Consider the following 50,270-nt stretch of genomic DNA (forward strand, 5'->3'; position numbering starts at 1 on the left):
AGAGGATGTTTGAAAAGTCTTTTCATTAGTAGCAACAGATTCAAGATCCCCCTAAATCCCCCTTAAAAAGGGGGACTTTAAGAGTACTTTCCCCCCTTTTTAAGGGGAGCCAGCGCTGCAGGAGGGTCTCCCGAACTCACAGCAACTGGCGTGGGCTAGGGGGGATCGATAAGTGCCTAAAATCACAACCAACTACTTTTCAAACAACCTCTAAGACTAAGGTTCTCTGAATTTCATGTTTCTTGTCGTTTCCAAACTATGATTTTCTCCCTGAAACAATGTGTTCTCTGAAACGGCTTTCCTGCTTATTTTATGTTTTATCAACCAGAGTTCCTAAATGAGTTCTATAAGAGATTTAGGTTAGAACAATGAATCTTTTTAACAGCAAGTTAATCAGCCGATTAACGCTCACATTGTCATGCGTCCTGCCTGTTTTCGCTGTCCTGCATCCTGCGCGAAGTGCAGAGCGGATTGGAATGTCCTATAGTTTTTTATCCGGCTCAATTCCGATCTCATCTTTGGAAACTTATGCTCGCACAGGTCGAATCGACAGTAAATGGGCTGACTATACTTCCAGAATCAATTCAAAGCAACTCGCTCAATTGCAACAATTGTTGTCCACTAAAATTCCACTCAATTCTGTTGCCGTTTCTCAGTTTCTACACACCCCGATCGGAAAGAAACTACTGGAGCGTTTAGGGCAAGTGATTAAAACTGATGGACACGTATCTGAGTTTCATGCCCTACGAGAAGCGATGATTCTAGCTGCAAGAAATCCACAGGGCTTCATGCCTTTAGAGGTTCTACGACAGTTTCCTTCTAAAACCGTTTACATCAAGCTTGAAGAAGCGCTTGCTTTGGTTGGAGACGTGAATCAGTTTGTGAATCAGACCCATGATGCAAGTATGATTGTCAATCAAAAAGCGATGCTAGAGGCACAAGAGACACAGTTTCCCTTTGACCTCTCAAGATCTGAAAACTTGCGGCAACCTGGAAGGCTGGCTTGGCAGAAGCAAACCTTGACCTTGAGCGATCCAGAGCGCGATCGACAAATTCCAACCGATCTCTATCTTCCGCGTTCAAGAACACGGCATCCAATTGTAATCATTTCTCACGGACTGGGTTCCGATCGCTTCAGTTTTGCCTATCTAGCCGAACATCTCGCCTCTCATGGATTTGCTGTTGTCGTTCCACAACATTCTGGGAGTGATTCAAATCAGTTAGCAGCATTGCTAGCAGGAAGAGTGAGAGATATCACCTCGCCACAAGAATTTGTCAATCGTCCAATAGATGTGAGTAAGTTGTTGGACAAGTTGGAGCAGTTATCTCGCTTCAATTCCGATCTTCAAGAGCGATTAGACTTGCAAAACGTAGGGATTGTTGGGCAGTCATTTGGAGGATACACAGCTCTAGCTGTTGCGGGGGCGACGCTTCAAGCGCAACATCTCAAAACCGTGTGTCAAGCGTCTCAAAATTCGCTGAATCTGTCACTGTTGCTACAATGCGGAGCAACACAACTCCCTCAACTGCCCTCCCATTTGTCCGATCCTCGAATTAAAGCCGCGATCGCAATCAACCCTTTTAGCAGTGCAATCTTTGGGCAAGCTGGGCTAAGTCAAATTAGAGTACCAACGATGATTGTTGCGAGCAGTGCAGATGCGATCGCGCCCGCTCTACCCGAACAAATCCAACCCTTCACTTGGCTAACAACACCTAATAAATATCTAGCCCTCATGACGGGTGCAACTCATTTTTCTGCACTCGCTTCCTCTCCAAATGAGGCGGTTCCGGTTCCTCCATTCGTTGTTGGGACTAATCATGCATTTGTGTCACAGTATATTAATGCACTCAATATCATTTTTTTTAAGACGTATCTGATGAATCAACAACAGTATCGCTCTTATCTCAATGCGGACTATGTAAGTCAATTCCCTATGCAGCTTGCACTAGTGAAAACACTTAGTACAAGCGACTTATCCAAAAATTTAGAAGACAAGCTAAGCTTAACTTTAAGAGCATTTTGCTTTTACCTGTTTGTACTTTTAAATCATCATAAAATCAATATGTCACACAAGTACTATGATTTTAAATCATCAGGAAACAAGGTTTGTTGTTAAAGAAGGCAGAAGTACGAAGGTAGACAAGCAAGATAAATTCATCTTTCTCTCTTAAGATACTGAGAGTGTTTAAATTCCCGTTCATTCTCATTTATTAAATATTATTGACATGAATTCATCTCATCCTGTACTGCTACAATGTTTGTTTTGTCTAGTTTTTAGACTTTTTCTCCTAAGAAACACACTCAGTCACAGAAAATGTGGTTGAATCAAAAAAGAGTGCAACTGCAAAGCAGTGCTAGGAGGTGTCGCTTGTCAAGGATAAACGCTCTTGTGTATGGGTTCTTCTTGAGGTTAAAGATGGCTCCGGTGCGTGCGCTGAGTGCAGCCGTGTTGCTCCCACTCGCATTCTCTGTAGATGCCACTGTTGCTCAAGAACTCAAACCCGTAGTTGATAATACACTGGGAGCAGAAAGTTCTGTAGTCACACCAACAAGCCCACAAGCTGACAGAATCGATGGCGGAGCGATTCGTGGCGCTAACCTGTTTCACTGTTTTTCACAATTTCATGTCGGTGAAGGACGAGAGGTGTATTTTGCCAATCCATCTGGAATTGAGAATATTCTAAGTCGGGTGACGGGGAGTGACGCAACCAGGATTTTTGGGAAACTTGGTGTTTTGGGTAATGCTAACTTGTTTTTGATAAATCCCAATGGAATTATATTTGGAAAAAATGCCAGTTTGGATGTGAGGGGTTCGATTGTGGGGACGACTGCTAATGCAATACAGTTTGGCGAGCAAGGTTTTTTCAGTGCAACGAATCCAAATACTCCTGAACTGCTAACAGTAAATCCTTCAGCTTTTTTCTTTACTGATATTAGCTGGAGGTCTTCCTAGAGGTGGTCCACTCATGATAATACCTCTTTCTTTACACCAAGCTCGGTTCTAAGAAGGTGCGATAAATTTTATCAACATGGACAGATTCACCGATAATAACCCGTATAATCTTTAAAGGCTTCTATTTGGTCTTTTAAGTCTCCCGATTCATTAAAATTATCCCAACTGATATGGTCTAAAAATACATAGCCATCAAAGTAACTGGCAGACAATTTTGCCCCAAATTCTACGGATTTACCAGCTTTCCCTCGAATAATTGGACGGATATGTGGTTGGGTTAAACTCACAATGCGATCGTCAATACTCTGATGAATGATTTTCATACAACCAGAGTTGTTGACGATAGACTTCTCTCACGACTAGCAACATTTTATATTGCCTGTTACTTAAATTTGAAAGAGTGGCTTCTAACTCTATTAGCTTATCAATATGAGAGAAGTTTCTTTTGATATATTGAAGTTGTTTCTTTATCGCTTTTCTCCTCTCTTTTTGAGAAACGCGACGTTTTTTTGCCACATTCAGATAATCCTTTCTTGCTACCTCTCTATATGTTCTTGGTTTTTTCTCTAGTTGACCCAAATCGGTTCATAAAGAGAATCTATAATTTTTTCTGTCTGCTTTCTGGCTTGATTGAGTAGCTCTAAATCTGTCGGATAGCTGATATCACCCGGAGCACAAGTTGCATCTATTATTAATTTTCCCCAATTTTCCGGTGTATTCTCTTCTTTTTCTGGTAATTCTGTTTTTTTTTCAGTCGTTGAGAAGATGTTGCTTCTAGCATCTTCTTTACCATTTGTTGATTTACTTTGTTAACAAGTTCATCCCTAATTCTTTCCCGAAAATGTACTAACATTGATGCGTCAAACGGAGCTTCGTTACTATAAGACGACATCCCTATAAAGTACTGTAAATAAGGATTTTCTTTAAACTGTTCTACTGTTTCTCTGTCGCTTATTCCCAGTTTTTCTTTAATTATTAATGCCCCTAATGCCATCCGAAATGATTTGGCTGGTGCTCCCATCTGAACAGAGGCTTCGCGACGAATAGGTAACGTTGCATAATAATCCAAAGTTCCAGCAAATCTCATGTAGCTAAATCGAGACGACACATTGCCCAAATTACCAAACATGAGGGACATAACAAGATTACCTGTCAAAATATACACTTGTGCTTCCTGTCCCGTACCTCGGGCAAAGCTACCAAGAGCAATAATTCCGAGTATGGGGGTAACTGTACTAGTGAGGATTATTGTCTGCCAAGACCAGCGCCAGTTGGTCAGTTCCATCAGAAATAAGTCCACAATTTGTACAAATACAGAGTGATTACGCTTTGGTGGCATAGTGCAGATATAAATCTTCTAGAGTTGCTGAATAAAGCCGAAAGTCGTCTATCTTATCTAAATTAAGGCTATTAAGAGTTGAAGTGACTTGGTTCCATTCCAATAACACCTGCCAATGACCGGGTTCTAGTGGAATGTACGTTAAACTAGCTGGTATATCTGGTGGAGAATCTGGTGAAAAAAATAATTCCAAACGTAACATCCGATCCACTTGTTGCTTGAGTTCGCTAGGGCGTCCTACTGCTACCAATTCTCCCGCACGCATAATTCCAACTCTTTGAATTGCTTTTTCTGCTTCGATCGCATCATGAGTAATCAAAATAATCGTCGTACCTTGTTCCTGATTAATTTGACGTAGATTATCCCAAACAAGTTTGCGACGTTGGGGATCGAGATCGTTCGTTGGTTCATCTAAAATAAGTACGGGTGGCAAACCTGCCATTGCCACTGCTAAACGTAACAGTCGCCTTTGTCCGCCTGATAGACGCGAACTCGGTTTGTGGCGAAGTTCTCGAATTTGCCACAAATCCAGTAAATAATTACATTCTTTTTGTGCATCAGCTCGACTTAATCCCCGAAGATGAGAGGTAAAGTATAAAGCTTCCCCTACAGTTAAATTATTGAGTGCGCCGCTTTCTTGAGGCATATAACCTACATTCATTTGAACTAAATAGGGAGCCTCAACGATATTTTTTCCTAGTAGAGAAATCGAGCCAGAATCGCTTGCCAGTAAATTAACCATTTGGCGAACCAAAGTACTTTTACCAGCGCCATTATCACCTAAAATTCCAAAAATTTCAGCCTCAAAAATTTGAAGAGAGATGTTCTTATTAGCAGGGAGGGTTTGACCGGAATAAGTTTTAACTACATTTTGAATGTCGTAGATAATCAAGTTGACTCCATGACTTTTTTGTCTGAAGAGTAACCCTATTCTACTACTTTTTGATTATCTCCGGGAACTGTCATAGCTTTTTACATCAGTTGGAAGGCATATGCCAACTGAAGAAACGGGCTGAGAAGAGATGGTCTTTAGCTGAGGGTTACCCCATAGGACAGTGGTAGCCAGAGCAATAAGTGCTCCTAATGATATACCAGCGAGATATCTCACCTCAGAACGGAGACGCTTAATCTCGTCTTGACTGGTATTGTCTATTCTTGATAAAGAGTCTAATTGGGTTTCTGGAACTATAGCTGTAGGAACAACTTCTGGTTGTACAACTGTGAAAGTCACTTGTGAGTACAGCCAGTTTGTAATTAATTGGGGACAATTCTTTTGAAACCAACGCAGTGCAAAGATTTTGAAGACTGGTTTGGACATTCTCGCAATTGATTTTGCTACAACGTTGAGAGAGCGATTCTGAAGCTTTTTGTTAATTAGGTTCACTGAAGCGACATCGTACAGAGCATCTAAAATCAGCTTGACGGTGGCTTCCTCATTTTGAGTTAAATGATTTAGCAGCAGAAGAACATCATGCATTCGCTCTTGTTGCATTTGTTCCTCTACCAATTGTTGTGGAATCTTGACTAACTTGGAGCTTAACACTGGATTAAACCAATTATTGAGTAAGGTTTACGTATAGATAGCCCAAAGCATAACACTGGGTTTTAAAAGTTGTCTTCCATCCGAAGTAAGTACATCAATATTAACTATTTCTAACCGTAGATTTACGGTGAAGCAAATTACAGCGTAACTTTTACAAACAGATTAAGATTGTATGGGCACGTCAGAATCTGCGATCGCACTTTGATACAGTACTTAACCATATTGATTTGGGGGGCTGCCAGATCCCTGACTTCTTGAAGAAGTCGGGGATCTAAACCAACTGATTTAATAAACGTAAATCCCGCCTGTTTGCTGCAAATTAATTGTTGTATCTCCCGCTCCCGATCCTGCTTGTCGAATTGCCACAGTCACAATATTACCATTAACTGTAACGTCATAGTTTAATCTCACTAATGGTTCCATAGCATTAATTAACAGGAAATCAGGAAGAATCACACCTTTACGTACAGTGCTACTTCCTGGAGGTAATTTCCCAGTAAAACCTAAGTCTGTTAAACCATATTCTAAGGTTAATCCTGTTTTATTGACCAATTGAAGTTCGATAGGGGCTTTGGGGCTAGCAACCCGCGCCACAGGTTGCCAGTTACCAGGGTTGTAGGTACTGGCTGGGGGTGTTTGTGCTTTAAGAGTAGAAGTTGTGACTAAACCTACTATGAAAAAGCATACAGCAGTTGAAAGCATTCTTAGTTTCATTGGTATCACCTAATAAGTAACGAATAGAGAAAAATGAGAAGCTGACTTGAAAATAGGGGTTAGGGGTTACGGCGTGTTTTCAAACTACTCGTTTAGCCTCCTAATTTTTTAGATCCCCCTAAATCACCCTTAAAAAGGGGGACTTTTGAGTATCTTAGCCCCCGTTAAAAAGGGGGGTTGGGGGGAGCTATAAGAGTTTGAAAACACGCCCTAGGGTAGGGAAAAACTCTCTGACTCAATTGTTAACGGGTAAGGTGAAAATAAATTCAGTACCTTTACCTGTTACAGATTCATAATAAATTTTACCAGCGTGTTTTTCTTCAATAATCTGTCGCGAAATTGATAGTCCCAATCCAGTTCCTTTACCCATAGGTTTAGTTGTAAACAAGGGCTGAAACAAATTTTGTTTAACAGATTCGCTTATCCCTATTCCATTATCAGCAATGCGAACTTCCACAAATTGTGAATCGAACATAGAAGTTGAAATACGAATGTTAGGATTCACAATGTCTTCCAAAGCATCGATAGCATTTGCTATTAAATTCATAAATACTTGATTCAATAATCCTGGAAAACACTTTATTTCTTGAAGATTTCCATATTGTTTAATAATATTAATTGCTGAACGACTACCAACTGCTTTTAAGCGATGTTGTAAAATTAACAATGTGCTATCTAGGCACTCATGAATATTAGCGTAGATTTTTTCATTTGATTCACTTCTAGAGAAATTTCTTAATGAAATAGAAACATCTTTAATTCTTTGAGCACTTAATTTAATCGAGTCGAGTATTTTAGGTAAATCTTCGATAGCAAAATCAATATTGCGGTCTTCTAAAGCTTGTTGAATATCGGAAACAGGAGTGGGATAATTTTTTTGATAAAGTCGAATGACTTCTATTATATCTTTAAAATAATCAAAGGCTGGGTCGATATTACCAACGATACAACCAACTGGATTATTAATTTCATGAGCAACCCCTGCAACTAGTTGACCCATGCTTGCGAATTTTTCTTGCTGAACTAATTGTACTTGCGCTTGTTGTAATGCAGTTGTTCGTTTCGTGACTCTCTGTTCGAGTTCTTCATTCCAATGAAGCAGTTTTTTTGTTAAATACCGTAGTTGTAAATGAACTCGGACTCTTGCTAATACTTCCTCCCCTTCAAAAGGCTTGGTAATATAATCAACAGCACCCATTGATAACCCTTTAACTTTACTTTCTGTATCGGAAAGAGCAGTCATAAAAATGACTGGTATATCTTGCGATCGCGGATTCTCCTTTAGCAAGCGACATGTTTCAAACCCATCAATACCAGGCATTTGTATGTCTAGTAAAATTAATTCTGGAAGTTCGTTATCTTCTTCAAGTTGTTCTAAAACGCTTTCACCGTCTGTTTCTATACGAATAGAATACCCTGCTCCTCTCAGGGTTTGCGCTAGTACGGAGAGGTTTGTAGGGTTGTCATCAACAATCAAAATAAAACTGGATTCAGTCATAGAGAATAGGGAGTAGGGAGTGGGGAGTAGGGAGTGGGGTGTTATGTATTAATCAACTCTTTGAGTAATTCTCGAATTGCTTTAATTTGGAAGTTTTCCGCTAACTTGGTCAATTTTTGAGCAAATGGCGTGAAATTAATATCTTTTTCGCTCAGCTTATTTGCTTCGTCAATAATTGCGTATACATCACCTTTTTTGGCTATTTGATATAGATGTCGCAAAACTTCAGGTGATGGTAGAATAATTTCTGTTTGTGGGCTAGGATTTTGTTGTAGTGAGCTATCTTGATAAATCCAGTCAACTTGAATATTCTTGGTTATCAATTCCAAAAGGCTTTCTACTTGTACTGGTTTGGGTAGAAAAGCGTTTGCACCAGCATCTAAACTTTGATATTGGTCGGTTTCATATACGCTTGCAGAACTTACAATAATCGGTATATCTTGAAAATCATCCAATTCTCGTAAATACTTAATTAAATCAAAACCATGCATGATAGGCATCACTAAATCAGTGATAATTAAACTGGGTCGCTCTTCTATTGCTTTTTCTAACCCTTCTTTACCATTAGTAGCTTCTATTAATTCAAAACCAATCGGTTGAAGCAAATTTACAATTACCGAACGATTTTCCCATCTATCATCGACTACAAGTAGTTTCTGTTTTTCTCCTTTATATCCCGTAATAGTACCTATCTTATCAACTCTAGAAGATTCAGCCCAATTTTCTGCTTCTTTTAACTCAACATCAAACCAAAAGCGACTACCTTTACCCTGCTCGCTTTCAACTTCTATTTTACTATTCATCAGCGAGACTATTTTTAAACTTATAGCCAATCCTAACCCCGTACCTTCAGCTTGTTTTTGCATATCCCCCACTTGCTCAAAAGGTAAGAATATTTTCTCTATTTGTTCCGGAGTCATTCCTACACCTGTATCTTCTATCTCAAAACGAATTTTGGTCATTTGTTCAGTGTCATTTGTCAAAAGTCCAGTGTCATTGCTCTTTGAGCCTGGACTCTGGACTTTTGACTCTTGACTAATAACATTTATCTTAAAAGTCACGCTTCCTTTCTCGGTAAATTTAATTGCGTTACCCAATAAATTAATTAACACTTGACGCAGGCGTTTTTCATCTGCTTGGATACCTGTAGGTAATCGAGCGTCTGCTTCATAGAGAAAATCAATTCCTTTTTGCTCTGCACGAACGCGACAGATTTCTGCTACTGCTTGGAGAAAAGATGGAAAATGAAAGTTTATCATGTATAGTTCCATTTTCCTAGCTTCAATTTTTGATAAATCAAGAATATCGTTAATTAAAGTTAATAAGTGAGAAGCACATTGCTGAATAATATCTATTCCCTTACGTCCATTATCTGTTAAAGGTTCACCCCGTCGGAGAATTTGCGCGTAGCCAAGAATTCCATTTAGCGGTGTTCGCAGTTCGTGACTCATATTTGCTAAAAATTCACTCTTGGCTTTATTAGCGTTGTCTGCAATTTCTTTAGCTATTTGTAACTGTTCTGTGCGCTCTTCTACTCGGATTTCTAATTCTTTATTAGTCGTTTCTAAGGCAGTAAAATAATCTTGCAATTGCTGTGCCATGCGGTTAAACGAATCTCCTAAAATTCCTACCTCCTTAACTGTTGATGATTCTACTTTTTGGTCTAATTTTCCGTCTGCGATCGCTGATGATGCTTGAGCTAATTTTAAAATTGGTTGAGTAATCCATTTGGATGTATATAAACCCAATATGACTGCTAATACCAAAGCACACAGGCATAATAAAATGGTAGTACGTGTATTGGCGTTAATTTGTTCCATAAAATCAGATTCTGGAACAGCAATAACTACCAGCCAGTCTAAACCCCATTCATCGCGCCAAGGAGTCACTTGTACAAATTTTCTTTCACCGTTAATTCTAAAATTTAATTGTTGTGCTTGCTGAATTTTACTAACATCGCCAAAACTTTCTTGTAAAAATTTACCAGTTGATTTAATTAATTCATCGCTACTATCTACAGCTAAAAGCCTTTTGGGTTTTTCGTTGACGACTTTAAACGGTTTTTCCTCAGTGGAAGTTGCAACAAGTAGTCCGTTACGCTCTAAAATAAAAGTCCTACCCTGCGGACTCACTTTTAGCTTACGTAAAAAATCGCTAATTTGCGTTAAACGCTGGTCAATACTAATTACACCTATTAATTTTTTATTGCTATCGTAAACTGGGCGATTAGCTGCAATTGCTAATGGAAACGGTTTAATCTCCCATTGATAAACCTCGCTCCACATAGATTTACCAGCTTTGACTGTTTGTGTATACCAAGCTTCTTTATCAAACTCATAATTTTTAAAGATATCACCTATCTTTAGACGATTTCCCTTATCGTCTGTTTCATAAATATAATTATCTCTATTACCGTGCTTTTTAGGAGAACTAACGTTTACAACTATCTTTTGAGGATCTGTATAAAATCCAGCACCAGTGAATTCTCCTGTTGGCGTACCAAAACTTATGTAACCTACTTGATATAAGCGTATTTGCTTCCAAAAATACTGACCCATTTGCTCTTGATTTTCCGAGTCGAGTAACCTCAAATCAATGCTATCTCCATTAATTTGAGCAAGATGGCGAGCTGTGTTTAAATAGCTATTAAGATGCTGGTCTATTCGCAAACTAACTTCATTCCGCAATCTAGACGCTAAATCATTAACTGCTCTTTGTCCGTTTCGTAAGGACAGATATCCAGTCAAACCGACCACAGCACAAATTTGCAGCACAAAGGGAAGCACTAGCAACAGACGTAGTGGAAGTTTTTTTGATTTATCCCAAATTATGGGTTGTGCTGGTCGCGGTAACATCGTTTATACCAAAAGCTCTGGAGAATCTCTCTTATTTATCATTCCCAGACTTTGGTAAAGAATCGACATTTTTGAGAAAGTGGACACTCAGTGCATCGGGGATTTTTTGCTGTACAGACTAATGCTCCAAAGTCTAACAGCGTTAGATTCCAATTTCCTACCTCTATACCAGGAGCAACTTTTTCTGCTGCTTGCCAAAGTATCTTACATCTCGATTTGACCCTTTCTCCTTGCAAGCCAAAAAAGCGTTCGAGAATGCGAGCAACATTGGTATCGAGTACGGCTAGAGGTTGACTGAAGGCTTGAGAGCAGATAGCACGAGCTGTATACTTGCCAATTCCAGGTAATTCGAGTAACTGCTTTTCTGTATTGGGGATTTTTCCTCGATCGCGATCGCAAATGATACAAGCTGATTGATGCAGTCGTTCGGCTCGGAAAAAAAGACCCAGAGGATTTAAAAGAATTCCTATATCTTCGATCTTAGCTGTTGTCAAACTCTTTAGAGTAGGATAGCGAGAGAGAAAAGTTTCGTATATAGGAACTACTGTTTCTGCATCGGTTTTTTGTAATAAAAATTCCGCAACGAGAATAGCATAGGGATCTGATGTTTTTCGCCAGGGAAAATCTCTTCTGTTTTGGTTTCCCCAACTAACCATTTGTTGGCGAAACCAATTCATTTTTTCTGGAGCAAGGCTTGCTGCAATTTTCTCTTCGGTCTGGATAATTGTACTTTTCATGTTGGGAACTTCCAAATAAAAAAATATCCCAAAATTTTTTGTGGTGCGGGCAGGGACGCCCGCCACTTAGAGGATGTTTGAAAAGTCACGCTCAATGTATCAAATATTTTTTACCCCACCCTAACCCTCCCCGATGTATTGGGGAGGGAACCAGATTGCTCTTGTTTCCCCCCTTTATAAGGGGGGATTAAGGGGGGTAATAATGTGATTAAAATCATAGCTAACCACTTTTAAAACATCCTCTTACATAAGACGGGCGAGGACGCCCGTGCCACAATATGGGATAATTAAAATAATCGCTAATTTTCAACATAATATTTCAGACTTTGATAGGCAATTTAATCTTTTGTGCAGCTAACCACTACGATCGCCCATTGGGGAAACCCTTTTCGATTTACTGAATGCTGTGACTCATTGATTCTTTGTTCGCTAAACGACCATCTTCCATGTAGACAATGCGATCGGCTATATCAAGAATACGATTATCGTGGGTGACTAACAAAATGGTGCAATGTTTTTCTTTAGCCAGATGTTGCATGAGTTCCACAACGTCTCGACCGGATTTTTTATCCAGTGCTGCTGTTGGTTCGTCAGCTAGCACGATTTTTGGTTCTGCAACTAGGGCGCGTGCAATGGCGACTCTTTGTTTTTGCCCTCCTGAAAGGTGAAAGGTCATCGGGATAGTAATTAATTCGCTGACCCAATCCTACTTGTTCTAGCATTGCGATCGCACGGCTGGTCATTTGTTCGGAAGTTATATTTTCATGTAATTCCAGACCCATTTTAACATTTTGTAGTGCTGTGAGGCTGCCGTGGAGATTGTGAGCTTGAAAAATCTAACCGTTGTTGCGTCTTGCGAATGTCAGTTCTCTTGCGGTTGCACCGCATAATTCTCGTTCTAAAACACGCATACTACCCTCTTGAGGGGAACGCAATCCTCCTACAAGTGTGAGAAGTGTGGTTTTTCCAGATCCAGAGAGTCCAGTCATAATGACAATTTCGCCTGGATTTATTTCTAGGTTAATGTCGAATAAGACTTGTTTGCGGAGTTGACCGCGACCAAAGTAATGGTTGAGGTTTTTTATGGAGATGACGGGTTTCATAATAATTTTTAACCGCAGCCTGTAGCAGATGGACGCGGATAATTGTTCGATCTAACTTCTGTACGGGCGTAAGGCATTACGCCCCTACTAACCCATTTAAAACATATCTGCTGGATCGGCTGATTGTAGTTTTCGAGTGGCGATCGCACCTGATATCAGACACATAATGATGGTGAGGACGAGGACTGTTATTGCTCGTGCTAGGGTCATGTAAATGGGTAAGTTGGTGACGTTTCTCGTTAAAAGGAGGTAAATTTAAACGCTTTCGCCATAGATTGAAAGGAGCAATGGAACGAGTTAGGACTCATCTTAAAAATTTACGTTCTGAAGCTCATAAACAAGTTGCTTCTCACTTGGCTCGTAATTACGATGTCATTTACTTGCCAACATTTGAGACATCACAAATGGTGAGCCAGCGCGTTGGCGGGGTCCCCCCGCTTGAAGCGACTGGCGAACCCGTAAGGGTTGTCAAGAAAAAGCGGAAACTAAAAAGTAAGTCAGCACGAGCGATGATGACTTGGGCTTTTTATGACTTTAGTCAAACCCTACAACATCTCTGTAATCGTTACGGTTCGAGATTAGTACGTGTGACTGAAGAATACACGTCAAAGACCTGTACTAAATGCGGTCATGTTCACCACAAGTTAGGCGGAAACAAAAAGTTTAAATGTCCCAATTGCGGATATGAAATCAAGCGTGATTTTCAAGGAGCCTTGGGGATTTTTCTCAAGGCGTTATGGGATACCACCTTCATTCAAGGCGTGTCTGAGAATGATGTTGTATTCAGTCTGTCCGAAGATATCCTAGATGTCTAAGGTTGTCTGGATTAAAAGTATCAGTATGTAACTTTGTCATATCTTTTTTTAACAGATTGCACGCTAGAGCTAGAATATAGCATGACCTTTGTGCCTTTATTAACTAAATCAGTAAATAATTTGACAAAAATGTAGCAAATTCTACAGAAGAAAGCTCAAAAACATCTGTATTGAAAAAGGCAAAAAAGGTTTAGCATCTAACCCCAACTTTAAATTGTTATGGATTCCCGGATTCGCTTTTTGATGTGCTCCCCCGACCACTACGATGTGGACTATGTTATTAACCCTTGGATGGAAGGGAACATCCACAAATCTTCTCAAGAACGTGCTGTAGAACAGTGGGAAAAACTGTATCATGTCCTTAAAGAATACGCAATTGTAGACTTGGTGCCACCTCAGAAAGGTTGGCCTGATATGGTGTTTACAGCTAATGCTGGCTTGTTGCTGGGGAAGAACGTTGTTCTGAGTCGTTTTTTACACAAAGAGCGTCAGGGGGAGGAACCTTACTTCAAGCAGTGGTTTGAAGATAATGGGTATACTGTTTACGAACTACCTAAAGATTTACCTTTTGAGGGTGCGGGAGACGCACTTCTGGATCGGGAAGGACGCTGGCTGTGGGCTGGATATGGTTTCCGCACCGAGTTAGATTCTCACCCCTACCTGGCAAAATGGTTGGATATCGAAGTGCTGTCTTTGCGCCTGACTGATGAGCGCTTTTACCATCTCGATACTTGCTTCTGTCCTCTCAGTAATGGCTATTTGCTGTATTATCCTCCTGCTTTTGATTCCTATTCTAATCGCTTGATAGAAATGCGGGTTCACAAGGATAAGCGCATAGCTATTTCAGAAGCTGATGCGGTCAATTTCTCTTGCAATTCAGTGAATGTTGACCACATCGTCGTTATGAATAAAGCTTCTGATGCTTTAAAAGAACGTCTCGCACAAGTTGGATTTCAAGTCATTGAAACTCCACTGACTGAGTTCTTAAAAGCAGGTGGTGCAGCTAAGTGCTTGACACTACGAGTCACAGAACCCGTGCGGGATGAAGTTCATGCCAACGTATTGGTAGAAAGTCGCATTTTCCGCATTGAAGGACACTTGTTGGATTCTGGTTTAATTAACCGTGCTTTGGATTTAATTGTAGATAATGGTGGCAGTTTCCAAGTTCTAAATTTCTCGTTGGGAGAACAACGGCAAAGTACTTCTGCAGCAGAGGTAAGAGTTTCAGCACCTTCTCATGAGGTCATGGAAACTATTCTATCTCTTCTGATTGATTTGGGCGCGGTGGATTTACCCCAAGATGAGCGAGATGCTAAGCTCGAACCTGTTGAGTTACCGGGAGTTGCACCTGATGATTTCTATGTCACCACAATTTATCCAACTGAGGTGCGGATTGATGGTGAGTGGGTGAAGGTACACAATCAGCGCATGGATGGCGCGATCGCAATTTCTCAAACTCCTAATGGCTTGTTTGCACAGTGTAAAATTTTACGCGATTTAGAAATAGGAGAACGGGTTGTTGTTGACGTGCAAGGTATCCGTACCATCCGTAAAACAGAATCGCGGGAACAACGGAATACTCAAGAATTTAGCTTTATGTCAGCAGGAGTTTCTAGCGAACGGCGCGTGGAACTGGTTGTCGAGCAAGTGGCTTGGGAATTACGTAAAATCCGAGATGCTGGTGGTAAAGTTGCTGTTACGGCTGGTCCTGTAGTGATTCATACAGGAGGTGGAGAACACCTGTCGCAACTGATTCGGGAAGGTTACGTTCAGGCATTGCTTGGTGGAAATGCGATCGCAGTTCATGACATCGAGCAATCCATGATGGGGACTTCCCTAGGTGTGGATATGAAGCGGGGTGTTGCTGTACGTGGAGGACACCGCCATCATTTGAAAGTGATTAACACGATCCGTCGCTATGGTAGTATTCCTAAAGCGGTTGAGGCTGGGGTAATTCACAGTGGCGTGATGTATGAGTGCGTCCGTAATGGTGTACCCTTCTGTCTTGCTGGCTCGATTCGAGATGATGGTCCTCTGCCAGATACAGAAATGAATTTAATTAAAGCGCAAACTGAGTACGCTAGGTTGCTCAAAGGTGTGGATATGATTTTGATGCTGTCATCAATGCTGCACTCAATCGGCGTGGGAAATATGACTCCTTCTGGAGTAAAAATGGTTTGTGTGGATATTAATCCGGCAGTGGTGACAAAGTTAAGCGATCGCGGTTCGATAGAATCAGTTGGTGTGGTGACGGATGTGGGATTATTCCTGAGTCTGTTAGTACAGCAATTGGATAAGTTGACGAGTCCTTATACTGTTAAGGTGGGTTAAGTAAGTAGGGTGGGCAATGCCCACCACTTAACTTTTTATGAATGAACCGCAGAGTGCGCGGAGGAAAGAGGAAGAGAGATGGAAGGAGTTCTTGTTAAAAAGAAGTTGCAAATTCGTTGGGTTAGTTTTATTGCTGATTTCTTATTATCAGGAATGGTAGTTGGACCACTGGTTGCTCCTTTTCTGGCAGCGTCTGGGTTACCATTGTTACCTGTTATTGGGGATATTATTTATTTTATGGGTCGCCATGTATGCCCGCAACCCGATATGGGGGTGGCTTTGGCTCCTCCACATATCATGGCTGTATGTATGCGTTGTTACGGAACTGTGACAGGTTTGTTGGTAACTCGTTTGTTATATGGGGTAAGAGGTGGTAAAGGTTTTTACTGGTTGAGTCAGTATGGTTGGAGTGGTGTTGCGGTTGCTAGTGTTTTGATGATGGCTTATCCGTTGGAATTAGCAGCCCAAGTTTTGGGTTGGTGGGGTTTTCACAATTACGTTGTGACTCCTTTTGGGTTGATAACGGGTTTGGCGTGGGGTTTATTTACTATGCCGATTTTACATGGAGGGATTTCTCGAAATTGTAACTAAATTTAATTATCTGCTTAGATTGCTATGTCATGTCTAGAAGTCAACTGTGCGAACAAAGATTGAACATATTTTTCCTGATTGTACTGCTTCTGTACTAGTTCATAACCCCTCTGTGCATAAATTTCGGCTTTGTGAGGGTCATTTAAAAGGCTTTGTATTGCCTGCTTCATCCCGGTGGCATCATAGGGATTAACACCCATAACTATACCCGCATCAATTAAGTTGTCGATCAGACCGGGCGCACGGGTTATCACAACAGGTCGCCGACAAGCCATTGCTTCAAACAAAGTGGTAAGACCCGCTTCTTGGGTATTTTTAAGAAGAGAGATGACCACTATATCGGAATCACGATATAACTGCAATAATTCATTCCACTCGTAAAAACGAAATGACATATTGCTCGGTATGACTTTTGGGAAAGAACGCTTTAATGTTTTGGCATTATGTGAGAAAGCACAAATTTTTATATCAACATCTAAATCTTTGCTGGCATTAGCAAGAGTTCGATAGTCGCGTTTTTCTAAACCTCCACTTCCTATAATCGGACGTTCCTTGCTGTTTGAGGGAAGCCCTGGAGTAAAGAAGGATAAGTCTACTGGTTGCGAACACAATTGATAAACTTGATGCTTGGGTAACCCTAAGTAATGATGGAGAAAGTTAATTTGTGAAGGCGCAGTAGACACAAATAAGTCAATTTTGTCTGCTATCTTAAACAACTTTAATGCTAAATGACCTCGTGGTCTATTTATATTATGGAAATAGACAACAAATTTGAGCCGCCTCCCTTCATGATTGCAAACTGTAGCTAGCGGAATACCTATATGTTCGCCATTACAATAAATAACATCACCCTCTTGTAACTCTAGAGACAACTTCCGTGCTAAAGCCCAGTGTTCGGGACGTCCTATAATCTTTGCGTACATTCGGTCTATAGGTAGAACCTTTTCTTCTCCTGCTTGATAAACCTTTGCTCCTAAAAGCTGACTTAGTTCCCAAATGGAATGTGAAGGGCAAATTTTGGCTTGAGCGTTATGTGCTATACCTTGCAAGTCACATGAAGGGCTTAGAGCTATGTGATACTTCAAGTTATTCTCCTTAATTGATTATATTGTAGTAACTTATCAAAAAGCGTTTGTATTTACACCGCTAGGGATTTGCGATCGCGATAAGCCGGGTACGGCTTGCGCGTTCGAGCGATAAGCCGGGTACGGCTTGCGCTTCGCGATAAGCCGGGTACGGCTTGCGCGTTCGAGCGATCGCAAATCCCGACACAAAATAAATTCTTGCATTATTTATACGACATTAGCAAAATAATATGTATTAAATATTGCAATCATTTGTCAAACATTTGTAATTTGGCTTAAGTAGGTAGGTGGGAAAAAACCGAACTATGTAAAGGTATGTAAACTCTAAATTGCCTACAGGGCTTAAAGCTATGCGATATTTCAAAATTTTCTCCTTGGTCTGTTGACACTAACTTTTAAAAAAACGTTTTTATGCACAATCCGAGCTAGAAAACATTATGAATGAGCATAATTTTTTTTTATCAAAGATAAACTTTATTATTAATAATTTACAATTTATCTAGTACGAGCAAGATAATATGTAGAGAATATTAGACTTATTATAAAAATCCAAAATTCGCGACCAATAACCTTACGCTAAGTCGCGAATACGTTAAGAAAGCTTTACATTTTTGATTTCTTTAAAAAGGGAAAGCAAAGGAAATATAACATAGACTCAATCATAGTAATGCCTGTGCCGAAATAAATCAAACTAGAACTATTACTAATGAACGAGTACATCATTATCTATATAGGAATTCAGTTTGATTCTTCAAAAAATCTAAGTATCTGTAGGTAGGGCTAAAGCCCACCACAGCCTGAATATGGTGGGCTTTAGCCCTACCTACGTGTATTTCAAAAATCAAATAGCAATTCTATAGTATGATAAAAATAACTATGTACCAAAATCTTAAAAAAGAATCGAATAATATAAAATTATCTCATAAAAGTAAGAGCGAGATTTATATCAGAAGCATTTTCTACTGGCTTCGCTCAACCCACATAAAATGTAGATATTTTTCAAGTATTTTTAGGTGGGGACAGCGCGAACCCAAATTTGTTCAATTATGATTAGATGAACGCTTCATAGACTCTCTGGCGTGCTAATTTTGGTTGCATATTGTCATCGTAAAGCAGCGGTCTGACTTGATTTACTGTTCTAAAACCATTGTCAGTAATATATGAGAGGAATGGATATTGCCTCCACCATGTATATCGATCGCTAAGACCCCATGTAAAAATATGATTAATACCGCCAGCTAAGCTAACATCCAGAAGACGTTTATACAAATCAGCAGTACGCCAATCTATCTGCTCTATCGTTTCTTGGTTACTGTATTTTGGTACTACAACATCCATTTCAGTAATATATGGTCGAATTCCCAGATTCCGAACATTGTTTAGGAAGTTAGAGAAAGGGGCAAAATTATGACTGTCATCTACCAGAAACAGATGCCCTTGAATGCCAACACCATCGACTTTTACATTCTGACCCTTAAGATATTCCAGAAGCTTGAGCATCTCCCATTGCTTGCCCTCATTTCTCTCCAGAACATCGTCATTAATCACCAATTGTGTTTGAGGAGAGGCTATTGAAGCAGCAATATAAAAAGCATCTCGAATATATTCTCGGGGTACGCGTAATTGATACCGATCGTAGTGATTGATAACCTCATTAACTACATTCCAAGCATAGGTAATGTCTTGATATCGAGGAATAAGCGCTAGCATGTGTCTTTCAAGGACATCCAAGGGAGGAGGATAATTGCCTTGAAGCCAATATGGTAATGCTTCATGCCAGACGAATGTATGACCGTGCAATCTAATACCATGACTGCGACAAAAATTGGCTATTATATCAGCTTGCTCGAAAGTAAACCGACCGGGATCGGGTTCTGTAGCATCCCACTTTAAAGCATTTTCAGCAATTACGATCGAACACTCCTGGGCAGTGATGTTTGCATATACAGCGTCTTGTTGCAATGTCCAGGAATTCAGTGCTACTCCATAGTAACGCCCGTGCCTTGATGCAGCGGATTTCAATGACGCTCCCGAAAGAGAAACAGTTTGGGCTTGGCTCCTTTCAGGAGAAAGTAACTTACCAGCTACTGCTGAACCCAGACAAGCTGCACTAGCTGTTTTTAAAAAAGTTCTACGAGAAGGACGATAAAGCATGGTAATACCCCTTGATTATGACTGAGTGTAATTAAGAAACGAGTGTTTTAATTCAGTTACGTCAACCGAGAAATCGCCAATTTTTACATTGGCTTGTTAAAAGAGAGCTTGAATCGGCAGTCCAAAACCCAAAGAATGCCGAATTGTAAGAAATAGAACCAGCACTCCGATAAATAAGGCAGTGCAATCGTTTCACTTCATAATTAATGTTGAAGTCTTTCTCCACTTTGGCTCGACCTGCTGTGCCAAATGCTTGTCGAAGTTGACGATCGCTGAGTATTGTTTCTATGCGTTTTGCGTCAAAACTTGCAACGAGGGTGTGGAAGAAGGAACCTCTAGCAACTCAATATCGCTACAACTGCGCTCAAGTGCAGTATCAAGGGAATAGCGGGGAGTCCAGTTCAAAACTTTTTTTGCACGGGCATTACTATAGCGAAATGGCTTGAACCTCGCATCAAGAATTCTTGGGACAACTATGCCAGGTAGCCTTGCTTGTCCCTTAAGAACTCGCTTGTTATAAGTCCAAAATATCCAGGCGAACAAGTACAAAAGCCACAAACCAATGGGAATTGTGCGGGGTAGATTATCTAGGTATTTAGCTAGTTTCCCAGCATAGACATTCTGAGTAGGCAAGTTGTCGTCCACTATATTTATGGTTTGACCAATTGCCTCATCACGTTCGGCGGCACTAACAATTGCGTTCGCACATTTTTCAACATATGTCAAGGGCATTTGTGCGTGACCGCCGACTTTCAACCAGAGGTTGTCGGTCAATTTTGCCCCAAGAATAGTGTTCCAGAGGTTATCTCGTCCATAGATCGTTCCAGGACGAATATACGTCACCTCTGCCCCAAGGGATTTGTAATTTTGCTCAAACTCGCGGACGAGTTCTTCTTGAACAAGTTTGACTTGAGCGTATTCATCCCGTTCGAGGGGATGACTTTCAAGGGGTGTGTCTTCAGTAATTGCTTTTCCAGAAGAATAGTTGTAAACTGAGAAGGTGCTGATATCAATGAGCCGCAACACTTGAGCCTCAATCATGGCATCAAGCAATTTTTCGCTGGCAATAACTGTACCAGCAAATCGCGAGTAAAATTTACCATCTTTAACGGCTGCCAAATGGATAACCGCATCTACACCTCGCACAGCATCAATAATACCATCCTTTCGCCGCAAATCGATACGAACCAGTTTTACCTCTGGGTGATTGCGCCAAGCTAAACGCTTTTCATGACTCGAAGGTCGCACCACTGCACGCACTTGGTGTCCCCGTCGTAGGGCTTCAGCAACAACATATTGAGATGCTCTTTGGAGATTGCCTCCGTACCAATAACTGCTGATTTTAATTTTGTTGTCATTTGTCATTTGTCCTTTGTCATTTGTTGTTTGTCATTTGGGTTCTTGCGTACAAAGCGCGTGCTAAATTCGTCAATAAATAAGCTTGAAACCCTTGCTGGACAATCGTAACAGCCATTATTACCTGTCTTTTAGGCAAGATTGATAAAATTTAGACTAGAAGCGCCTGTAAGCCTTGATTTTAAAGCACATTTATCGACTGTAATTAAACATTTAGCACGACACCTACGAAAGAACCGGTTTTTGCCAGAATACAGCACTCCCTGACAATCCTAGTAATACGAGCATAACTCCTGCTATGATATGCCAGCGACGCTTCAAAACTAGCAAATATTTTTGAATATCTATTTCTTGTGGAGAGCCTTTTGTTTCCATACAAATTCCCTATCTACAAATTCAATGCGAAATGAAAGCCGACATTGAAATAGTTCTGTGAATACTTTGGTCTCATAGCATAGGCTATCTTTTAATGACTCAAATATCATCGTTTAATCAGATCTTCCTAAAAAAATAGGATTCTAACTTCATTATGTATATTTGCTGCTCGATATTCATTCTCAAACTGAAGGAGAACCTTTTTGCTATGAAAATGTCAATATTTGTACTCAGTCATGACACCTCTAAAGGTATTACCTCTTTTCTAATAACTGCTGTAGGGTAGCTGTATTCTTTTGCTTCACTTTACGGTGTGAGAACTTTGTTTAGTTGTGTCACTCGCACTTCCACACTATTACACTGGAACAACCCTGCTCGACCTCCCTTGAAGCGTCAAAGTATAGTAAACTGCGATCGCAAAAGCAGTGAATCCAGTTTTGCTGTTCATAAAATCTCATCTCCTCACAATGTTGGTAAATGCACAGAGAGGTTGCATAGCTTTTTTAACCTTTCTATACGGCAATGACTACTGAATTAAGTAGTACACTTCAAACCACAACTACAGTCACTAACCACTGTACATCAATCTGTAACTTCAAACACATTTCTATTCTAAAGTGTTCTAGTTAGTTGTTGCTTTGGTTTTCAGAGTACTTATTTGTTTTTACTAAGTATTGTCGAAAACAAATATAGCTTTTATCTTCTGCAATTTCAAGTATAAATCAAGAATCTTTTTAAAGAAACTGTGAACTTTATTGCTTTACTTATTAATTGGACTTTGGACAAAATAGTACGGTCGCAAATAAAAAAAGACGCAGTTTTCTTATCCCAATTATGAGACTAACTAAGTAAAATAAGTATATTTGCAGAAAATCTACGCAGATGGCGACTGTGGAATGTTTGATTTTTGCATTTTTTTGATAACAGGATACTTAGATCTTTTCGTCTGGGTCTGACCCCTCACCCGACCAGTGGCATTTCCTCTGGGTTTTGGCGAATTTCCTGGTTTTCCGATCTGGGAAATAATTCTTTGGAAGTCACGCTGTACAGTACTGGGAGAAACAATTTTATCATTGTTTTGCTGTGAATAACGTTCCCACGGTCTTGGTAAATGATTAGATAATTGCTTCGCAGCCCATAATTGTACGTAGGCAAGCATGACTAAACGTATCCAATTTTCCTCATGCTCCACTTCGGGAGTTTGGAAATTAGTCTTGAATGAAATACAGATTTATCTGCGTTGAGGGTGCGTTCATCTGCGGTTCCATAACTTTTTTATGTACTGCACCCAACTGAAACCCGCTGTATTGTTTCAAAAAATAGAGAGTGGCTAACGTGTAATAAAAGTAAGAAAAGTGTGTAAAGTTCTTGATTTTTTAGAAGAAACAAGAGAGTTTTCTAGTTGAATAGGTAACTTATTTCGGATTCAAAAAGCTTTACTTAAAGAAAGTATACTTATTGTAGGATGCAACACTCAACTCATTTTTCAGCCTCGTTTACAAACCACTCAACAATTCCATCGGCGACAGTGTTTGCTAACTTCTTTTGCGATTGAGAGTCAGTTACCCACTCAAACTCATTAGGGTTACTCATAAAACCTAACTCTAACAAGATAGAAGGCGCACTTGCCGGACGTGTCAGTGCTAAGTTATCCCAGAACACGCCATAAGAGGGTCTTCCTAACTTATTGACTATATAGTTATGCATGAAAATAGCTAAGTTGTGAGCTTGGGGATGATACCAAAAAGCTCCAACGCCTTTTCCACTGTCATTACACGGTCAAGATCGGCAACAAGATTAAGTTCAGAAACTCCTGAGATCTAGGCATAACGTGGTAATCTACTTCGTTGTATCTCATGCATCCGTTGTTTTTCAACCTCTACAAGAGGAACAATTTCTATGAATGGTCGCTCCACACAAGAACGCACGATATCACAGGTTTGTGTAACCACTGCAAATCCTCTGACTTCAGACTCTGCAAGATCGGTTTCTTCTTGTGCAAGATTAACAGAGTCAGATGTCAAAGGACGTTGAGGATTAAAGCGGTATAAGAACCAGTGCTCTCCAAGCACACAATCACCCTGACACCACTCTCTCAGAGCGGTGTCGATTGTTAGAATCTAAACATCCCTTTCATTGCCCACTATTATTTCTACGACTCCTTGTCGTTCTAGCTAGTTTGGATCGCCCAACTTCACGATGGATAGTATCTTGGAGAGCATCAACCAGATCTGCTGGATTCAGTGGTACACGTGACATACGTGCATCTTCAGATAATCAACCTAACTTCGGCTTCTGAAAAGCATGACCGGGACCGAGAATTTGCCTAACCACTTCGTACTCACCTGCGATTAATAAATCGACAAGGGGTTTACCACTCTAAAAAATCACTACGACTCAAGTAATCAGTTGTCTCAATTGCTACAAAGTTAGGTGCTAGCGAAACTCTCCAACTATCCGTTGTGTCCACAAATCGCCAAGTCATTTGAGGTGTAGTTTGCACAATACCTTGAGGGCTAAAAACTAAACCCTGAGTTTGTTCGGGTTTTAGGATAGGATATTTTTCTCGAATTGCTTCTTGAAATGAACCCACAAAATCTTTTTTTTCAATCGAAAGAATGGGTGGAAAGCGCACCTGTGCAATCACTCGAACAAGAGGTGCATCTTTTAGTGGTATCTCTGGGGGTGGTTGTGCAATGAGTGGGTTGATATTAACCACTTTCTACATCCTTGTATGGAGCTTGAGCGCGAAATTAAACGTAGTCGGAGACGAGAGATATTACCCGCTCCCTGTAACTATATTAGGACAATAATGTGAAATACAGTGTGAAGTTTAAGATTCTCCTCATTTATTCACCAGCTGCAAACCACTCAACAATTCCATCGGCGACGGTTTTTGCTAACTTCTTTTGCGATTGAGAGTCAGTTACCCACTCAAACTCATTAGGGTTACTCATAAAACCTAACTCTAACAAGATAGAAGGCGCACTTGCCGGACGTGTCAGTGCTAAGTTATCCCAGAACACACCATAAGAGGGTCTTCCTAACTTATTGACTATATAGTTATGCATGAAAATAGCTAAGTTGTGAGCTTGGGGATGATACCAAAAAGCTCCAACGCCTTTGGTATTTTCAGCATCGCCTTCATCGGGTAAAGAATTATAATGTACGGAGACAGCAACAGTTGGCTCTTCTTTATCAATCGCTGCAACTCGATCTGCTAAAGAGACTTCGCGATCGTCTTCTCGTGTCATTACCACTGTCGCCCCGCGCTTCACCAACTCATCGCGCAGCAATTTAGAGACGATTAAATTCACATCTTTTTCTAAATAACCAGTCGGACCAGATGCACCAGACTCTTTCCCTCCATGTCCCGGATCGACCAAGATTTTAATACCCGTCAACGGTTTTTGCTTCTTCACATCTATACCACTAGGAGGATGACGTAAGGCTAAAATAAGACTCGTGCCTTCATACCTCAGCTTATACCCCCACTGTCGATCTGATTTGAGGCGAAAAGAGTATTGCACTCCTCCTTGTCCTATCTGTGAGGAAGTCGGTAGTTGTTGCCAATCCAAGCGAGAAATTACAGGGTTATCATCCAAAGGGATAATATCAGTTTGGGCAGTTGTATGATGAAGAGTGAGAGTAAAATTGCGATCGCTCTGCTGTACGCTTACGGGAACTGGAACTTGTAAAGGAAAAACCATTTCCGTCACGCCAGAGCGTTTGCGGTATCCGACACTCCGAATAATTGTACTTGGAGGAATAGCCCCTGCGAGAACGCGAGTTTCCTTACTATTAATCCAAGCGCCATAATCCAAGCGCAACCACTCACCGTGTTTTCCCGTGACTGTTGCTTGAGTGCCTTTTGGTAGAGGTGTCAATCTAGAATAATCCGAACTTGGTCCCGTGCGAGCCACCCCTGAGTCTGCTGTCACCTCAATAACTTCTGATTGTGTAGGTGAGAGGATAGTAATTTTTCCAGAACCAGGTTGAGTAATGGTTTTGCCATTCAGCGTTAGTTGAAACTGAGGTTGTCCCAGATCTCCAGCAACCGCCACTGTCGTGCAGCCAGCATACTTACCCGTATTCCCTTGGACAGATGGTTGGTTTTGCCCTGTTAAAGCAGCAGAGTTAGGTGGAAGTTGCGCCACTTGTTGCTGGGGTAACAGAGGAATTGTTTGATTTCCCAGCTTCACAGAAACACTAGCACTTGGGGCAGCTATTGCGCTAAAACAGATAAGTTCCCCAGGAAGTTTAGCGATATCGACTGCAGGAGTGAGAGAATCTTTAGCAAAGGTTAGCCCTTGCGGTATTTCAGGTTGAGAAGAAACTCTCGTCACCTTGATTTGGACTTCTTGCTCCTGATAGCGGATCTTAAAAGTATTTTCTCCTAACTCCAAGGGGAAACTTGGAGCAAAATGACCTGCTTTGCTACGAGCGATAGGCTTACCATTAATAAAAACTTGTCCTTTGGATGGTGCCGTGCCAATGAAAAATACCTTGCGAGCGATCGTCTGGTGCTGTGCTGGTGGATAAACAATCTTCAAGGATTGCTCTTGAGCCAAAACTATATTGGAGGTAATAACTATAGAACTTATTATGACTAATCCTAGTACTGATTTCACGTCAAGATAGAATAATAGTTTACAAAAGTTAGTTGTTGGTGGTTAGTTAGTGGTTAGTTGTTGGTGGTTAATGGTTAGTAGGGGCGCAAGGCATTGCACCCGTACAGTTGTTAGTTGTTGGTGGTAATCCCAATCCCTAATCCCCAATCCCCAATCCCCACTCACTATGTCACAATGACTGGATATATTTTTGGGAGTCGCAAGGCATTTGGAATCCTATGACTAAGTTTGTATTTGTTACTGGCGGGGTTGTTTCTAGTATTGGTAAAGGAATTGTAGCAGCAAGTCTGGGACGATTGCTGAAATCTCGCAATTACTCCGTGTCAATTCTCAAGCTTGACCCGTATATTAATGTCGATCCCGGTACAATGAGTCCCTTCCAACACGGTGAAGTGTTTGTAACCCAAGATGGTGCAGAAACGGATCTGGATTTGGGACACTACGAACGCTTCACTGATACTTCTATGTCGCGATTGAACAGCGTGACTACGGGGTCAATTTACCAAGCTGTGATTAATAAAGAGCGTCGCGGCGATTACAATGGCGGCACGGTGCAGGTCATTCCTCACATTACTAATGAAATTAAAGAACGGATCGTCAGAGTTGCTAAAGATACTAACCCTGATGTGGTTATTACAGAAATAGGAGGTACGGTAGGAGATATTGAATCATTGCCCTTTTTGGAAGCTATCCGCCAATTCCGAAAAGATGTAGGACGGCATAACGTACTGTATACGCACGTAACGTTGATGCCCTGGATTGCTTCAGCAGGTGAAATGAAAACTAAGCCCACCCAACACTCGGTAAAAGAACTCAGATCTATTGGGATTCAACCTGATATCTTAATTTGTCGGTGCGATCGCCCAGTCCCTGCATCATTAAAACACAAATTATCCGAGTTTTGTGATGTCCCAGTGGAATGCGTGATTACATCTCAAGATGCCAAAAGTATTTATGAAGTACCCCTCATTTTAGAAAAAGAAGGGTTGGCAGAGCAAACATTAGAGTTGCTGAATATGGAGCAACGAATACCGAATTTGGTACAGTGGCAAACGTTAGTGCAGAAAATGCACAGCCCTACACACCGGGTAGAAATTGCGATCGTAGGTAAGTACGTACAATTAAGCGATGCCTATCTTTCTGTAGTAGAGGCATTGCGCCATGCAGCAATAGCTTTCAGTAGCGAACTACATTTACGTTGGGTAAACTCCGAAAAATTAGAAACTGAGGGATGTGAAAACTGTTTGGAAGGTGTGGATGGCATAGTTGTACCTGGTGGTTTCGGCGTCCGAGGAGTCGATGGCAAGATAGCAGCCATAAAATATGCCCGTCAGTTCCAAATTCCCTTTTTAGGATTGTGCTTAGGAATGCAATGTTCCGTAATTGAATGGGCAAGAGACATAGCCGGATTAAAAGATGGTAATAGTGCTGAATTTGACCCTCATACCGACAACCCAGTCATTAACTTGTTACCAGAACAGCAAGATGTGATTGATTTAGGCGGAACAATGCGCTTAGGTTTGTATCCTTGTCGCTTACTACCAAATTCTTTAGCGTACAAGCTTTATGAAGAAGAAGTCATTTACGAACGTCACAGACACCGCTATGAGTTCAATAACGCTTACCGCAATCTATTTGTAGACACAGGCTACATCATCAGTGGAACTTCTCCCGATGGGCGTCTTGTAGAGATTATTGAATTCCCCAAACACCCGTTCTTTCTTGCTTGCCAGTTTCATCCTGAGTTTCAATCGAGTCCTAGCGTACCTCATCCTTTGTTCAAAGGTTTTATTCAAGCTGCTGTAGCGCGTTCTAACGTATCTTTCGATACACAGAAACCTGTAGAAGTAGTTAGTGGTTAGTGGTTAGTGGTTAGTGGTTATTATCGATTAACAACCAACGACTAACAACTAACCACCAACAATTATTAAATGAGGAAAATTTGTGGCGTACTGGGTGAAAATTTACTATGAAAGAAATGAGTACGTAGTCAATTTTGAGCACGTAACTGCTTTTTGCCACGAACGTAACGGCAGAATTACGTTCTGGCTACCCGATTGCGCCATTCCAATTATTGTCAACCCTCAAAGTAACTTAGAAGATTATCAACAAATTCTGAACTATATAGAATACGTGACAGGAGTGGGATTTAACAGAGGTTATTGGGTAAAAATCCTTTACGAACGAAATGAGTATATAGTCAACCTTGATAAAATCAGTTCTTTTTGTAAAGAACCAAACGGTAGGATAACTTTTTGGTTACCAGACAGCACTATCCCAATTATCATCCACCCTGTCAGTAATCCAGAGTCGTATGAAATTGTAGTGGAATATATCCAAAAGACAACAGGGTATTTGTGGGAGGTAAAGGGTTAGTTGTTAGTGGTTGGTTGTTAGTAGCTAGTTGTTAAAACTCAGATTCCCGACATTTTCCCCAATAGGAGACAACATCGCCAAGCTTGCAGCCGCGCCTAACACCTGTTCGGCCTAGTGGAACATCTCTTAAGCTACTGCACTTGGTAAAGAATCGTGGGTTAAACAGTTTGCTGTATTAAAATGGTTAACCTCTAAAAATCAGTTGTCATATTCAAATAACCACTATTTTTAGGGGTTATGGTTTTCTAAAGTAACCGTAGAAAATCGCTAATTAGTCTTTTATTTTTAAAATATCTTCCTTGTGAAATCTCAGCTTTTAGAGATTTCACTCAGTAATTACCGTTTGTGACAGTTAGGGTACGGAATGGGTGTTAAAAACTACTAATCCGCAGTCCCTAGTCCCCATTGCCCCTTATCCCCAGAGGGGACCCCGAGTTCCCCATTGCCCCTTATCCCCAGAGGGGACCCCGAGTTCCCCATTGCCCAATTTCAAAAACGCCAACTTCGCTGCACCTGCCATTCCAGCTGCATTACCCAATTCTGCTGGCAATATATGCAGCCCAACACGTGAAGCAGGAACCACTCGGCGCTCAATTTCGGCATGGACTGATGGTAGGAAAAATTCGGCACACGCACTGACTCCACCACCAATCACAACCGCTTCTGGTGTCAGCACGTAAATCAAACTCGCTAATCCTGCTGCCAGTTGTATACCATATTCTTGCCAAAATATCAAGGCTTCTGCATCTCCGGCTTTTGCTAAAGTACTTAATTCTGCTGGATCTTTTCCAGTGCGGCGGCGGATCGCAGTTACCGAAACATACTGCTCTAAAGAACCTTGATTGCCACTGTTACAGACTAGACCATCTGGGATAAGAGTAATTAATCCTAGTTCTCCTGCTGCTCTATAATGCCCAGCAAACAGTTTACCATCTAAGATAATGGCTCCACCTACCCCAGTGCCTAGCGTTAGCAAAATAAAATTTTTAAAACGACACCCCGCGCCCAGCCAAGCTTCGCCCAAACCCGCACAATTGGCATCGTTTTCTACAACAGTTGGCTTACCAGTTTTTGCTTCCAACCAATCCGCTAAAGGAACATCGCGCCACTCTGGTAAGTTGATAGCAATTTTAGCAATGCGTCCAGCTGCATCTGATGGTCCGGGAGTTCCAATTCCTATGGCAGTTGCTTGTTGTTCTGGATCGACCTGCGCGATCGCATCTACAATAGCTTTGACAACAGGCAGTGGTGTGGCGGGTTGAGGCGTTGGTACGGTTAGCGATTGCAAGCAAGAACCATCACTAGCGAAACGCCCCAATTTGATTGCCGTTCCCCCCAAGTCGATACCAATTACTTGAGAATTTTCCACTTTATCAATCCTCGTACAAAGCAGTGACCGAGCATATTGGTAGAAGGCATCCCTGTATTACCCATTCCCACCGTCGTTAAAAAATTCCACATCCTCGTTTTTCTCACGAGTCGCAGAGCGAAAGGTGGTTACAGTCAGAGAATGAACGCTAGGTCGGCTTTGCGATGATAATACCGGGCTGCCATGTAGGATTCCAGCTAAGGCAACAGAAAGCATAAAACCACCAGCAGCAGCAGCCATTAAAGATAAGTTATCTTTCATACAAGTTTCTCAGTAATAATAGAACAAATAATAGGTTATACCATTTGAAATTTTAGATTTTGCATTTTGGATTGAGAAAACCTTGTCTGGACTCAATTGCATCCAACTATCTGCCGTGTAGTTTTTCAAATTGGTATTGGCAAGGTTTACCAATCGAGTCGCTGTACTTCACAGATTCTACCAATCTTTGTAGGGTGGGCATTGCCCACCAAAGCGCCTATAGGTAATCTTCTGGCGGGAAGGGAGTAAGATTTCAATTGACTTTACAACAGCTAAAAGTTTCTCTCGATTTGCCTGAAATGTCTCAAAATCAATTCCATCGGTGAAAGTTTCAATGTCTGTGATGGCATCCAGCGTATCTTGAAGAAATTCTGAGATTGAGCGTCCCGTCATGTTGCATCACACGTAAACAACTTCTAATAATACTTGCTCGCGAATTCTTGGCTTCAAACCATTTTTTGTGACTATATCTACCTTCATACCTATCAAATTGCTGAGATAATCGCGGATTTCAACCAGTTTAAATAATGTAGGCGCATGCTCATAGTCGATAAGTACATCGACATCGCTATTCTCAGTTTGTTCGCCACGAACGTAAGAACCAAAGATACCAAGTTGTGTAATCTGGTAGTTTTCGTGCAAAAGAGGCTTACTCTGTTTCAGAATCTCCTCAATTTCTTCTAGTGTCTTCATATCTAAGTTTTTCTCCAAGTTATCAAAAGCCACAGATGTTAATTCCAAATTATAGATACTCACAGGCAATTGCCCATGATAAAGGAAAAGATGTCTCTTTCCCAATCCCTTGTCCCCAATCGCCAGTTGCCATTTTCAACATAGCTTAGCAAAAATAGTCTCTACTGCCGAATTTGTTTTCGCAAACGAGGATTAACAAAATCGTTTAAACCTTCTCCTAGCAGCGATAGCCCTACAACCATTAGTGTCATGGCTAACCCAGGGAAAAGAGCAGTCCACCAAATACCTGTGGGTAGTGCGTCCAATGCTCTTTTTAAATCTTGACCCCATTCTGGTGCTCCAGGGGGTAGCCCTAACCCTAAAAAGCCCAAACCTCCCAAAGTCAAAATGGCGTCAGCAGCATTCAAGGTAAAAAGAACGGGTACGCTTTGAATAACGTTGAAAAATAGATACCGGGAAAGAACTTGCCATGTATCAGCACCCATGGCTTGTGCTGCTTCAATAAAGACTTCTGTTTTTACACTGACAGTATGATTGCGGACAACACGGTAGTATTGAGGGATGTAAGCAATACTGATAGCGATCGCAGCGTTGAGTATTCCAGTTCCTACAACAAATGCCAGAGTGACTGAAAGCAACAGCCCCGGTAGAGTGTAGATACTATCCATGAGGAACAGCAAAGCTTTATCCAATTGACCCCCCGCGTAACCACTAACCATCCCCAAAGGAACACCAATGACCATGCTTAACGCTGTTGCTAGCACCACAACTTGCAAAGCAGCTTGAGCGCCAAACAGAGTTCGAGAAAACACATCATAGGCTTGACGGCTGGTACCAAACCAATGTTCGAGGGAGGGTGGCTGCTGAACGAGGTTTCCTTTGGTAGAGGTGGGACCCTGAACCCATCCCAAGCTTTGAAATACAGGGGTGAAGATGGCGATAAAGATAAAAAAGAGAGTAATTCCCAGTCCAATCCACATGAGTTGCTGGGATAGATTAGGATTCTTAGCAAAGCGGAAAAATCTTGGTTTAGGAGTTTTTGTAACGGTCATTTATATAAAACTGAGGTTAATAACTTCTGAATACAAATCCCCATTTTACATATCGGGGCGCTTTATGCAATGGTACAAAAACACAAATTAATTTGAGATGATGACCTTTAAGACGTGGAACGGGCGTCTCGCCCGTACTACAAAATGATAGAGTCCTCTCTCGGTCACAACTTCTACCCCCTCGATCCGGTGGCTCCGCCTGGGAATGCCTTACTTAAGGCTCCGCCTTCCATTCTATGATTCATCCGTTGAGAAGTTGTCAATCTTGCCATCCGTCAGAGTTAGTGTGACAAACCTCCAGATTTAGTAACTTCAAATTTACTTTATAAACACTCCTTCAGCTAAAATCTTTAATAAGAGTTGCAAACTCTGTGAATCTAGAGATGGTAAGATGGCTAAAGATATTTTCCACCAACAAGCAAAAAATGCTTTAATTAAGGATGGGTGGACAATCACTGATGACCCTTTAACTATTCGTATCAGTGAGGCAGTTAAAGTCCAAATAGATTTAGCTGCTAGTAGTTCTATTGCAGCAGAACGCGAAACAGAAAAAATAGCAGTTGAAGTCAAAAGTTTTATTGCTGACTCGGATATAAGCGAATTTCATACGGCACTTGGTCAGTATATCAACTACTCTCAGGCTCTTGAAGAACAACAACCAGAAAGAATTTTATATTTAGCTGTTCCTAACGAAACTTATCAAGATTTTTTTCAACTTCCATTTATTCAACGTGCGCTTCGACGTTCTCAAGTCAAATTAATAATTTACGATCCAACACAGGAGGAAATACTGCAATGGACAAAATAGAACAGTATCGTCAACTAATTGAACAAATTTTAAGCGAGCACGCACAAACTAGTTCTAATACCGATCCAGTAAAACCACAACTTATTATAGATTCTAAAAATGACCATTATCAATTGACTTATGTTGGTTGGAAAGGAGATAAACGGGTTTTTGGACCTGTCTTACATTTTGATATTATTAAGGGGAAAATTTGGATTCAATATAATGGTACGGAAGATGCGATCGCTGAAAGGTTAGTTAAATTGGGCGTACCTCACTCAGATATTGTTATTGGCTTTCATTCTCCTTTTAAACGCCAATTTACCTCTTATGCTGTTGAGTAAGACTTGGTAGATAAGGGAATGCTCCTATTGATAAAAAAACGGGCGTCTCGCCCGTTCTATAAGAAAAGAGATTGCTCTCTTGCTCGCCCCTCATTCCCAGACTCCGCCTCCCGTGTCAGCTTGTGATACATTCTTTCTCATTTATCCAAAGCACGCTTTTATCTTAGAAAGTCAAACTAATAATTACAGTATGAGTAAAATTTACAAAATTTATCTTGATGTTTGTTGTCTGAATCGAGCTTTGGACGATTTAGAGCAATCTCGGATTCGGATGGAGGCTGACGCAGTAACGGAAATTATTCAAAATTGCGAAGAGGGCAAGTGGATACTCATGAATAGCGATATTATTGAATTTGAGGTTAGCCAACATTCAGACTCATTTAAACAAGAACAGGTCAAATCAATCTTGAATATAGCAAACCTTTTTATTGAATCAAATGAAAATATTGACTTGAGATCAGAAGAATTAATGAAGTTGAGCTTTAAATATCACGATGCTTTGCATTTAGCTTTTGTAAAAGAGGGAGATACAGATGTATTTTTGACGACAGACGATCGACTTCTTAGGAAGGCAAAGCAATTTCAAAGTGTTTTCAGAATAAAAATTGAAAACCCAATAATTTGGCTAATGAATATTTTGCAAACTGAGGAGGACAACTATGAAACTGACGGAAATTAGACAAAAAGGATATAAAGCCCTAATCAATGAGTTAGGAGTAGCAGGAACGCTAAGGTTTTTACAGCAGATAGAAGCAGGCTATGGGAATTATACCAAAGAACGTCATCGATGGCTGGATGAACTTACAATAGATGACTTTCGCAATTATGTTAAACAAAAAAAAGTTGAATAACGGCTCTATAGTTTTATTACCATTCTGCCCCTGCCTGTATTAAATTTTTTGAGGATTTCCCTCCTTTTTCAGGGGGGTCAGGGCGGATCGTCTTTCTTTATACAAGAACGGGCGAGACGCCCGTTCCACAAAAAAAAGCCATACCAATTTGAAAACAGAATGCTACTTCAATCCAAAATCTAAAATCCACTTATGCAAAATGGTATTAGATGATGGGAACGCCACAAGACTACAAGTTGCTAGAAATTAATTGGCGATACTCACTTTTTTGCTTGACGCCTTTGAGTTCTTTCAATAACTCTTTATTCTTGAAGAACTGAATTGTTGGGGTTCCCGTAACACCTGCATTTTCAGCTATGTCTCTATCTTTATCAATGTCGATTTCGACAAAGTGAACTTGAGCGTCAAATTCATCGACAACTTTGTTGAGGATGGGCTTGAGGGTGTGACAAGGACCGCAACCGGGAGAAACATATTTGACAATCAGAAGGCGATCGCTATCATGGAAGAGTTTGCGTAAAGCATAACTTCCTTCATGGCGAGTTGTCTCAATATGAAACTCGCTTGCTTGCTGTTCTTCTGTTTTCTTAGCGGGGTGTTCTAACTCATTATCTGGAGTTTCCGGTTTTTGATGGAATTCCTGAATCAATCCGTTAGAAGACAACCAGCGTTCTGCCAACATTGCTGCTGCACAACCACTACCTGCAGCCGTAATTGCTTGACGGTACTCGTGGTCTTGTACGTCACCCGCAGCAAATACGCCTTCTATACTGGTTTCTGGAGAATTGGGTTTGGTTAGAACGTACCCGACTTCATCTAGTTCCAGTTGTTCTTTAAATAAAGAGGTATTGGGAGTGTGACCGATCGCGTAGAATAACCCCTTAACGTGCAGTTCGCTTTCGCCACCTGTTTTGGTGTTTTTAATTTTGACACCTTCCATGTGTTTTTCATCACCAAAAATATCTACTGGTTCCGTGTTCCAGTGAACGACAATTTTAGAGTTATTCAAAACGCGGTCTTGCATGGCTTTAGAAGCCCGCATTTTGTCAGAACGAACCAGCAAATTCACTTGAGAGCCATACTTGGTGAGGTAAATAGCTTCCTCAGCAGCCGAGTCACCGCCACCAACCACAGCTAATTCTGCACCGTGGAATATAGGTGTAGCACCGTCACAAATTGCACAGGCTGAAATACCCCGGCTCCAAAACTCGTGTTCGAGGGGTAGCCCTAACCGTTTTGCAGTTGCGCCAGTGGCGATAATAACACTGTGGGTTTTAAATTCTTGTTCTTCAGAGCGGACTGTAAAAGGACGCTGGCTGAAATCAACTTCAATAACATCTTCAGTATATAACTCAGCTCCCCAGCGTTCCGCTTGAGCCTTCATTCGATCCATTAATTCTGGTCCGGTAATTCCTTCGGGGAAACCAGGAAAGTTTTCCACTTCAGTGGTTGTCATCAACTGACCACCAGGTAATCCCCCAGCTTGGAAACCTTCAAAGACAACAGGTTTGAGGTTTGCACGTCCGGCGTAGATAGCAGCCGTGTAACCTGCTGGACCAGAACCGATAATGACTACGTTTTCTACTGTCGGGTTGGTCATGCTCTTTACATAAACTCATAATGACTACGACTTAGTATAGCATAACTCAAGTTTGATAGAAGCGGTAAAGAATTGGGAATACTTATGACTGAACCGCTAGCCTCAATAACTGCCAGAACCTCTTTTGCATTAGCACAAAAGTGTGAACTATAAAGGCAAGATTAGGAAAAATACACCAATGATCGACCAAACATTAGAGTATAGACAAAAAATTCGTCAGCATTTTAATCAGCTTCCCTATCCCAATGCTCCCTTAGAACAATCTCCAAAACGTAATCTAAATTTGCTTTATGTTTATAATTTAGTCACTCCTTTCTATTTAAGAAATCAAGAAATTATAGATTCTGAAGGAAAACTCATTTTAGATGCAGGTTGTGGGACGGGTTATACATCTTTAGCTTTAGCAGAAGCAAATCCAGAAGCCAAAATTATTGGTATCGATTTATCAGAAGAATCGGTGAAAATAGCTGGTCAGCGATTGAAATATCACGGTTGGGAAAATACAGAGTTTTATACTTTGTCAATAGAAGATTTACCTAAACTAGGCATAGAATTTGATTATATTAACTGTGATGAAACTCTCTATTTACTGCCTGATGCAGTTTTAGGATTACAGGTAATGAAGTCTGTGTTGAAACCAGGTGGCATTATTCACACTAATCTTCACAGCTCTCGACAGAGGTTTTACTACTACCAAGCTCAAGAGCTTTTCCAAATGATGGGGTTCCTAGATGCTCCACCGCAGCAATTTGAGGCTGAATTAGTCAGAGAAACAATGAGAGCTTTAAAGGATGACGTGATTTTAAAGCAAAGAGCTTGGGATGGAACATTCGATGAGTCTCCCAATTTAGCATTACTCAATCATTTACTGCAAGGCGACAAAGGTTATACCGTCAAAGAAATGTTTAGTGCTTTAGAAGCATCTGAGTTAGAGTTTATCAGCATGGTGGAGTGGCGACACTGGGAATTAATAGATTTGTTCAAAGAACGTGATGATTTACCAGCGTTTCTCGCTATGAGCTTACCAGATTTATCAATAGAACAGCAGCTACATTTATTTGAACTGTTGCATCCCACTCATCGCTTGATTGACTTTTGGTGCGGTCACCCTAACGACACAAAGCTGTTTGTACCAGTTTGTGAATGGACTTTCACGGATTGGCAACGCGCACGAGTACATCTCCATCCTCAGTTGAGAAAGCGTCATATTCAAGAAGCTCTGATAAATTGTATCGCTGAGAAACGTTTATGGTCGATTGGTAGCTACATTAATCTTCCTGCTCGAGGAACTGTAGAGATAGATAGTGCTATGGCTGCTTGCTTGCTACCGCTTTGGGAAGAAGAACAACCATTTACCTCTTTGGTGGAACGTTGGTTGCTAACTAGACCCTTAGATGTCATTACCCTAGAGCCAAAGAGTTATGAAGAAGCTTTTCATGAAATTCGAGAACTCCTGTGTAAGCTAGAAGTCTTTCTCTACGTGCTTTTGGAAAGATGCTTGTAAAACTTGCAAGTGTGGTTGCAAAAGTTTTTTCTTGAGAGTGATAAGAACCAATTTGAAGTGGGTAAGTTATATCTAGAACTCAGCAATCAAGTATCCCAAACTTAGAGGAGACCCCCAATGCTTAAGCCAGAACTACAAGTCAAATTCCTACAACACCTCAACCGTAAAAAAAGAACTGAAGAAGGTTTTACACTGATTGAACTACTCGTAGTAGTTATTATTATAGGTGTGTTAGCAGCTATTGCATTACCTTCGCTACTAGGTCAAGTTAATAAAGCTAAACAGTCTGAAGCTAAAAATTACGTTGGTGCTAGCAATCGCGCTCAACAAGCTTATTATTTGGAATACCAACTGTTTGCGAGCAGTCTCCCAGCTTTGCAAGTAGGTATCAAGAACCAAACAGATAACTACAGCTATGCTATCAATGGTGGTGGTTATTCTAGCGGTACTATTCCTAACCCTTATGCCCAAATTAAAGCAGTCGCAAGGAAAAACGCTTTAAAATCCTACTATGGTGTAGCAGGTACTACCGTAGGTGATGTTGCTACTTCTGAAGCCTTGACAGTAGCAGTAGCTTGTGAATCCTTAAGCCCAACTACAGCAGTAGCTAACTCAACTAACTATCTTACTTGTGACAATAACTATACCACTTTGGCTAGATAAAATAAGGAAATTAGTTTTTTGTGATAAGTATACGTAGTTAGAACTGAAATTTGTAGAAAAGTGAGTGGTATGTCACTACTCACTTTTGTCTTATTTATTTGTAAGAGAGTTTATATGAACCAAGCAAGTTTAACAATTCTTCCAACTAAATTACAGCAACAAGCATATGATTTACTGATTCAAGGTAACTACTTTCAAGCTATTAGCATTTACGAACAAGCTATAGAGATAGATTCCGAGCCTCAATTGCATTACTGGTATTTAGGGTTAGTTTTATTTTTACAAGGACAAGAAACAGAAGCACAGACAACTTGGTTCATGGGAATGTTAGAAGGTGAGCCACAGCAAGTTGAAAAATGGAATCAAGAATTAATTCAAGTATTGCAATTAGAAGCCGATCGAAGAGAAGAGTTAGAGGAAGAAGAAGTTGCTTGGAAAATTCGGCAGCAAATCAAGGAAATTTCCCCAAACCACATTAATAACTTATTACATTTAGTGAAATTAGCTATTAAGCTAGAGACATATACAGGAGATGAGTTCACCGAACTAGGCTTACTTGAAGTACTCAAGTCAAAATCATTTTTTATCCTTGACTTGAAGCTACTTATGCAAGTCTTAAATAATGTTTTAAGAGATGCTCCTTTGCATTGGAATGTCATAGAGTTTGTGCGAATCTGTGTAGAACATATACAATTCGATCGACAAGAGTTTTTAGATATTTTGTTACCAGCTGCAGTTGAAATAGCTTACTCGAAAAAACAAAGCAAAATTGCTGCGCGTTTAGGTGAAATATATTTTGATTTAGACCCTGAGAATGCTGAATTTTTACTAAATTTATCAGGGTTTTATCAAAATGCTGGAGAATATAATAAGGGTATCGAAACTGCTAAGACAGCATATTCTTATCTCAAAGATTGGGCTGATTTAGTATTTGCTAACCGTCAAGTTATGCGTGCTTTAATGACTGCTGGTGGACATTGGCAGGAAGCCTATGATATTAACGCTCGTCAAGAAAAATTATTGAGATTGCTTATTAATGAAAAATCTACATCACTTACCGATATACATATATCCCGTTTATATAATTCAAACTTTTTTGCACCCTATCTAGAAGATCGTCCTAGAAAACACAGACAAATTCAAAATCAATTACTTGAACTTTGCCAAAAAAATACTGAAATTCTTGTTGGCGATCTCATAGCCCAGTACCGTCAAGGACATTTAAAGCGTCGAGCTTTTGCTAGCAGTTCAACAAAACCTTTAAAAATTGGGTATTTGTCTCATTGTTTGAGAAGCCATTCTGTTGGCTGGTTAGCTCGTTGGCTATTTGATTATCACGACCGGGAAAAATTTCAAATTTACGCTTATTGCCTTTTTACTAAACCAATTTTCGATCCATTGCATGAGTGGTATATAGAGCAAGTTTCCAAACTTTATAATTCTAATAATGTTTTTGATATTGCAAATCAAATTTATCAAGATGAAATTGATATTTTGATTGACTTAGATAGCATTACACTGGATCTGAGTTGTCATGTCATGGCTCTCAAACCAGCACCAATACAAATCACATGGTTGGGTTGGGATGCTTCAAGTATCCCCACAGTTGATTATTACATTGCCGATCCTTACGTTTTACCAGAGTCAGCTCAAGAATATTACAAGGAAAAAATTTGGCGTTTACCACAAACATACATCGCTGTAGATGGTTTTGAGGTAGGTGTACCAACACTACGCCGAGAACATCTAAATATTCCTAACGATGCTATTGTCTACTTGTGTGCTCAAAGAGGTTTTAAACGACATCCTGAGACAACGAGATTGCAATTGAGGATTGTAAAAGAAGTTTCTAATAGTTACTTTTTGATTAAAGGTACTGCTGATGAAGAATCAAATAAGAACTTTTTTAAAAAGCTTGCAGAGGAAGAAGAGTTAGATTTTTCAAGATTGCGATTCCTTCCTGATGTTCCTTCAGAAACGGCTCACCGAGCCAATTTAAGTGTTGCTGACATAGTATTAGATACTTATCCTTATAATGGAGCCACAACAACTTTAGAAACTTTATGGATGGGTATTCCTCTAGTAACTAGGGTAGGAGAGCAATTTGCTGCTCGTAATAGTTACACTATGATGATCAATGCTGGTATAACAGAGGGCATTGCCTGGACGGATCGAGAGTACATAGAATGGGGCGTGCGTTTAGGGAAAGATAGTGTTTTACGAGAACAAATCTCTTGGAAACTGCGGCAATCTCGAAAAACAGCACCTTTATGGAATAGTCAGCAATTTACCCGCGAAATGGAAAGTGCATACGAGCAAATGTGGCAAAGGTATGTAAAAGGAGAACAATAAACACATAATCTTCCCTTAAAACAATTAGTAATGATAAAAAAGCCTGATAAACAGGCTTTTTTGCTGATATCGTACCAAATTCGAGATCTTATTGTAGTACTAAACTGTTCTGCTTATATATTGCACAATTGGACGGGCGAGGACGCCCATTCCACAAAAGTTTGATTGATTTAGACTATACAAATAAAAAGCACAACAGCTTAGACAAGTGGACTCACTAATTTGGATGCTATAAAGCTATCCCAATCTAAGGATGGCAAGTTATCTGCTTTTAAATGTGTAATGATTGGCGTATTTTCTGGCTCTAAAACTATTCTCCTCTGGATTCGAGACAACAAAGCTTCCCACTGAATTTGGGATAACTCTCCCACTAGAGAAATGGTTAATTCCTCACTAACGTCTATATTTCTCTGCATCAGCAAATTCAAGCTCGCGCCAGATAACAACAGTTCGGCATCTTCATAAGAGATACCGCTAGTGTCGATAAGTAAAGTTGTCTGTTTACTCTCAAGATGAGTTGCGATCGCTCCAATCACTCTGTCCAACTCTTTATTTAGCAAATCTTCTGACTGAGACCAATCTGGAAACATAATTAAGTTAGTCTGCTTAAGTTTTAAGGGCAAGAGAGTTGCATCAATCAAGACAGCACTCACAGTTTTTGCCATTTTTGACCAAGAAAACTCTTTTGCTTGTTGTAATCCAGATGCAATTAAAGTTTCACGAATCCTATACTTCTGTACCTCGCATAGTGCATTTGCGAGTTCTTCCACATCATTATCATTCACATATATAGCAGCTTCTCCTACTACTTCTGGAAGAGAGGCATTGGGACAAGTAATAACAGGACAACCGCAAGCCATTGCTTCTAAGACAGGTAAACCAAAACCTTCATATGTAGATGGGTAAACTAATGCCACAGCACCAGAATAAGCTATTGCCAATTCCTCATCACTCAGTTGTAGCATATGCACGACCGTTCCTGAGGTGTAGTTTCTAAAATCTAACTGCTGTAATCCTCCAATACCTGTAGCAACAATCTCAAATCCTTGTTTGCTTACCAATTGAGCAAAAGCTTTAAAGAAGAGAATACTATTTTTGTAACCTCCTCCCCCACCAACAATCATAAAGTAGGGCTTTGAAATACCGTATTTGCTTTTAAAAGAATTTATACTTTCCAAATCACTTGGAGAAAATATTTGGCGATCGACGCCATTTTTAGCAACTGTGACAGAATTCAAAGATATATCAGGAAAACATTTCACCAAATCCCGTGCTGTGTTTTCTGAAACAGCGATAAAGGCGGATGAGTGTTTGATTCCGTGATGTTTTTCTTGCCACATGGGATGTTCTAAATTCCATCCCATAATTTCGGGAATCATATCATGAGCTAGGAAAATAGAAGGTGTAGTTATGGGTGTCGTGTAGTAGCTAGAGATAAATACATTAGCATTTTCCGCATCACATACTTGCTGTAGCATTTCCTTGTCGGCATCAGCGTTAGCATAATTATATGCTGGTACAGTTACGTAGTGTATGCCAGAAATTCTAGGAGCAGTTCCCGCTCGATCGAGAACAGTCAAATATTGAGCAAATCCATCTTTTACCCATTCTTGTAACAACGATTTCCAAACACGAGCAATTCCCGTTTTATAAAGTTGAAAGAATACTCCATCAACAATAACTTTAAATTTTGGGCTAGCAATTGGTTGATGTATATTTTCTGTTCCAGCCGTATAGGTTGGATAATGAATATGTGTTGACTTTGATTCTTGCAGACTATTTACAGGTTTTGGCTTGTCCCTTGGTAATTGAAAGTTACAATTTGCCCACTCTATGAGGGTCTGAATTCGGCATTCAATTGTATGTTGTTGATAACATAATTCATACCCCGATAGAGCAATTTTTTCGGCTACATCAGGATGGGCAATCAAGTAATTAATTTTGTTGAGTAAATCTTCTGGATTATCAGCATCGTAATATACCAAATGCTCCCAATCTCGAAATAACTTATTAGATTTTTCGCCAATCACTTTATTTTGTAGTAGCAATCCACTACAAGCTAAGATTTCAAATGGGCGAGCTGTTAACGTGGAAGAAATTGATGGTAAATTTAAAAGTAAGCGATAAGAGTTAAGCTCTTTAACATACTCTTGCACTACCTCAAATGGATTTTTGAAACCATTGAGATTAGTAGAAAATAAATCTACATTTTGAGAGTTGCTTAATGCTTCTATAAGCTTTTGTCGTTCTTCGTAAGTATTTTTAGTGAAGTAACGCGGTGCATTACCTCTAAATATTGCACGATTTAATCGGTCTGAAAATGGTCGAGCGTTTTGAAAGTATTGGGTATCAATTCCGAATGGCAGAAAAATTATTGGTAAAGAAATTTCTAGCTGCTTTTGTAAAAAGTCTACATCGGGTTCATGATGACAAAGGAGAGCATCTACACAGGGAATTGTGCTGGCGAGTGCTTGATACATCAGATGTTTCCAGGCTGGAGTATTTTGTACAACCTCAGCTGAGTAACACTCTTGTAATACAGCTATCTTTTTGATAGGTAATTTATTCCATTGTTCCTGCCACTTCAGGGTGTTATGCAGTGGTTGAGAATGCCAATCAAAACCCAGCAGTAACATAACATCTGCCTGAGGATTTTTTAGGTACTCAAATAGACCATCATCATCTTCAGGTTCTTCTACTCCCCAATCCGCTATCGGATGAAAAACTCGATTTAGCAAACCTTCTCGCTTCAAGGTATTTACCCAACTATGAGAAGCAGACCATCCATGAATTCCGGTAGCTTGTAATACCACATCTACACGAGGCTTGCTTTGGACTTTACCAACATTTAGACAGTTAGATCTATTTACTTGGACAAAGTTTGAAGGTTTTACTTGACTGTTGACGCCTCTAGCAACCTCTTGCAACATAGGTTGCTCTTGTATTTTTTGAAGAAACCCGTTAGTACACCATGTTATGTTATATCCGAAAAAGTCACAGTAATTACTATCAACTTCATATTCATTTCCATGTTTTGATAAAAACTCCTTGAGCGCCCTATGGGGTCCACTGTTATAGGATATATCTTGCGTTAGATCTGAAATAATTCCATCTTCAATAACAATGTATTCTCCTTTCTTTAGATAGGGATGAAAAAATTCTAAAACATACTTTGAAGTTTCGTAAGAATGGTCTGCATCTTCTATCATTAAAAGCGGATGTGGTAAAGACTCAAGAAAATCAGGTGTAAAAATTTCATCTAAGGCTTGACCATTACCTTCCATAAAGGTTACACGAGGGTGATTAACTGAAGTAACTTTTAGGATATCAACAGAAAAGATATGACCATCAATACCAAAATTATTCAGCATATCTCCCAGCCATAATGCACTACCTCCTCGATTGGAACCTATTTCAATAATTGTGCGCGGTTGCAAGTTCCAGAGTAGTAGTGGGTATAGTGCAAAATCAAACGGATTTTTAATCATCTGGGTGCCTTTATAGGAATACTTATGACTTGCTTCCTGTACTGACAGCAAAGTTTCTTGTGGTAAACTTGTATTCCAAGAGCGCTGGTGTGTTGGAACTTTAGGCTTTTGCCTAAACATATTGTTAGTAAAGTTTTTTACGATTTCTTGTGCTTTGGAGTGATTGGGATTGATTTCTAGTTCTGCTTTTGCAGCCTCAAAAGCTTGCTGATACTTCTGTACAGCGTACAAACAAATCGATCTCACAAAATGCATATCTGGGACAACCACACCCAAATGAGTTGTTTGTTCGGCAATTTGCATTGCTTCAATCGGTTTTCCTCTATCTAGTAAGTTAAGTGCTTGTTGCATCATTGCTTGCACTTCTTGAACAGTCTGGATCTTATTAACGACTTGCTCTTTGACAAGCTTACTTACCGGATAGCACTCTAAATGTTTTGGTAAATGCCAATCAACTTTAGGATCGGGCTCATGAACAACTGGTTCGATATTTCCCCGCCAAGCTACACCCATAATTTGCATGGTTTGATAAATCATAACTTTCCAACCATGTTGCTCTAAATATGCCAAGCCTTGAGCAACATCTGGAGAAGCTAGATCGTGAAAAAGAATTAAAGCATCATCTTCGGCATATTTCTCACAGACCATCGCATCATACAAGGGTCCTGGTGCGTCATGATTTCCATCGATAAAAATGAGTGACCACTTGCGTTGCAATTTAGCTGCTAATTCGTCAACTGTCTGAGGACTGTAACCAGCTACTAAATTAACTGAACCAAGAACATCAGCCGCTTCCAAGGAACTGCTAACGCTTTCATAAAAATCCTGTTTACTTAACAAAGGGTCTACGACATCTAACTCAACACCTGCTAATGCTAGATGACAAGCTGACCAACCCAGCCAACATCCAATTTCTAAAGCTTTTTTTCCTGTAAATTTTAGAGCAGTGTTATAGAGAATATGAGCCTCATCACGATTTAAGAAACCTACACTTGGCTGTCGCTTATCTACATACCAATTATGAGGAATTTCCCTACGTAAATACTGCCAAAAACAATTATTAGTATCTCCAATAATTATGTTGGGGAAACATGAGTCGGGACAAATGAGTTCAAATTCGGGTGAAATATAGTCCCAACTTGATACTAAAATACTTTCAATTACCTGATGAGTTTCTGCAATCATCAGTTCTTCTTTAAACAACTGCTCCGCACGTGTTTTACAAGCTTTAGCGATGGAATCGCGCAATTCTGGATTAGCACACCAAGCTTGAATTGTTTCTACTAACTCGTTAACAGTTGCTTCAGGATTAATTTTGGGGTCTGGTAATAACTTGCCAGTATCGCCTAATTCTTCAGGTACACCACTAACTGCTGAAGCAATAACTGGTAATCCCTTAGCCATTGCTTCCATGACTGCTAATGGCATTCCTTCAGATAGAGAAGTCAAAACAAAAATATCACTGGCATCCAGCCAGTCTGGAATATCCCAACGTTGTCCTAAAATTTTTACTTTTTCGACTATGTTTAGTTGAGCAAGAGCTTCCTTGAGTTCGGCTTCTAACTTCCCTCCACCAGCCCAAACAAAATACAGGGAATTCCAAATTTTAGTATTTTTTAATCTTTCAATAGCTGCTAATTGATATTGATATCCCTTAATAGGTTCTAGGCGAGCGGATGTAAAACAAACAACTGCGTCTGAGGGAATGTCTAATTCTTGACGTAAGCGATCGCGAACTAGTTTCTGAGGGGTCACAAAATATTTAGGAGGTCGTCCATAATAAATAACTTGTCCCTGATCTCTAGGTAGCCCAAATAATTGATGCAATAAACTTAAATTTTCTTGTGAAACTGCAATAACCGCTTTCGCTACCTGATAAATTCGTAATATTTTATCTAAAAAAACAGTAGGAAGCCCTCCAGGATAAGGAGCTACAAACCCCACAACAATCATGTAGGGTATTCCCCGTTCGATAGCAACTTCCTTGACACCAGAATTGGCTAAAGGCCATGTGTCACTAAAAATGATTAAATCGGGTTGAGTATCTTCAAAGATTTGGTAAGCATGCGAACCATCATTGACTGTACGATTTGGCTCTTGAGTCGTATCAAAATCTATCCATATATGCTGTATACCTAACTCTTTTTGTTCGTCTATTAATGGGTTAGGAACTTTACTCTGTACACAAGTTAGTCGATAGCCTAAAGCTGCTAGACCACACAAAATTGTATGATTGTAGTGAGCGACTCCACCTAATCCCGGATCGTCACTGTACAGTAAAATATGTTGATTCACGCAAATATTCCTTATTTTTTACAAATTTTTAACTACGAACTTGAAGTAATACTTACTGTAATATTCTGAAAATTGTTACATTTAAGGGGATTTTGTATTACCTACTTGTTTTTTCAGATGTTCTAACAGAGCTTTATATTCTTGTCGCTCGGGTTGCAACCTCACCAGTTTTTCCAATGGTGCAATAGCACTTTGAGCATCCCTCAGCTGAATGTGTATCCGGACTAACTCCTCTAGCGCTACTTGGTTTTCAGGTTCCCGTTGTAACACTAGTTCAAAACCCTGCGCCTTTTGTCTCAAGGACGCTTTTGGTGATTCTGCTTGCTGCTGTATTTCATTATTAGTTGCCTTTTGCAATGCAGGAACAACAGCAGCTATCCCAGAGCCTGCAAAACATATGATAGATATCCAAGTCACAATTCTTTTTTTGCGCTCGATTTGCTTTTGACGGGCGACTAAGTACTCTTCCCCTGAACTAGCCATGCTTTGCGTATTTGCTGCGGCGGTTAATACTTAAGTACCGCAACCCTCCCGTTATGAGAGTACCCACTATCTTAGATAAACTAACATCCAGTTAGAATTTTTCATGAAAGATGTGGAAGTTGTTTGTAGTCTATGTATTGATAAATGCAAATGATGCTAACGCTTCACCATCTCGGTAACTCAAGTATCTACCGAGATTGAACTTGCTTCATTGATGGGACACACTTAATAACTGCTGTCTAAATTGCCTGGGAGTGCGATCGCTTGTTTATCTTCACTTTTCCAAAACAATTCTTACTTGGGTACGAAGTGACAAGACTTACCATTGTATCTTCGATAAATTTCTGGTTCTTTCGTACATAGCGTGCTAAATTTTAATTAAAATTTATAATTATGCTTTATTTGCAAGGCTTACAGACACTTCTAGTTTCAATTTTAGAAAAGAATACTGTTATAAAGGTAATAATGGCTGTAATACAATCCAGACAAGGATTTTAAGCTAATTTTCCTATAAAAATAGCACGCTAAGTACGCAAGAGCCGTGGCAACGGCACTGCCTCCGACTTTGGGGATATGAGCGGGATGTCGCGGGCTGAAGCAGACGCCTTTTTTCAGTCACTTGGCGCAACCGGAAAAACTACTGCAAGTGGCTATACTCAATATAGGTTTCCTGATAGATCGGAGGTATGGATTCGTCCTGATGGTGAGGTTGTACGTATGCCAGCACCTCAATATGGTTCTGATGGTTCTCGAATAAACAGGGGATTGCGCCTTGATAAAGATGGTAGTCTGCTAAAAACGCGAGACGAATTTGGTAATGAAATACCTGGAACGCATAATACTGGAGAAAAGGTAAGTAATTAAATATATATGCCAGACGATTATCATTTGCTTAAACTGGGTGGTCAGACGTCGCTAATTACAAGTGTGGCGGTGTCTCTATGGGGAAACAAAGTGTCGATTGAGTGTGTCTACAATCCTGCTGAGCGCCTGCCGTATGTGCTAGTTTTTCAGGATTGTTGCGACATAAGGTGGACTATGCATGACTCAGAGAAATTACATGAAACGGAAGCTGACCTAATCGGCTTTTCTATGGGTGTAGAATCCCATCAGGAAGCGGCTGTAATTACCACAGACATCTTCGAGCTATCAATAATTTATGGCAGGTTTTTTCTCCAAAAAGATTGGTAAAGAAAAATACCAATAAACCGTATTACTTTCTCAAAAAAGGTAGTCTTCTTTTAGAAGACAAAGCTTTTTATTCAGGTGGGAATACCCACCTTATAATTTTTTAGATATTAAAAAAAAGTTAAGTACCTGCACGAATCTCAAATTAAGCAGAAATATTCGATTTAAATCCAGTTATTTTTTTGATTACTCCTATCTCATCCTAACATTACCTAATTGAAGAACTGCTCCCGATTCAAGGTTCTGGAGATTCTGGGGGTTCTGGAGATCCACAAGCTCCGGGAGAAGCAGTTACTCCTCAAGACCTTAGTGAAATTGAAAGAATCGTGAGCGAATTTGGAAATCTTAAGTGTATTAAGTGTGCAAACAAAATTCAAGATTACTTGAAAAGCTGGAATATTCGTGAAAGGCGTTTCATGCTTAGAACACCAGAAAAGAGTGATGATATGATACTTGACAACATTCAGTATAATGTGGATGATTTGCAGCATCGCACAGACACTTTCTATGAACTCATAGGGCAGATTAAAGAAAAACCAGTTATGTACTTAAGCACAAAATCAATTACTAGGTTTGATATGTTTTTAAGAGGATATACTCTAGCTATAAGAGAAGTTGGTTTAGCTCCCATCGAACAGGAAAGAGAGTTTGAAGAGTTTCAACCTTGGTTACAACAACGATATGGAATTAAATCAAACCAATCATGGGCTAAAATAATTCTGTTTTATTCTATGGATGAGCATGAAGCCCTAGAAAGATTTTTTGAACTGTTTGAGGAATACTTAAATCGCAACAAGAGTTCAAACCAAGTTTCATAGATTTGAGTGTGAGCATCAAAAGGGAGCTTATACCAAATAAAAAAAAGTAGAAGACAAGCCAATAACAAAATGAACCTACACTTATACAACTTTGATGCTTTAGAAAAAGAACTAGAAGGACTCTCTCCCCTTCATAGAATCGCGTTTGCTGCTTCTTGTTGCCAGAGGTTACTTCTCAACTATAACGCTTTTTCTCACCAGGAAAATTGGGGCAATCCCTCTGTACTGAGAACTGCACTCGATGAAGTTTGGCAAATTCTTCAAGGAAAGCCAGTGGATGCTGCTTTAATTCGTCGATTAATAGAGGATTGCTCTGATGTCATCCCAGACTCGGATGAATTTACCAGCCCGAATTTGATTTATGATGTAGAAGCACAGGAGGCAGCTATAGCGATCTGCAACACTCTGGAAGCTTGCCTCGATCCAACTCCAGAGCAAATTATTAAGGTGGCAACATGTGTTACAAATACCATTGATGCATTCGTCCCTCACAAAGACAAATCTTTTAATGTCAGTGAGTCTAAAGTTGGATTAGAAAAGCTGCAAGAGGCGATCGGTAGTCACCCGGTGGCAGTGCGAGAAATGGCTAAACAAAGTGAAGATTTGCAAAGGCTGAACCAGGCTGAGAAACTAGATCGGGACTTTGTGGAATGGCTCCGCACTTCATTTGACAACGACGGTAAAAGCCTGATTGACTTAGCCTGACTAAGACTTTCTCAGTTTTCTCCAAAGTATACTCAATATAGGTTTCCTGATAGATCGGAGGTATAGATTCGTTCTAATGGTGAGGTTGTACGTATGCCAGCACCTCAATATGGTTCTGATGGTTCTCGAACAAACAAGGCTCATATTAGTAGGAATACTTAAATCGTAATAAGAGTTCAAACTAAATTCCATAGATTTGAGTGCGAGCATCAAAAGGGAGTTCATACCAAATAAAAGAATAAGCAACAATGCGCGAATTATACAAAGCTAATTTTTTCAGGTGAGAACTCCCACCTTTTTTACAGTTAAATTACATCGTTGAAGCAATGTAACGAAGCGGCAACTTAATACAGGGACACAAATGGTATGAAAACTGTAACCGTGAGTGAGAGCCAAACTATGAAAGACAGAAAAGACGGTCAGATTATTGTCGAGCGCTCACGTTAGGATATTTATATGCCCAAAATCAGATGTTGGTGCGGTGAAGTCATCAATTTATCTCCAATTCCAAATCGACAAGGTTTTAAACTTGTTTGGGAACCCTTATTAGAGAAACTTGCTGAGAATTTAGTCATTGCACAGCAGCAAGCTAAGTCTAATGAAGAGTTTGAAAAACTACTCAAGTTTCTCTCGATAATCAATAAGTTTCAAAAAATTTTGTGATTTATAAAGCAAAGGTATAAATATACAAAACTTGTTCATTAGCTAACTGCAAAACCATCAAACTGCCGCATAAACGGCGAGTGATATGCCAACACAATGTCGTCTTTTGCAACTCCTAGCCTTACAAATTCATCCGCAAATCCAATCTCAGTGCCATCATGCTGTATCCAAATCTTGCTATCTTTAATATCGATATGTACCGAACACCCATAAATTCGACGCTCGTCTTTCCATCCTGCACTAACAACTTGATAGCGATCTCGTTCTAAATCAAAAACAGTCATCACTTCAATTTCACTTGATGAGAATTTATAGCTTGCATATTCTTCTAGAACTTGTTTCACTAACTCTCTATATTTCTCTACTCTTTCCATTCTACAATGACCTCCTGCTTGGGATCGTAAATCAAAAGTTTTATGCTATACTTATGTACAATTCTCTGCACAAAGCGTTTTTCAAAAAAGCTTTTATAAGCCTGCTTTGGCACAGCTAAATACAATATTCGTTCTGGTCGATCGAGTTCCAAAGCTTCCTGATAGTTGAGGAATTGTCCCAAGGCTGTATGAAAAGTTGAAATGGCTGATGCCTGTAGGAAGGTTTTTATCTCTACCGCAATTTTTTCTCCTGACCTTTCTGCAGCCAGCAGTTGCTCTGCTCCCAAATCAATTAGCAGTTCAACTTCCTCAACAAGAAGGCG

General features: G+C 40.1%; 44 protein-coding genes and 5 pseudogenes. 19 read left to right on the forward strand and 30 right to left on the reverse strand.

Annotated elements, in window-relative coordinates; all coding sequences use genetic code 11:
* Nucleotides 1-368 precede the first annotated feature (368 nt).
* Nucleotides 369-2,117, forward strand: coding sequence for an alpha/beta hydrolase (locus tag ACKTT2_RS15400; RefSeq protein ID WP_407888341.1), 1,749 nt, complete (start codon nt 369-371; stop codon nt 2,115-2,117).
* Between the two features lie 300 nt (nt 2,118-2,417).
* The gene (locus tag ACKTT2_RS15405) at nt 2,418-2,954 is read left to right on the forward strand and encodes a two-partner secretion domain-containing protein (protein ID WP_407888343.1); all 537 of its coding nucleotides are present in this window, start codon (nt 2,418-2,420) and stop codon (nt 2,952-2,954) included.
* On the opposite strand, the pseudogene ACKTT2_RS15410 reads toward ACKTT2_RS15405, so the two are convergent.
* The 9 genes and pseudogenes from ACKTT2_RS15410 to ACKTT2_RS15450 form a co-directional block, all read right to left on the reverse strand.
* Nucleotides 2,919-3,984, reverse strand: a pseudogene (locus ACKTT2_RS15410) (IS5 family transposase); the annotation flags it as partial. The gene ACKTT2_RS15405 and the pseudogene ACKTT2_RS15410 sit on opposite strands and share 36 nt — an antisense overlap.
* 292 nt (nt 3,985-4,276) lie before the next feature.
* Nucleotides 4,277-5,185, reverse strand: coding sequence for an ABC transporter ATP-binding protein (locus ACKTT2_RS15415; protein ID WP_407888345.1), 909 nt, complete (start codon nt 5,183-5,185; stop codon nt 4,277-4,279).
* A 54-nt stretch (nt 5,186-5,239) separates the two neighbouring features.
* On the reverse strand, nt 5,240-5,836 hold the full coding sequence (locus tag ACKTT2_RS15420; protein WP_407888347.1) for a hypothetical protein: 597 nt from the start codon (nt 5,834-5,836) through the stop codon (nt 5,240-5,242).
* 285 nt (nt 5,837-6,121) lie between these two features.
* Nucleotides 6,122-6,550 carry a hypothetical protein gene (locus ACKTT2_RS15425; protein WP_407888349.1) on the reverse strand — a complete coding sequence of 143 codons (429 nt, stop codon included), beginning with the start codon at nt 6,548-6,550 and terminating at the stop codon, nt 6,122-6,124.
* Nucleotides 6,551-6,785: 235 nt separating this feature from the next.
* Nucleotides 6,786-8,048 (reverse strand): sensor histidine kinase, encoded by a 1,263-nt coding sequence (locus ACKTT2_RS15430; protein ID WP_407888351.1) that lies wholly within the window; start codon nt 8,046-8,048, stop codon nt 6,786-6,788.
* A 41-nt stretch (nt 8,049-8,089) separates the two neighbouring features.
* The gene (locus ACKTT2_RS15435; RefSeq protein WP_407888353.1) at nt 8,090-10,903 is read right to left on the reverse strand and encodes an ATP-binding protein; all 2,814 of its coding nucleotides are present in this window, start codon (nt 10,901-10,903) and stop codon (nt 8,090-8,092) included.
* A gap of 38 nt (nt 10,904-10,941) precedes the next feature.
* Nucleotides 10,942-11,640 carry an iron-sulfur binding domain-containing protein gene (locus ACKTT2_RS15440; protein ID WP_407888354.1) on the reverse strand — a complete coding sequence of 233 codons (699 nt, stop codon included), beginning with the start codon at nt 11,638-11,640 and terminating at the stop codon, nt 10,942-10,944.
* A 394-nt stretch (nt 11,641-12,034) separates the two neighbouring features.
* Nucleotides 12,035-12,743 (reverse strand): annotated as a pseudogene (locus tag ACKTT2_RS15445) (DevA family ABC transporter ATP-binding protein).
* Between the two features lie 96 nt (nt 12,744-12,839).
* A pseudogene (locus tag ACKTT2_RS15450) lies at nt 12,840-12,986 on the reverse strand (ABC transporter); the annotation flags it as partial.
* Nucleotides 12,987-13,030: 44 nt separating this feature from the next.
* Between ACKTT2_RS15450 and ACKTT2_RS15455 the strand changes: the two are divergent.
* From ACKTT2_RS15455 to ACKTT2_RS15465, 3 genes are all read left to right on the forward strand, one after another.
* Complete coding sequence (locus ACKTT2_RS15455) at nt 13,031-13,558, forward strand: zinc ribbon domain-containing protein (protein WP_407888356.1); 528 nt, start codon at nt 13,031-13,033, stop codon at nt 13,556-13,558.
* A 219-nt stretch (nt 13,559-13,777) separates the two neighbouring features.
* Nucleotides 13,778-15,889, forward strand: a complete 2,112-nt coding sequence (gene argZ, locus ACKTT2_RS15460; RefSeq protein WP_407888358.1) for a bifunctional arginine dihydrolase/ornithine cyclodeaminase — start codon at nt 13,778-13,780, stop codon at nt 15,887-15,889.
* A gap of 78 nt (nt 15,890-15,967) precedes the next feature.
* A complete protein-coding gene (locus ACKTT2_RS15465; RefSeq protein WP_407888360.1) occupies nt 15,968-16,480 on the forward strand; it encodes a DUF2085 domain-containing protein in 513 nt (170 codons plus the stop codon).
* Nucleotides 16,481-16,494: 14 nt separating this feature from the next.
* Here the strand turns inward: ACKTT2_RS15465 and ACKTT2_RS15470 are convergent, their stop codons facing one another.
* The 11 genes and pseudogenes from ACKTT2_RS15470 to ACKTT2_RS15520 form a co-directional block, all read right to left on the reverse strand.
* Nucleotides 16,495-17,565: a glycosyltransferase family 4 protein gene (locus ACKTT2_RS15470; RefSeq protein WP_407888362.1), complete on the reverse strand. Its 1,071-nt coding sequence runs from the start codon at nt 17,563-17,565 to the stop codon at nt 16,495-16,497.
* 36 nt (nt 17,566-17,601) lie between these two features.
* On the reverse strand, nt 17,602-17,769 hold the full coding sequence (locus ACKTT2_RS15475) for a hypothetical protein (protein WP_407888364.1): 168 nt from the start codon (nt 17,767-17,769) through the stop codon (nt 17,602-17,604).
* Between the two features lie 846 nt (nt 17,770-18,615).
* On the reverse strand, nt 18,616-19,719 hold the full coding sequence (locus ACKTT2_RS15480; protein WP_407888366.1) for an endo-1,4-beta-xylanase: 1,104 nt from the start codon (nt 19,717-19,719) through the stop codon (nt 18,616-18,618).
* A 285-nt stretch (nt 19,720-20,004) separates the two neighbouring features.
* On the reverse strand, nt 20,005-21,084 hold the full coding sequence (locus ACKTT2_RS15485; RefSeq protein ID WP_407888368.1) for an NAD-dependent epimerase/dehydratase family protein: 1,080 nt from the start codon (nt 21,082-21,084) through the stop codon (nt 20,005-20,007).
* Between the two features lie 216 nt (nt 21,085-21,300).
* Nucleotides 21,301-21,450 carry a hypothetical protein gene (locus tag ACKTT2_RS15490; RefSeq protein WP_407888370.1) on the reverse strand — a complete coding sequence of 50 codons (150 nt, stop codon included), beginning with the start codon at nt 21,448-21,450 and terminating at the stop codon, nt 21,301-21,303.
* Nucleotides 21,451-22,324: 874 nt separating this feature from the next.
* Nucleotides 22,325-22,663: pseudogene (locus ACKTT2_RS15495) on the reverse strand (NF041680 family putative transposase); the annotation flags it as partial.
* Between the two features lie 266 nt (nt 22,664-22,929).
* Nucleotides 22,930-23,220, reverse strand: a pseudogene (locus tag ACKTT2_RS15500) (N-acetylmuramoyl-L-alanine amidase family protein); the annotation flags it as partial.
* 50 nt (nt 23,221-23,270) lie between these two features.
* Nucleotides 23,271-23,522, reverse strand: a complete 252-nt coding sequence (locus tag ACKTT2_RS15505; protein ID WP_407888372.1) for a hypothetical protein — start codon at nt 23,520-23,522, stop codon at nt 23,271-23,273.
* Between the two features lie 61 nt (nt 23,523-23,583).
* Nucleotides 23,584-23,709 carry a hypothetical protein gene (locus ACKTT2_RS15510; RefSeq protein ID WP_407888374.1) on the reverse strand — a complete coding sequence of 42 codons (126 nt, stop codon included), beginning with the start codon at nt 23,707-23,709 and terminating at the stop codon, nt 23,584-23,586.
* 112 nt (nt 23,710-23,821) lie between these two features.
* Nucleotides 23,822-24,169: a TIGR04255 family protein gene (locus ACKTT2_RS15515; RefSeq protein ID WP_407888376.1), complete on the reverse strand. Its 348-nt coding sequence runs from the start codon at nt 24,167-24,169 to the stop codon at nt 23,822-23,824.
* 130 nt (nt 24,170-24,299) lie between these two features.
* A complete protein-coding gene (locus tag ACKTT2_RS15520) occupies nt 24,300-26,081 on the reverse strand; it encodes an N-acetylmuramoyl-L-alanine amidase (RefSeq protein ID WP_407888378.1) in 1,782 nt (593 codons plus the stop codon).
* 218 nt (nt 26,082-26,299) lie between these two features.
* On the opposite strand from ACKTT2_RS15520, the gene pyrG reads away from it, so the two are divergent.
* On the forward strand, nt 26,300-27,943 hold the full coding sequence (pyrG, locus tag ACKTT2_RS15525) for a CTP synthase (protein WP_407888380.1): 1,644 nt from the start codon (nt 26,300-26,302) through the stop codon (nt 27,941-27,943).
* Nucleotides 27,944-28,025: 82 nt separating this feature from the next.
* Nucleotides 28,026-28,457: a hypothetical protein gene (locus ACKTT2_RS15530; protein WP_407888384.1), complete on the forward strand. Its 432-nt coding sequence runs from the start codon at nt 28,026-28,028 to the stop codon at nt 28,455-28,457.
* Nucleotides 28,458-28,869: 412 nt separating this feature from the next.
* Here the strand turns inward: ACKTT2_RS15530 and ACKTT2_RS15535 are convergent, their stop codons facing one another.
* From ACKTT2_RS15535 to ACKTT2_RS15555, 5 genes are all read right to left on the reverse strand, one after another.
* On the reverse strand, nt 28,870-29,826 hold the full coding sequence (locus tag ACKTT2_RS15535; RefSeq protein WP_407888386.1) for an ROK family protein: 957 nt from the start codon (nt 29,824-29,826) through the stop codon (nt 28,870-28,872).
* Between the two features lie 57 nt (nt 29,827-29,883).
* Nucleotides 29,884-30,087: a hypothetical protein gene (locus ACKTT2_RS15540; RefSeq protein ID WP_407888388.1), complete on the reverse strand. Its 204-nt coding sequence runs from the start codon at nt 30,085-30,087 to the stop codon at nt 29,884-29,886.
* Between the two features lie 177 nt (nt 30,088-30,264).
* Entirely contained in the window at nt 30,265-30,480 is a 216-nt protein-coding gene (locus tag ACKTT2_RS15545; RefSeq protein ID WP_407888390.1) for a HepT-like ribonuclease domain-containing protein, read from the reverse strand.
* A gap of 6 nt (nt 30,481-30,486) precedes the next feature.
* Nucleotides 30,487-30,843, reverse strand: a complete 357-nt coding sequence (locus ACKTT2_RS15550) for a nucleotidyltransferase family protein (RefSeq protein WP_407888392.1) — start codon at nt 30,841-30,843, stop codon at nt 30,487-30,489.
* Nucleotides 30,844-30,941: 98 nt separating this feature from the next.
* Entirely contained in the window at nt 30,942-31,832 is an 891-nt protein-coding gene (locus tag ACKTT2_RS15555) for an ABC transporter permease (RefSeq protein ID WP_407888394.1), read from the reverse strand.
* A 391-nt stretch (nt 31,833-32,223) separates the two neighbouring features.
* Here ACKTT2_RS15555 and ACKTT2_RS15560 point away from each other — a divergent pair, with 391 nt between their 5' ends.
* The 4 genes from ACKTT2_RS15560 to ACKTT2_RS15575 all read left to right on the forward strand — a co-directional run bounded on the left by ACKTT2_RS15560 (nt 32,224) and on the right by ACKTT2_RS15575 (nt 33,814).
* Complete coding sequence (locus ACKTT2_RS15560) at nt 32,224-32,640, forward strand: XisH family protein (protein ID WP_407888396.1); 417 nt, start codon at nt 32,224-32,226, stop codon at nt 32,638-32,640.
* Entirely contained in the window at nt 32,628-32,963 is a 336-nt protein-coding gene (locus ACKTT2_RS15565) for a XisI protein (RefSeq protein WP_407888398.1), read from the forward strand. Before ACKTT2_RS15560 ends, ACKTT2_RS15565 begins: the two co-directional genes overlap by 13 nt.
* Before the next feature lie 190 nt (nt 32,964-33,153).
* Nucleotides 33,154-33,642, forward strand: coding sequence for a PIN domain-containing protein (locus tag ACKTT2_RS15570; protein WP_407888400.1), 489 nt, complete (start codon nt 33,154-33,156; stop codon nt 33,640-33,642).
* Nucleotides 33,623-33,814: a hypothetical protein gene (locus tag ACKTT2_RS15575; RefSeq protein ID WP_407888402.1), complete on the forward strand. Its 192-nt coding sequence runs from the start codon at nt 33,623-33,625 to the stop codon at nt 33,812-33,814. Before ACKTT2_RS15570 ends, ACKTT2_RS15575 begins: the two co-directional genes overlap by 20 nt.
* A gap of 229 nt (nt 33,815-34,043) precedes the next feature.
* On the opposite strand, the gene trxB is transcribed toward ACKTT2_RS15575, so the two are convergent.
* Complete coding sequence (gene trxB, locus ACKTT2_RS15580; protein ID WP_407888404.1) at nt 34,044-35,414, reverse strand: thioredoxin-disulfide reductase; 1,371 nt, start codon at nt 35,412-35,414, stop codon at nt 34,044-34,046.
* A 178-nt stretch (nt 35,415-35,592) separates the two neighbouring features.
* Between trxB and ACKTT2_RS15585 the strand changes: the two genes are divergently transcribed.
* From ACKTT2_RS15585 to ACKTT2_RS15595, 3 genes are all read left to right on the forward strand, one after another.
* Entirely contained in the window at nt 35,593-36,918 is a 1,326-nt protein-coding gene (locus tag ACKTT2_RS15585) for a class I SAM-dependent methyltransferase (protein ID WP_407888406.1), read from the forward strand.
* A gap of 117 nt (nt 36,919-37,035) precedes the next feature.
* Nucleotides 37,036-37,581 carry a type IV pilin-like G/H family protein gene (locus ACKTT2_RS15590; protein ID WP_407888408.1) on the forward strand — a complete coding sequence of 182 codons (546 nt, stop codon included), beginning with the start codon at nt 37,036-37,038 and terminating at the stop codon, nt 37,579-37,581.
* A 114-nt stretch (nt 37,582-37,695) separates the two neighbouring features.
* Nucleotides 37,696-39,933 carry an O-linked N-acetylglucosamine transferase, SPINDLY family protein gene (locus tag ACKTT2_RS15595; protein WP_407888410.1) on the forward strand — a complete coding sequence of 746 codons (2,238 nt, stop codon included), beginning with the start codon at nt 37,696-37,698 and terminating at the stop codon, nt 39,931-39,933.
* Between the two features lie 200 nt (nt 39,934-40,133).
* Here the strand turns inward: ACKTT2_RS15595 and ACKTT2_RS15600 are convergent, their stop codons facing one another.
* Nucleotides 40,134-45,716, reverse strand: a complete 5,583-nt coding sequence (locus tag ACKTT2_RS15600) for a CmcI family methyltransferase (RefSeq protein WP_407888413.1) — start codon at nt 45,714-45,716, stop codon at nt 40,134-40,136.
* Nucleotides 45,717-45,797: 81 nt separating this feature from the next.
* The gene (locus ACKTT2_RS15605) at nt 45,798-46,199 is read right to left on the reverse strand and encodes a tetratricopeptide repeat protein (RefSeq protein WP_407888414.1); all 402 of its coding nucleotides are present in this window, start codon (nt 46,197-46,199) and stop codon (nt 45,798-45,800) included.
* A gap of 573 nt (nt 46,200-46,772) precedes the next feature.
* Between ACKTT2_RS15605 and ACKTT2_RS15610 the strand changes: the two genes are divergently transcribed.
* From ACKTT2_RS15610 to ACKTT2_RS15630, 5 genes are all read left to right on the forward strand, one after another.
* On the forward strand, nt 46,773-47,063 hold the full coding sequence (locus tag ACKTT2_RS15610; protein WP_407888417.1) for a hypothetical protein: 291 nt from the start codon (nt 46,773-46,775) through the stop codon (nt 47,061-47,063).
* A 174-nt stretch (nt 47,064-47,237) separates the two neighbouring features.
* On the forward strand, nt 47,238-47,390 hold the full coding sequence (locus tag ACKTT2_RS15615) for a hypothetical protein (protein WP_407888419.1): 153 nt from the start codon (nt 47,238-47,240) through the stop codon (nt 47,388-47,390).
* Between the two features lie 311 nt (nt 47,391-47,701).
* Nucleotides 47,702-48,205 carry a papain fold toxin domain-containing protein gene (locus ACKTT2_RS15620; protein ID WP_407888428.1) on the forward strand — a complete coding sequence of 168 codons (504 nt, stop codon included), beginning with the start codon at nt 47,702-47,704 and terminating at the stop codon, nt 48,203-48,205.
* A 69-nt stretch (nt 48,206-48,274) separates the two neighbouring features.
* A complete protein-coding gene (locus ACKTT2_RS15625) occupies nt 48,275-48,910 on the forward strand; it encodes a DUF416 family protein (RefSeq protein WP_407888421.1) in 636 nt (211 codons plus the stop codon).
* 456 nt (nt 48,911-49,366) lie between these two features.
* A complete protein-coding gene (locus ACKTT2_RS15630) occupies nt 49,367-49,573 on the forward strand; it encodes a DUF8617 domain-containing protein (RefSeq protein ID WP_407888423.1) in 207 nt (68 codons plus the stop codon).
* 38 nt (nt 49,574-49,611) lie between these two features.
* Here the strand turns inward: ACKTT2_RS15630 and ACKTT2_RS15635 are convergent, their stop codons facing one another.
* Nucleotides 49,612-49,947 (reverse strand): XisI protein, encoded by a 336-nt coding sequence (locus tag ACKTT2_RS15635; protein WP_407888425.1) that lies wholly within the window; start codon nt 49,945-49,947, stop codon nt 49,612-49,614.
* On the reverse strand, nt 49,935-50,270 hold a 336-nt coding region (locus tag ACKTT2_RS15640; protein WP_407888427.1), incomplete at its 5' end, for an element excision factor XisH family protein. The genes ACKTT2_RS15640 and ACKTT2_RS15635, both read right to left, overlap by 13 nt.

The organism is Scytonema hankhaensis NUACC26 (assembly GCF_045865695.1).
Lineage (GTDB): Bacteria > Cyanobacteriota > Cyanobacteriia > Cyanobacteriales > Nostocaceae > Scytonema.

Excerpts from the sequence above, each read along its gene's own strand:
- ACKTT2_RS15545 (WP_407888390.1), bottom strand. The coding sequence starts at position 30,480 with ATGACGGGACGCTCAATCTCAGAATTTCTTCAAGATACGCTGGATGCC.
- ACKTT2_RS15440 (WP_407888354.1), bottom strand. The coding sequence starts at position 11,640 with ATGAAAAGTACAATTATCCAGACCGAAGAGAAAATTGCAGCAAGCCTT.
- ACKTT2_RS15595 (WP_407888410.1), top strand. The coding sequence starts at position 37,696 with ATGAACCAAGCAAGTTTAACAATTCTTCCAACTAAATTACAGCAACAA.
- argZ (WP_407888358.1), top strand. The coding sequence starts at position 13,778 with ATGGATTCCCGGATTCGCTTTTTGATGTGCTCCCCCGACCACTACGAT.
- ACKTT2_RS15585 (WP_407888406.1), top strand. The coding sequence starts at position 35,593 with ATGATCGACCAAACATTAGAGTATAGACAAAAAATTCGTCAGCATTTT.
- ACKTT2_RS15625 (WP_407888421.1), top strand. The coding sequence starts at position 48,275 with ATGAACCTACACTTATACAACTTTGATGCTTTAGAAAAAGAACTAGAA.
- pyrG (WP_407888380.1), top strand. The coding sequence starts at position 26,300 with ATGACTAAGTTTGTATTTGTTACTGGCGGGGTTGTTTCTAGTATTGGT.
- ACKTT2_RS15570 (WP_407888400.1), top strand. The coding sequence starts at position 33,154 with ATGAGTAAAATTTACAAAATTTATCTTGATGTTTGTTGTCTGAATCGA.
- ACKTT2_RS15425 (WP_407888349.1), bottom strand. The coding sequence starts at position 6,550 with ATGAAACTAAGAATGCTTTCAACTGCTGTATGCTTTTTCATAGTAGGT.
- ACKTT2_RS15575 (WP_407888402.1), top strand. The coding sequence starts at position 33,623 with ATGAAACTGACGGAAATTAGACAAAAAGGATATAAAGCCCTAATCAAT.
- trxB (WP_407888404.1), bottom strand. The coding sequence starts at position 35,414 with ATGACCAACCCGACAGTAGAAAACGTAGTCATTATCGGTTCTGGTCCA.
- ACKTT2_RS15560 (WP_407888396.1), top strand. The coding sequence starts at position 32,224 with ATGGCTAAAGATATTTTCCACCAACAAGCAAAAAATGCTTTAATTAAG.
- ACKTT2_RS15405 (WP_407888343.1), top strand. The coding sequence starts at position 2,418 with ATGGCTCCGGTGCGTGCGCTGAGTGCAGCCGTGTTGCTCCCACTCGCA.
- ACKTT2_RS15465 (WP_407888360.1), top strand. The coding sequence starts at position 15,968 with ATGGAAGGAGTTCTTGTTAAAAAGAAGTTGCAAATTCGTTGGGTTAGT.
- ACKTT2_RS15455 (WP_407888356.1), top strand. The coding sequence starts at position 13,031 with ATGGAACGAGTTAGGACTCATCTTAAAAATTTACGTTCTGAAGCTCAT.
- ACKTT2_RS15510 (WP_407888374.1), bottom strand. The coding sequence starts at position 23,709 with ATGTCACGTGTACCACTGAATCCAGCAGATCTGGTTGATGCTCTCCAA.
- ACKTT2_RS15565 (WP_407888398.1), top strand. The coding sequence starts at position 32,628 with ATGGACAAAATAGAACAGTATCGTCAACTAATTGAACAAATTTTAAGC.
- ACKTT2_RS15490 (WP_407888370.1), bottom strand. The coding sequence starts at position 21,450 with ATGGAAACAAAAGGCTCTCCACAAGAAATAGATATTCAAAAATATTTG.
- ACKTT2_RS15630 (WP_407888423.1), top strand. The coding sequence starts at position 49,367 with ATGCCCAAAATCAGATGTTGGTGCGGTGAAGTCATCAATTTATCTCCA.
- ACKTT2_RS15590 (WP_407888408.1), top strand. The coding sequence starts at position 37,036 with ATGCTTAAGCCAGAACTACAAGTCAAATTCCTACAACACCTCAACCGT.
- ACKTT2_RS15540 (WP_407888388.1), bottom strand. The coding sequence starts at position 30,087 with ATGAAAGATAACTTATCTTTAATGGCTGCTGCTGCTGGTGGTTTTATG.
- ACKTT2_RS15400 (WP_407888341.1), top strand. The coding sequence starts at position 369 with ATGAATCTTTTTAACAGCAAGTTAATCAGCCGATTAACGCTCACATTG.
- ACKTT2_RS15610 (WP_407888417.1), top strand. The coding sequence starts at position 46,773 with ATGAGCGGGATGTCGCGGGCTGAAGCAGACGCCTTTTTTCAGTCACTT.
- ACKTT2_RS15605 (WP_407888414.1), bottom strand. The coding sequence starts at position 46,199 with ATGGCTAGTTCAGGGGAAGAGTACTTAGTCGCCCGTCAAAAGCAAATC.
- ACKTT2_RS15485 (WP_407888368.1), bottom strand. The coding sequence starts at position 21,084 with ATGACAAATGACAACAAAATTAAAATCAGCAGTTATTGGTACGGAGGC.
- ACKTT2_RS15615 (WP_407888419.1), top strand. The coding sequence starts at position 47,238 with ATGCATGACTCAGAGAAATTACATGAAACGGAAGCTGACCTAATCGGC.
- ACKTT2_RS15435 (WP_407888353.1), bottom strand. The coding sequence starts at position 10,903 with ATGTTACCGCGACCAGCACAACCCATAATTTGGGATAAATCAAAAAAA.
- ACKTT2_RS15475 (WP_407888364.1), bottom strand. The coding sequence starts at position 17,769 with ATGCAAGAATTTATTTTGTGTCGGGATTTGCGATCGCTCGAACGCGCA.
- ACKTT2_RS15555 (WP_407888394.1), bottom strand. The coding sequence starts at position 31,832 with ATGACCGTTACAAAAACTCCTAAACCAAGATTTTTCCGCTTTGCTAAG.
- ACKTT2_RS15430 (WP_407888351.1), bottom strand. The coding sequence starts at position 8,048 with ATGACTGAATCCAGTTTTATTTTGATTGTTGATGACAACCCTACAAAC.
- ACKTT2_RS15480 (WP_407888366.1), bottom strand. The coding sequence starts at position 19,719 with ATGCTTTATCGTCCTTCTCGTAGAACTTTTTTAAAAACAGCTAGTGCA.
- ACKTT2_RS15635 (WP_407888425.1), bottom strand. The coding sequence starts at position 49,947 with ATGGAAAGAGTAGAGAAATATAGAGAGTTAGTGAAACAAGTTCTAGAA.